Raw genomic sequence first — 56,176 nt, forward strand, 5'->3', positions numbered from 1 at the left:
GGCAGGACCAGATCAGGCACGCCGGCCGCACGCAGGGCAACCGGAAATGCCTTCAGCGCCAGGGCCAGGCGCAAGGCCTGATAGTTGGCCAGGGTGCCGCCCGAGGTCAGATGGCCAAATGCGCAATCGGCCTGCAGGGGATCGTGCTTGTAGCCAATCATGCGCGCGAGTTGCAGGCCAACCTGGACTTCCAGATCGACCGTGACCGGCGCCGAATCCTCGCTGACATTGTTCGGGTTGTATGGCAGGGTCAGGATCTGAGCGACCAGTCCGGGCAGCAACAGATCCGAAACCATGTGACCCATATAGCGCGGGCTGTGGAACGGTACTGATTTCTTCAGTGAAGCGGAGAGCTTGTGCAGCTCGCGGCGCATGCGTGATTCGAAATCCAGATAATCCGGATGGCGCGATGCCTCGGTCGAGATCGCGGGCGGATCCTCGGGATGAAAGTTGCGCCGCCAGTAAATGTGGTCACGCAAAAATTCAACGACCAGGCTCTCGAGCAGACCGTCGTTCTCGCCATACGGCCCGAGGAAGCACGCATCGATGCGATGACGGGTCAGCGGTGATTCTGCAGGCATGCGAAAAGTCACTGGTCACGTTGATAGGGAATGCGACCGGAGGCTTGCCGCTGGCATTCAATCCCCAGTCAAAAATCAAGCCACCCATTCGGCCGAAGAGTGTGGGCCGAAGCGCCAGTGGCAGCCTTGATCCAGATCAGAAACACAAAAAAAGGGGACGGAGGAATTATCTGTTTGAATCACGCCGGAAGACGAGACGGCAATTGGGACATTGCCTTCAGCTCCGCTTTTTGATCCAGGCAACGGTCAAGTGCATCCCTGTGGCAGGTCAATTCCCGGGCTCTTGCCTGGCGCGGGCGCAAACCAGCCGATAGATCGGCCAACTGACGGCCAGCATGGCGATAGCCACCAGGCTGTCTTCAGGGTCGCTCCAGATCGAGGCAACCAGAAACACCAGCGATCCAAGCAGGGCCAGGCCCGGCACAAAGGGATACAACGGCACGCGAAACGGTCGCGGTGCATCCGGCGCACGTCGCCGTTGCACGAACAGTGAGACGAACACGAGCACGTAGTTGGCAACGAAAAAGAACGCCAGCATCGCAATCAGACTGTTGAACGTGCCGGTCGCAATCAGAACGAGTGAGACGAGTACTTCGACGACCAGGCCCGGCACCGGCGTGCCGCCGGCATTGACCGTACCCATGATCGGCGGCATCAACCGATCGCGGCTCATCGCATACGGAATGCGCGAGCCGCCGAGGAGCAAGGCATTCACCGAGGCGATCAGGGAAATGATCATGAGCACACGCAGCGCGGTATCGCCGATCGGCCCAAACAAGCGACTCGCTGCGGTTGCCGCGACAAACGGATCGCCGGCCATCGCCTCGATTCCGACCACACGCAGGAAGGCGACGTTGAGGGCAAGGTAGATGAGCATGACCAGAAGCACGCCTCCGATCATCGCGCGCGGAATTTCCCGCCCCGGATTCTTGATTTCCTCACCGAAATAGACCGGTGCGGACCAGCCGTCATAGGTGCTGATCGCCGATTGCAGGGCAACCACGATCGCGGCAATCAGTAGCGCGCCACCGGGGACTTGCACGGCACGCGCCATCGTTTCGACAGGTGCTGCCGGCACAACCATGGCAAACGCCGCAACAGCGAGCGCGATCAGCGCGATTCCCTTCATCGAACTGGTGACCAGTTGCACGGCATTGCCGACTCGAATGCCGCGCCACTGGAACAAGGCGAACACGACAACGACGAACGATCCGGTCAAGGCCTCATGGCCGATCAATGCCGGCACCAGCGGCCCGACGTACTCGCCGAGGACAATCGCGACCGCCGCCATTGTGCCGACAAAACCCAGCCAGTCGGTCCAGCCCGAAACGAATCCGGCGAACGGACCCAGGGCATCGTGGACCATCGGATAGAGGCCGCCCGAACGTGGCCTCAGGGTTGCCAGCTCGGCCATGCTCAGGGCGCCAAGCAACGCGTAACCTGCGCCGAGAACCCAGACCATCAGGAATAGCGATTCAGTCGGCACCTTGGCCGCGACTTCACCGGGCGTGCGCAGGATGCCCATGCCGATGGTCAGACCGACCATGACCGCCAGGCCGAAAGCCAGACCGAGCACCCGCAATAACTTTCCGCCGGCCAGCGCCGACGCTTCCTTCGTTGCTTCCTGCATGCGAGATCTCCCCGAGGTTCGCAGAGTCGATCATGGTCTGCCGATCGGTCAATCCGATCAACTCGCTGGTTGGCACCAAACCAGCGCTCGCTTGACGCCGATCAATGACCCGTCACCGGCGCTTGCCGATGATGAAGTCGCGCAGTCGAGCCTCGGCTGCACGCCCTTTTCATTCAGACTCAAGGAAGCCATCCCATGCTTTTCACTACGGCCGACCCGATCACCCATTCCATGGCCACCGCCATCATGCAGGCCGTGCGCGAACACGACCCGGATGCCCTGATTCGCGCCGAAGCTTCGGGCTATGAAGTTCGGATAGACGGTGACGTCTCGCTCGATCAAGCCAGGGCCGCGTTGCTCCAGGCCGGATTGGACAACGCCGAGCTGCAGGATGACAACAACCTGGTGCACATCCAGGGCAGCCACAGTTGCTGCGGGCAATGCACCTGACCGGCTGTTGAAGTTCTACTCGGGCGGAACGATCCGGCGGCAAAGCGCGCGTCAAAATGCTCACTTACCCGATGTAGACCGCGCTTTTACGGCCCGCTTCGGCTTGCCGCGCACTCGCCTGAGCGATTTTCGACAGCCTGCCGAGCATCCTGGACCGCGAAGGTAGTCCCGGACCTGTTCTGGTCTGATCGAAACTTTCCAACTGGCCCTACACGAATCCACAAATACGTCGCAGGCTCAAGCGTGGTTTGAATGGCCGCGATGCGAACGGACCCGGCTCAAGCGGCAACGTGCTTACTCACCTTTCGCTTCGTGGAGGTTCGTCATGCTCATGCCCAGTCGCTGGATCCTGCTCGCACTCATTCTGCTCTCCGCACAGGTCTCGGCCGCAACCGTGTTCTCGGATGATTTCCAGGATGGAAATTTCAATGGCTGGACGATCGGCGGCTACGGCTCCAGCGCGATCGCCAACCTGTACGGATCGAATTATTCATTGCGCCTGCGCAATTCGCGCACCGCGACCCAGGCAGTTTCCACGGTCGGCTACACCGGCGTTTCCATTTCGACCAGCATCGCCGCCTCGCAACTGGAATGGAACGACACCTGCGTCGCCGAAGTCTCCAGCAATGGCGGCGGCAGTTGGACGGCCATCAACACCGTCGTCGACGGACAGGACAACGGGGTCACCCTGTACACGACCAACGCATCGCCGAGCGGCGTCGACAACAACGCCTCGATGCAACTGCGTCTGCGCTCCGCGGGCAACAGCAACTCGGACTACTGCTATTTCGATGACATCAAGGTGACCGGCACGGCGGGTACGCCACCGCCGCCGAGTTGCGACTACGATTGCCTGCCCGGCACAGGATCAGTGAGCCGCAGCGATCTGAGCTATTCGACGATGCAGACCGCGGCGACCGGCAGTCTCGTCAACCTGTCGGCGTTTGCCGTGCCAGGTAACGCGGCGAATCCCTCAAACACTTTTCAGGGCACGCTCAACTTCAGCGCCGTGCAGCGCGGCTGGGCCAGCATCCGTGACACCGCTGGCTACGCCTCGATCACCAACATCAAAAAGCTTCCGGACTTCAACTACTCGTTTGTCCAGCACGGCAGCCATCTGATTCCAGTCAATCGCGGCCTGCAGATCACCAGCCATACCGTCTGGGAATTGATCCTCGAACCGGGCCGGGTCTGGGACGAGATTTCCGACAACGGCTATTCGCGCGCGGCAATACCATTCGCCTTGCAGGAATACGGCGCCAACTGCACGCACAACGGCGTGTTGAGCTTCCTGTTCAAATCCGACGGCTCGATGTCTTCTGTGGCCTACGAGATCGCCTCGGAAACCTGCAACTACTACCAGTTCAATCTGTACGGTCGACTCAGCGCAAGCTATACGCCATCGACCATCGCCAACGCCGCGGCGATCAAATCGGCCTATGAAACCGAAGTGTCCAACCGCATGCCGACCAAGCCGATCAGTGCGCTGGCCACCGACTATCCGGGCAGCGGCATCACCATCGCGACGATCGGCAGCGAGCAGAGCGCGAGTGCGCGCACGGCCTTCGGCGTCGCCTACAACGGCGTCCACTACACCGGCGCTTGCGAGACTCGCTACGGCACTTATCCGTATTGCGATGTGCTCGATCTGCCCTCCTACTCGGTGGCCAAATCGACCTACGGCGCGTACGGCCTGATGGCTCTGGAGCAACTCTATCCGGGCGTGAAGAACCTGAGTGTCACCAGCCAGGTATCGACTTGCCCGTCATCGCGCTGGAACGATGTGAAGCTCGAAAACCTGCTCGACATGGCTACCGGCAATTACACCGATTCCGGATTCGAGGCCGATGAAGGTTCCACGGCCATGCTCAATGGCTTCTTCCTCGACTATTCCGACAGCGGCATGACCAGCTTCGCCTGCAGCTATCCGCGCAAGGCGACACCCGGTACCAGCTGGGTCTATCACACCTCGGATACTTATCTGCTCGGCCGCGCCATGGATCAATACCTCGGCCAGGACAGCTTCAACTGGATGGTCAACAACGTCTACACGCCGTTGAAACTGAGCCCGACCGCGAAGACCTCGATTCGCACGTTTGATGCGGCCAACCAGCAAGTGACCGGGTTCGGTCTGACCTATCATCGTGACGACATCGTCAAGCTCGCCGAACTCGTCAACAACGCCGGCGGTGCCATCGGCGGCACGCAGAAACTGAAATCCTCGATGGTCAACGAAGTGCTGCAAACCACCAGCTACCACGGCCTCAACGCCGGCAGCGCCTACGATACCTATGACAACGGCTTCTGGATCTGGAAAGCCGATGCCTCACTCGGCTGCAGCAGCAATCTGTATATCCCCTACATGTCCGGCTTCGGCGGCATTTCGGTGGTCCTGCTGCCAAACAACATGGTCTATTACTTCTTCAGCGACAACGCCGAATTCACCTTCAACAACACGGTTGCACAGCTCGACAAGATTGGGGATTTTTGCAACTGACGGGTGATTGACCAACGCTGGCGAGTCTGGGCATGTTGGACTCGTCAGCAGCATCTATTGGTTAGTACAACCTGACCCTCGTTTCGCTCGTTTCGATTACGCTAGCGAGTTCGGGTGCGCATGAACTCACCAGCGATTTCCGTTACATCGAGAGTGCAACCTGTTCCTAGTTTCGCTAGTTTTCGAATACTTTCATTTCGCCTTGGGGCACGGCTGAAGCCCCCCTTGATTTCCGCATATCTCAATGGTTGCCCCGGGACTCTGGCTATTTCCGTTATTGTCCATGCGGTAGTTTCCAGTGCCGGTTGTAACCCAGTTTGCCCAATTTCCAGTAGCAGCATTCACTATGTGAATAGTATTTCCTGGAAGCAGGCTACCCCAATATGTCGTATCAAGAATATCCCGCACATCTTGATCTGCACCATTCATTGGCTCATGTTCACCACTAACAAAGTCGACCCCACCGATGATGGGTCGCGTATTTTCATAGTCCGGGACACATTTTGGTGGGAAATTTATTTCTAAAATGCCTGAGGCCTCCGGGATCGTGCTTTGTATTGACAGACTCGCCGACAGGATCAGACCTTGAAAGCCTGCTGTACACGCCTGGATATAACGTAAGCAGGAATCTCGCGTTCGAATCACGTCGGTCGTCAAAGTAGCGACCAATTACCGCCGCCCGCTTTCCTGTCCACACCGAACCGGACGGCGTTTCCATGCACGCCCGCAAACCGGCGCTAAGATAGCCGCGTAAGGCACGAGCGGAGATGGGGATGTGGAAGCGGGTGATCGGTTATGGGGCGTTGCTGGCGGCGGGGACGCTGGCATTGCAGTGGCTCGACTATCAGCGTCTGGCGCGGATGCATTCGGGCGACATCTACCTGTTTCTGGTCGCAGCCGCTTTTCTGGCTCTGGGCGTTTTCCTCGGCGTGCGAGTCTTTGCCGCGCCGGCGCCGGTCGCATTCGACGGCAACCCGAAGGCGCAAGCTGCGCTCGGCCTTAGCGTGCGGGAACTGGAAGTGCTGCACGAGCTGGCCGCCGGAGGTTCCAACAAGCAGATCGCTGCGCACCTCAATGTTTCGCCGAACACGGTGAAGACCCATGTGGTGCGGCTTTTCGAAAAGCTGGGCGCAAGACGACGCACCGAGGCGATTCGCCGCGCGCGTGAGTTGGGAATCCTGCCCTGAGGTCGATTCATTCGGGTGAATATGCCGAAATCACCCTTTTGGGCGATTGCCGGACAGCGCCGGATCGCGGCCAATGGCGGTACCACCACCACTGGGGAGAAATGCGATGTTTCGGACCATCCTGAAATACGGCGTTATCGCAGGCCTGATCGTCGGCGCGTTCCAGATTGGAATCTTCACCGCATTCGACGGGATGCCGCCACTGACTTTCGGCATGCTGATCGGCTATACGACCATGCTGATCGCTATGAGCGCCGTGTTTGTTGGAATCAAGCAGCACCGCGACGTGGACCGCGGAGGCGTGATCGGATTCTTGCCCGCGTTTGCGGTCGGGCTGGGAGTCAGCTTCATCGCCGGGGTCTTCTATGTGATCGCCTGGGAAGTGGTACAGGCGACGACGCAGATGGATTTCGCCGCCGCCTATGCGCAAGCGATTATCGCCAGCGCAAAGGCCGACGGCGCGAGCGCCGAAGCCCTGGCGACGCTCACTGCCGACATGGAGACATTCAAGGTCCAATACGCCGACCCGCTGATTCGTCTGCCGATGACCTTCGTGGAGATATTCCCGGTTGGCGTGCTGGTATCGATGGTCTCGGCGGGACTTCTGCGCAATAGCCGGTTCCTGCCAGCGCGGCGGGGATGACGATCCAGAGACAAGGGGGACGGTAAGCCTGCGTTGATCCATACGAATTTTCCGTTTGAATCACGGTGATCGCCAATGCACTACCTTGAAGACTTATCCGCCCCTTTTTTCCACACGTCGCGATGCATGGATCAGTCGACTTCAGCGGATCTGATCCGAGTTCAGAACTGGGTTGGCGTGGCATGGTGGAAGGCTCGAATTGGAGGGTGTGCAATCGGCTCGCGCGAATCTGGCCGTGTCAGTAGTCGCAGGTATTGGCAGTAAAATGCCCACTGGCCACGGCGTCCTTTTGTGCCAGTTTCGCAATTTTCATTTTCGTGTTGAAATGAGCGCGTGGTTTTCCAGACGGGTGCGCGCCATGAAACGGGTATCGATCGCCTCTATTGTTGTGCTTGCGATTGCCAGCAATCCTGTTTCGGCGCAATCGAATGAGCGTTCATCCGCCGAGATATTCGCGCGCCCCGTCGCAATTGAACGCCAGGCACTCGTTACCCACCTGCCGATCACACTACGCAACGGGAAACTGCATATCGCGGCGATCGTGGACGGTCAAACGAGCGAGTTCCTGTTCGATACCGGCTCCCCTACAGTCCTTGCAAAACAGTTCGCAGACACCCTCGGTCTGAAGGTGATCGGGCAGAACGTAGGCGTCGACTCGCACGGTAATCAGGTGACCATGAAAATCGCCATCGTGGATCGACTGTCACTCGGCGATTTCACCTTCCGTCAAGTGCCGGTGCTGATCCACGACTTTTCAGGGACCGACATGGGGCAGTGCCTGATTGGCAACGGTTTGATCGGGTCGGAGATTTTCCCTGCCAGTGTCTGGCGAATCGATACTCAAGCGAAAAAGCTGTCGATCGCCGCAAACACTGGCGAGCTTCCCTCGCCAAGGGGAAAGTCGCTGCATACCAAGCTTTACGATGTGGGCTATCCACATGCACCGATCATCGACTATTCTGTTGGCGATCTTGCTGACAAGGCGATGTTCGATACCGGCAACAACGCCAATATCTCCTTTTTCCACAAGATCGTTGATACCCCAACCTTCAAGCGGGCCGTCGTGCCGGGAACAGTGGCCCACGGAGAGGGCTATGAAGGTGAATCCGCCGGTGGCCTGAGCAAAATTGGGCCTTTGACGCATTTTGAGGTCAGCGGGGTTTCTTTTTCATCCGACAAGCTGGATGCCACCGAGTCGATTGTCAGAGCCATGCCTCCGACGCTATTCGGCGCTGGATTATTGCAAACGTATATCGTGACGCTCGACTATCCCGGGGGTCGAATGCTGCTGGAAAAACGAAGCGAAGCCGACGCGATACAGCCCGATCCCGGCTACGGTATTTCGATAGTTGACGGTCGTGCGGTGATCTCAAGACTGTTTGCCAAATCAGCAGCTGAAAGCGCTGGACTCAAACTGGGCGACCACGTGATAGAGGCACAGGGCCATTCGCTTACCCAACTGGATGGGCTGGCGTACTGTGAGACCGTGAAATGGCTGGTTCAGGAATTCAAATCGCGCGAAGCCGCCGAACTGGTGATCCAGCGAAAGGATGGAACCCACCGATTCAGCATTCCGGCAATCGATTGAGGTTTTGCCCGCGGGCCACTGCAGCAGAACGGCCGGCGGCACAACTTCCTCAAAGCCGCTGAAAGCGGGCGGCGGGGTCCAACTTCGTTGCACAAACGATTGTGCTGACTGCGTGAGAAAGATGGGACGGAGGAATTTCGCATTCGAATCACGCCGCTTGACGACGCACAATCCTGAAAAAAACCTCCATTTCCGCTTTCACTTTCTCCGGCGGATCCAACTGTCGGCACGCCAACTCAGGCGGGCTTCACCGGTGACACAAAGCCGCTCGGTTTCACCGCAAGTACGGAACATTGCAATTGTTCGAGAACGGCTTCGGCGGTATTGCCGATGAGCAGACCTGCGATGCCTGTGCGGGCGACTGTACCCATGACCACCAGATCCGCCTGCAACTCCCTGGCGGTTTCGGGTATGGCTGTCGCGGCGGCGCCTCGACGCAGATGGAATTGGGGCGAGAGGTAGTTGCTGGCGTCTTCACCGACGCGCTCGACCAGTTGTTGGCGCAGGCCGTCATAGGCGCTTTCATGACTGGAACGCACGCCCTTTACGTACTCGGCGCTGGCCACCTGCGGGTTGTTGGCCCAAATGCGTACCATCGCTTCGCTCGGCGCATCCCAGACGTGCACCACATGCAGCGCGGCAAAATCCGAGAACGCGAGAGAGCCGGCCAATCCAAGGATCTGCCGGTTGAGGTCCTGCTCGACGGCATCTGGCATATCCGGATTGAAATCGACAGCGGCGAGAATGTTCTGGTACTTGGATTTTTCCCCCGCCCGCGCCAACCAGACCGGGCACGGACAATTGCGCAGCAACTGCATGTCGTCGCTACCGAACAGGCGTTCGATAAAACCCGGATTCTCGGCCGGCTTGATCAGCAAGTCGTGTTTGTTGCGTAGTACGAAGCGGATAACTTCGAGAAAGGTTCTGCCTACCAGTACCTCAACCTGGATGTTCAGTCGTTTTGCATGCGGCTCGATCAACGCCTCAAGTTTCTTGCGCCGTTCGTCAACCGTGGCCGACTGCAGATCGCGGGATGTCGGGCCGCCACTCGGCATGCCGATGCCCGCGGTGAGAGAGGGAACCACATCGATAACGGTCAAGTCCGCCTGGTTGTTTTCCGCCAGCGACACGGCGCGCATGATCGAGGCTTCCTCGGCAACGGTGCTTTCGGATACGTAGAGAATATTCTTGAATAGATTCATTCCGATTGACCTCTGTTGTTCATGGGCCGGTGCTGTACTCGCGGCTTGCGTGATCGATGAAGCATCTCATGATTTGCCTGATTCATTATCCAGCACAGGCTGGTAATCCCGGTCTCGCACATCCTGAACCATCACCTCGATCTCATCGCTGGCGACATTGAGTATTTTCAACGCGGTGGCGCCGAGACGCAGACTTGATTCTATGGTTTCGGGATAGGCGTGGACGGCACCGGCAGCCAGCAAGCGGGTACTGGTTTCAAGATCGCGGGCGCGCACGATCACCGGCACCTGCGGACAGGTTCTCTTGATATAGGACATCGCGGCCAGGGCGGTGTCCGGATTGTCCACGGCGATCACGACCAAGGCCGCCCTTTCCACATGAATCGCAGACAGCAATCCCGGATCAGCGATGTCGCCGAACCAGACCGCATGGTGATCCGCCGACCCCTGCGATACCCGCTTCGGATCAGTATCAAATGCGACAAAGGGAACGCCACTTGCGTGCAATAGCACGGCGATGGTGTGGCCCACGCGACCGTAGCCACCGATGACCACATGATGCTCCGCAGACTCTGGCAATTCCGCCGTATCGGTGGTCGTTGGTTCCGGTGCCTTGACCAGCCAGCCGGCGATCGTGCCATTGAAGCGAATCAGCAGCGCACCAGCAATCATCGACAGCAGCACCGAACTGATCGCAATCTGCCCCAGTTGCATGTCGATCACGCTGGAATCCAGCGCGATGGCGATCAGGGCGAGGCCGAATTCGCCACCCACACTCAACATCAGACCCGTTCGCCAGCGCATCCGTGCATCGACGCCAGCCTTGCCGACCAGACCGGCGACGATCAGCGTCTTGCTGGTGACGATAAGCAGCGCACCGAGTACGACCCAGTGCCAGATGGGCGGTATCGCCAATGGATTGAAACGCATGCCGATACCGATAAAAAACAGACCCAGCAAGACATCCCGAAACGGACTCATGCTGGATTCCACCTGGTGCCTGAACTCGGTGTCGCCGAGCATCATTCCGGCAAGAAAACCGCCGAATGCCAGCGACAGGCCGAGGCTGTTGGTGACCCAGGCGGCGAGCAAGGCGACCAGCAGCACGGCCAGGGTGAACATCTCCAGCGATCTGCGTTTGGTCACCAGATAGAACAACGGCCGCAGCAACCAACGTCCGGCAAAAAAGACCAGGGCAAAGGCGAATACGGCCTTGGCCAGCGCCAGACCCAGGCTACCGGCCAGCGCGCCTGCTGTGACTGACAGTCCCAACACCGGTATGACCACCAGAAACGGAACCGCGGTGACATCCTGAAAGACCGACATGGCGAGACCGAGGCGACCATGCTGGGTGTTTTCCTCGCCCTGCTCGCTGAGCAGGCTGGCGATAATCGTCGTGGACGATTGCGCGAAGGCGGCGCCGAACACGAAGGCGGCGGCAACCGGCAGGCCGGCGAGCCACATCACCAGGCCAACGACACAGGTGGTAAACGCCACCTGCCCGGTGCCCAGGCCGAGAACCTGGTCGCGCAGTGCATGCAGCCTGGGCAGTGAGAAGTTCAGACCGATGGTGAAGAGCAGAAACACGACACCGAATTCGGCGAGGCTTTCCAGCCCCGGCATCGATACAACCGGCCCGATCGTGTGTGGGCCAAGAATCATTCCGACCAGCAGATATCCGAGGCTGGTCGGAATGTGCAAGCGCTGGAAGACAACCACCACGGCAATCGCCACGGCCAGCAGCAAGATGATTTGAAGGAGATATTCCATCAGGGCCCTGATCCACTCCGAAGGCGGCGCGTTGGATGAAACCAGTCGATCTGCGCTGGCTTCAGGTGTATCAAACTGGCTGACAGAAGGACACCTCCACGAGAGAGATTGCTACGCGCATGCCAGCGACAATTGAATCGCGCTGATTCAATGAGTGATGCCTATTGATGCCGATTGGCCATGTCGCCCTTTGTCCATTCGCGCAGACAATCGAAGACGCTGGCCACGCGGCTGCGAGTCATTCTACGCCGCGATGCGCTCAATCCGATTGACGGCATTGCCGAGTACCCGGTGCGCCTCTTCGAGATCGTAGTCGGCCTGCAGTCCAAGCCAGAATCGCTCGCTGGTACCGAGTGCGGCTGCGAGGCGCACGGCGGTGTCAGCACTTACGCCGCGCTTGCCAAGTACGATTTCGTTGATGCGTCGCGGCGGCACCTCGGCTGCGCGAGCGAGCGCGTTCTGGCTGATCTCCAGGGGCTTGAGGAACTCTTCAAGCAGAATCTCACCTGGATGGATGTTGGGTAATTTCTTCATGGTCAACTCCTGGATTCAGTGGTAGTCGACGATTTCCACGTCATGGGCGTCATTGCCACTCCAGCGAAAGCAAATACGCCATTGGTCATTGATGCGAATACCGTATTGGCCTTTTCGGACGCCTTTCAACGCCTCCAACCGATTAGCCGAAGGAATTCGCAAGTCATTCAAATTTGCCGCGTTGTTGAGCATTCGCAACTTGCGACGAGCGACTGACTGGATGTTTGCGGGCAATCGGCGCGAGGGCGTTCCGCCCCAGATTTTTTCTGATTCGCGGTTGGAGAAATTTGCTATCACGCCCATATCATAACGCTATGCGTTATATAACGCAATACGTTATGAGCAAAATGGGGACGGAGGAATTATCTGTTTGAAACGCGCCGATTCGCGACGCACGGCCCGAAAATGCCTCCATCCCCTTTTCTCCCTTTTCTCCGATTGGTGATGAAGGTTTCTGGAGCTTGCCCCCGTCGCATTGCTTCGCTTTTTTTTAGGCATTGGTGATTCCCGCCTTGCCAGGCATCAGTTGAAAGCATCCCTCCAGTTCGCCCACCAGCGTTTTGGCGGGGTTGGAATGCGCTGCCACCAGGCATTGATCGCGTCGTGGTCTCCGGCCACCCATGCGGCGTGATGGGAAGCATCATCTGCGGATGCGCCGAGGGCGCGGGCGAGGCGCGGGTACAGGGCCGTTGCGGCCAGTTTCGGATAGCGCGTGAGCAGACTCAGGGCGGTGAACGCATCTGCGTCCTCAAGCTTCGCAGCGACATCGCTGGCTGCTTGCAAGGTCTCGGTGGAGTTTTCGCCGGATTCCGCCAGCGCGATTTCGAGAGTGCCGACAGCTCCCTGCAATGCGGGTCCAGCGCCGCGCCGAATTGGCGTCGACACCTGTTGTGGATCAAAGTGAACCTCGAAACCGGCCGGAACAAGGATCTGCCTGTCGGCGGCTTCGTAGGCAATCCAGCCGCTGTGCACGTAGACGCGGCCGTGGCCATCAGCCTGTTTCCAGAGATCAAAATCACAGCCCAGGTCGACAACTTCGGCAGCCCCGCTTGCAACACCGAAATAGCCTGGTGGTGCCCAGATTCGCGCGCGCAGATGGCCATGGGCGAGACTGACGCGGTGTCGGCCCGCACGTGTTTCGACCAGGCGCAATGTCGAGTCGGGTGACAAGCGAACGCTGCCGATGCGCGCGACGGTGATCGTCGCGGTCTGCCCAGCAGTCGTGGTCACGCTGTTTCCGGGCGCAATCGTCAGCGCTTCCGGATGTCCGCCGGTCTCGGCCGTCGTTGCCTGCCAGGCGCGGCCGTCTTGCCACGCCAGTCGGTATTGCAACCACGCAGGGATCGAAAGCGCCAACAGGATTCCGGCCGCCAGCGCCGGCAGCCAGCGGCGCAGCGATGCACGTCTGCTGACCCGCGGCTTTGCCGCCAAATTCAGCGTTGTCGGGCGAAGTCGGTAGCTGGCCAGCAAGTTTTCCATGCGACGCAACTCGGCATCGGCCGGCTGGCTCGGATCCCAGAGCGGATCATGATCGTGGTTCATTGCGCTCCTCCATTCTGGTTGCCGGATCGATGATGCCGAGCGTCTCGCGCAACTTGTGCATGCCACGATGCAGATTTACCCGGACGGAGGCGGGGGTGAGTCCGCTCAACTCGGCAATCTCCAATCCGCTCAAGCCCTCGACGAGTCGCCACATCAGGGTTTCGCGATAAGCCGTTGGCAACCCGCTGATCGCGCACAGAAGCGCCTCGGCCTCGGCCTTGTCATCGGGTCGACAGTCGGTGGCTTCGATCTCGGGAGCGGCATCAAGGAGGACTTCGCGAGACGATTCCGTGGGCCGAACGCGCCGTGCAATCGTCGCTATCCAGGGCCCGAACTTGTGCTCGTCGGCCAACTGGTCGATCCGCGCGAACGCGATCAGGAAACACTCCTGGGTCAGCTCGTCGGCTTGGGCCGGGCGAAATCGGCCAAGCAGGATGCCATGCACGAGCGGAGCAAACCTTCGATGCAGCCAGTTGAAAGCCTGTTGCGAATCCTTGCGCGCTTCGCCGACCCATCGACCGATATCCAGGGCATCTGGCGCGTCGTGCCGGTTGTTCGGCTGATCCGGTTTGTCTGGCGGGTTCACGGCTCTTCGCAGGTCTCAGGAAACGGTAGGCACCAAGTCGACGCAATACCTGCAAACTGATGCCTCAGGCAGCCCAGCTTCGAGACTCAGCGTTTTTCCTCCATCAGTCCAACCAGATTGCCATCCGGGTCGCGTACGAACCCGATCCACAATTCATGATCCGGCATCTTTGCCGCAAGCTGTGGAGTGCGCTCATCGCTGGCACCGCGCTTCACAAGCGCCGCATGCGTGGCAACAATGTCCACAACCGCGAAATAGAGAATCGAATTGTGGCCAACGCGTCCACCGCCTTGTGGCGTGCTCAGCATCAGGCGCACGCCATCGGCATCCAGGAAGGCCAGGTCGGGGCCTGCACTGAAGAGAAAAGTCAGGCCGAGAACGTCACGATAGAACGCGAGTGCGGTCTCGACATTGCTGACCGTGATCGCGATCTGACGGATTGCGGAAAGCCGGGGACTGTCGTTCATGCGCATGCTTCCTGATTGAATTGAAGGACCCCTTGCAGGAGGGGAGTTTGGCGGCAGTGGTTAACAATGCGGCTGGTGAACGCGTCTTGATGGTGAGCCTACACCGGAGACGACGATGATGATTCGCATTCTTTGCCTTGCCCTGCTCTGCCTGGTGATTTCGCCGCCATCGCCAGCCGCCCTGCCGCGCTGGGATGCCGTACCGGCCATTGATGTCATGCATCTTCAAGGCGCTTACGCGGGTCGCGTGATCTGCCCGATGTGTCAACACGGTTATGACGCCGGGATTCTTGTCTTTATGCCGTCCACCGTCTCACCCGCGCTGGCCAGCCTGACCGCCCGAACCCTGCGCCGCGCGGCAGCGAAAATTCGCGATGATCGATTTCGCACGTTTGTTGTCGTGACCGGCAGCCCACCCTCTGGTGCCTTGCTCGACGCGGTCAGAAGTACGGATCGCGAGTGGTATGTGGCACATCTGGATTCGGCGGCGTTGGCCGGGGCGTCACGGGATTTCGCAATCGATCTGCAGAAAAATGCCCATGCGCTGGTGTTCTCCCAACGCCGCCGGCTGTGGGCGTTCGATCCGCTCGACGAACCCCGCCGGTGGGAAATACCGCTGCAAGACCACGCGCGTTACGCCATGCAGTTTCTGCAGTCAAACTATCCGCAAGCCAGCGCGTCGGGTGATCCCGATTCGTCCAGGGGTCGACTTTGGCTGGCCCCGGGCCGACTGTCGTCCACGCTCTCGCTTGCACAGACCTCGAAGCGCCAGCCGCTTAAGGCCTGCTTCGCCGACGCGGCGGATGACGAAATGGCCCATGGACTGCTGCTCGCCGTGCATGCGCGGGATCGTTCGGCATCCCGGCGTGTGCATTGGGCGAGTAGCGATCGGAACGGGTGCATTTCGCTGAGCGGGATCGACCAGCTTGGGTCACTTCGTATTGAGGTATTCGAGCCACTGCATGCCGCATGGACGGCATCGATCGATCTCGCCGACGCGAAAGACACTGACCATGTCGATGTCCGTCCACAACAGATTGCTGCGGACGCGGTAACCGGCAATGAACCGGTCAGCGTGGCCTGCGAAGGTTGCGAAGCCGTGTTCATCGGTTTGCCGAGCGTGCTTTCAAGCTCGGCCCGGATCGCACCGGCGAACGAGCCCGGCGAGCCTTTGCTGGTCAGCGGCATTGTCAGAAACAAGGCCGGATTGCCGCAAACGGGGGTGGTTGTCTACGCCTACCAGACCGATGCAAGAGGCCACTATCCACGCGACCCCCGTCTCACTGGCGCTGCGGCAAACCACGGCCGCCTGCGCGCGTGGGCACGAACCGACAACGCCGGCCGCTACGCTTTCCAGACAATCCGGCCCGGCGCCTATCCCGGTCGAACCAGCCCGCAGCACATTCACATGCATGTCATCGAGCCCGGACGATGCACCTACTACGTTGGCGACCTGATGTTCACGGACGATCCGCGGCTGACTGACGAGATCAGGAAACGCAACATCGCCGCATTCGGTGGCAGCGGCATCGGACAGGCGCACGGGGACGCTCACAGCGGCTGGCGCGCCAGCCGCGATATCGTGCTGGGACTCAACCTGCCAGCCTATGAAACGTGCCAAAGTCAGGGGCGATAGTTTTCCGCACTACTGGTTGCATGGTTCGGCGTGGCCAGTCAAATCTGCTGGCCCGCGGAAGCCACGCGCAGCGGCAGGTTCATTTTCCAGACAGTGGGTGGCATGCCGCGCGGCAGCAAACCCTCGCCCCGGCGCCACCGGTCCATTGAAACCAATGTGTCTCCGGCTTGATCACCCTTGCCCGGGAAAAATCCCCGCGTGCGGAATTTTCCGCGGAAACCTGGCTGACGCAAGCCGGATCAGCTGTTGCAATAAGCGCCGAGTCTGGCCAGCTCGATCGCCGGTTTGGCGAAGTCGATCGAGGGCAGTTCGCCATCGTCGGCGGCGCTGTACCAGATGGCGCCGTTGGGCAGCATGACGACGAGGATGCCGCCAAAGCCTGACATGAACGGAATCCATGTGGGCTTGTCGCAGCCAAGTTCCTTTTCCAGATTGCGTGCCCAGAAGCTGTGCTGGTAGCGAAATTTCTTCAGATGTGCCGCTTGCAAGCCACGCTGTTGCGGATCGCGTTGCATGGCTTGATCGAGCAGGGTCGGATCGAGCAATTGCCGGCCGTTGATCGCGCCTTGGTCCGGACCGATGAACTGGCCGAGTTTGGCGATGTCATCGGCGTGCAGGAACAGGCCCCAGCCGAAGAACGGCTGCGCGGCGTCGTCATAGGTGCGCCGCGTGGTTCGCGCGGTTGGACTCAGTTTGAGCGGCGCGTAGATATCGGCATCAAGCACATCGCTGAAAATGTCCTGGCCCTTGCGGCCGGGTTGCTGCTTGAGCAGATTGTTGAGGGCGACGCCGAGCAGGTAGGTGTCGGTGGTGTGGTAGACCCAGGTCTTGCCGGCTGCGCTTACGCGCGGATAGGCCTCGCAACTGAAGGCAAGTTTGTGCGCGTAGTCCTCAGGATTGAAGAAGTGGACGATCTTCTCCGCATCCTCATCGGCCATGTAGGTGGCCGAGTCGTAGTGACCGGTATCCATGTCGAGCAGGTTGAGCAGATAGACTTGCTGCCACGCCTCGGTCCGGCAGCCGGTCGCGGGCACGTACGGGCTCATCGGTTGCTTCGCCGTGCCCGGATACAGCTTCTCCATGCGCATCAGGGCGACGCCTGCAACCGCTGACTTGGCCACCGAATACGAAGGCACATCGAGCACGTCGCAATACGGATAGTCGCCGTGCCGGGTCGGACATCGGGAAACGTAGTGGATGCCCTGGTAGACCACACCGTGGCGGGTGCGCGAACGGGTCGGCGCGGTGATCAAGTTTGCAACATCGAATCCATCGAACTCGCTGGCCAACGCCGACAACGGTTTCGTCGGCAGCCGCGCGGCGACTTCGCCCTCGTACGCCGCGACAAGGGCATCGGCGTTCGCCACCGGCTGCGGCGTGTAGCGTGCTTTCAGCCAACCCCACATGTCACGTTGCAGGTACAGGCAGGTCTCGCTGCTGATCTGCATGGCGGCGCGATCGATGATCCTGGTGTCATTGAACAGGATCATCAGCACGCCGTTGTGCGCGCAATTGGAATTCTTCTGGGTCAGCGCGAACGGAATCGCTGCGCGCGTATAGCCCTGATCGCCGGGCTCATCCCAGACCCGTCCGGGTTCGAGGATGACTTCCCACCAGGCATGGCTGCTGCGGATCGGGCCGCGCTTTTGCGGGATCAGCACATCACCGTGCTGGACGAAGGCGTAGTCGAAATCATCGATCCAGGACTTCGAAGCGGCGATTCCTGCACGGGTCAGATAGTCCTTGTCGGCAACCAGAGTGCGCAGCGACGGCTTGCCGCTGAGTTGCAGACGCCCCTCGAAACGATGCGTCGGCGGCCTCGCGTCAGCGCCGGGTGCGTAGGCGGAAAGATCCACGCTGCTGCGGTACTTGCCCGAAGCCATGGTCTTGTAGTCGAGCGCATCGCGCGCCAGTGCCGGCGTGGCGATGACGACGGCAACGATGATGGCTAGCAAGCGAACGATCATTTCAAACCTCGCCGATGCAGACGTACTTGAGCTCGGTGTAGTCGTCCAATCCGTATTTGGAACCTTCGCGACCGGTACCGGATTGCTTGATGCCGCCGAATGGCGCGACCTCGGTCGAGATGATGCCGGTGTTGACGCCGATGATGCCGCACTCCAGCGCTTCGGCGACGCGCCAGCTGCGCGCCAGATCGCGCGTGTAGAAATAGCCGGCGAGGCCGAACTCGGTGGCGTTGGCCAGGGCAATGACTTCTTCCTCGGATTCGAAACGGAACAGCGGCGCGACCGGCCCGAAAGTTTCCTCGCGCGCAATCAACATGTCGGTATTCACCTCGGCCAGCAGGGTTGGTTCGTAGAAATTTCCACCGAGGGCATGGCGCTTGCCGCCGCTGAGTACACGTGCGCCCTTGGCAAGCGCATCGGCGACATGTTCCTCGACCTTGGCCAGCGCCTTGTCGTCGATCAGCGGGCCTTGCTCGGTGACGCCCTTGAGGCCGTCGCCAATGCGCAGCTTCGAGACCGCCGTGGCGAGCTTCTCTGCAAAAGCGTCATAGATGCCCGCCTGTACGAACAGGCGGTTGGCGCAGACGCAGGTCTGCCCGGTATTGCGGTACTTGCTGGCGATCGCGCCTTCGACAGCAGCATCGAGATCGGCATCGTCGAAGACGATAAACGGTGCATTGCCGCCGAGTTCCAGCGACACGCGCTTCATGCCCTCGGCGCATTGCGCCATCAGCTTCTTGCCGACCGCGGTCGAGCCGGTGAAGCTGAGTTTGCGCACGTCGGGATGCGCGGTCATGGCCTTGCCGATATCGGTCGAGGACTTGCCGGTGACGATATTGACCACGCCCGCCGGAACCCCCGCACGCTCGGCAATGACGCCGAAGGCCAGTGCCGAAAACGGTGTCTGCAAGGCCGGCTTGCAAACCACGGTGCAGCCGGCGGCGAGCGCCGGGCCGATCTTGCGCGCGAGCATCGCCGAGGGGAAATTCCACGGCGTGATCATGCTCACCACGCCGATCGGCTGGCGCAGAACCATGATGCGCTTGTCGGTCGCATGACCCGGGATGACATCACCGTACATGCGCTTGGCTTCCTCACCAAACCATTCGAGGAAGCTCGCCGAGTAGGCGATCTCGCCCTTGGCTTCGGCCAGCGGTTTGCCTTGTTCGGCAGTGAGGATGCGGGCCAGGTCATCCTGGTGTTCGAGCATCAGCTCGTACATGCGACGCAGAATGTGAGCGCGCTCTTTCGCCGTCTTCTTTGCCCATGCGGGCAAGGCGGACTGCGCGGCATCGATCGCCGCGTTGGTTTCATTGGCGCCGAGATCAGGCACGGTGCCGAGGTTCTCGCCGCTGGCCGGATTGCTCACCGCACAGGACTTGCCGTCTGCCTGGTCGAGCCATCGCCCGTTGATCAGGCATTGCGTGCGCAGAAGGTCGGTGTCCTTGAGACCGGGAATCGAAGAATGACTCATGTTGCAGGCTCCAGTTGATCGACCTGGCGCGCGGCCGCGAACGCGGCAAGGGATGACAGCGCGAGCGCGGCCATGGCGACCCAGATCAGCAAATCGAAATTGTCCTCACCCAACAGCAGGCCGGCGACCAACGGCCCCGAGGCGAGACCACATTTTGAGACGAAACCGCCGAGCGCGGCCAGGCGGCCCGTCGGATCGAGACGTGAAATCATGCCGAACAAATACGGCACGACGAACGACCAGGTGATCGCCGTGCCGACGTTGGCAACCATGAAGATCGGCTGGCTTTCGCTCCAGAAAAATCCGGCGGTGCCGGCGAAGGTCAGCAGGAAGGCGGCGATCAACGGCCGCAATCGACCGAAGCGCGTGCCCATGAAGATGACCAGCCCGGCGCCGGCCGCGCCAATCCAGGTTGCCCAGCCGAGTGCCTGGCCGATGAAGTCACGGGTCAGATGCGCATGTTCGCCGAGGCGGATGATGAAAGCGGCCAGGGCCATGTTGCCGGCCTGGAACAGGAACAGCGCGAGCAGCGACAGGATTACCGTGAGCTTGCGATAGCTGGCTGGAATCGCTTCGAGTTCGGCCCGGCTGCGGTTCTTGCACAGGCGTTTCGGAATCGCCAGCATCGATACCAATGCAATCGCGGTCAGGGTCGCGAGCACGAAAAACAGGATCTGTGCGCCGTACAGCGGCACCAGCAGTGGCAGATACATCACGCCGAGTCCGCCAAGGCCGAACTGCAACACGAGCAGTACGCCGAAGGCACGGTCTGGCGAATTCAGCCGCGCCATCACCGAATAGGCGATGCCGACGCTCAAGCCACCAATGAGGCCATGCACCGCGCGCACGGCGATCAGCACGGTCGGATCGCGGATCACGGTCGAAGCCAGATCGATGGCCATGAGCAGGCTGAACAGGATCACCAGTGCCGGACGCCATTCGACCCGGCGCACGACAAACACCGCACACAATGCACCGACGCTGGCACCGTAGATGTTCGCCGAACCGACCATGCCGGCCTGTGCATTGCTGAAGTCGAGACCGGTGATCAGGCCATCGACGATCGCCGCCATGATGTTGATGTAGAAGAAACCAGCGGTGGCAAGCAGGGCGAACAGGAGGTAAAGCCAGAAGCCGTCAATGGCGAGGGCGGGGGTTGCTTCGATGACAGGTTGTGCAGGCGTTTCGCTCACGGCGTGGCTCCGTTGTCCGGATGTTCGATGGCCACGCCAGCCGCCTCGAAGGCAGCGCGAAGTGGAACGAGTTCATTTTCGTAGCGCCGCCACAAGGCGACTGAAGAGGTGTAGATCGGCTGGCGCACCTGGGCCGCACTCGCGGTCAGCGAAGGCTCGGGATTGCGTTCAAAGGCCAGGCATTCGTCCTGCCAGGGCACACCGACGAAATCGACCAGGCGGCGGCTGACACCTTCCTGATCAGCAACCAGATCCTCGTAGGAGAGTTCAAGAAACTGCGCTGCGGGCAGCACCTTTTTCCAATGCTTCATCAGGCGATCGTAGGCAATCCAGTAGCGGGCCAGATCGCCGAGATCGTAGGAAAACGGATAGGCCATGCGAAACAGCGTCTTGTACATCGCATAGCAGGCATCCATCGGATTGCGCCGCAGATGGATGATGCGCGCGTTGGGCAAGGCCGCGGCGATGATGCCGAGATAGAGAAAATTGACCGGCGTCTTGTCGATCAGGCGTTGCTCCGGGCCGTCGCCGAGATTGGCGCAATAGGCTTGTCCGAGGTCGGCGAAGTCGAGCGTCGTCGAGCGCTGCACCAGTTCGGCCTTGTTGGCGACCTTGCCGGCCTGCCTGACCAAGGCCATGACCAGATCACTGGTCTCGCCGCGACTGCGGATGGTCGAATGCGAACTCAGGATGCGATCAACCAGGGTCGTGCCACTGCGCGGCAGACCGACAATGAACAGCGGCCGCGCGTCGTCATGACCGCGATGCTCGCGGGCGAAAAACGCGCCATCGAAAGCGGCGGCGATCAGCTGCATCGTTTCGAGATCATCCTCGACCCGATAGCGCAGATGCCGACGTCGCGTATCGGCGGCCTCTTTCAACGCCGCAAACGAGCGTGGGTATTCACGCAGATCTTCGAGTTCCTTGGCCAGTGCATAGCCCAGTGCAACCCTGGGCGCCGTGCCGGCGGGGGTTTTTCCCAGCTGCGCTTCGATCGCCTGCACATGATGGTGTTCGGACGTCTGTTTGCGCAGCGTCGCGCGGTTGTACCAGGCATCGGCATCGTCAGGCTTCAGGGCGATCACGCGGTCGAGCGCCGCCTCGGCCGCAACCAGCCGACCGAGCGCGATCAACGAGGTCGCATGGTTGTAGATGAATTGCGCGTTGTCCGGCTGCTGTTTGAGCGCACGCGCATGGCAGCCCTCGGCCTCGACGTGCAAACCAAGCATCGTGTAGCGCTGGGCGACATCCTGCAGCAGGCGCGGAGGATGCGCGTCAGCGTCCGCCGCAAGTTGATCGAGGATTTCAAGACCTTCGTCGCGCAGACCCTGTTCAAGCAACAGGTCGATCAGCAACATGCGTGAAGCCGGATGCTTCACCGCCAGCGACTGCGCATGTCTGGCCACATCAAGCGCTTCGCCAGCACGACCCTGCAAACGCAGCGCGTGGCCGAGCAAAACCTGCGCATCGTGGTGTTCCGGACTGGCCAGAAGGAGAGCCCGAGCAGCGTTCTCCGCGGCTCGGGATTCCCCCTTGCCGAGCATCGCTTCGATTCTCTCAAGCGCGAGCCCGACATCCTGCAAAGGCATGTTCAAATCCTGTTGTCCATGCCTTCCCCCGGATTCCTCAGAAACGGTAGCTGGCGGTGACGCCAACGGTACGCGGCAATGTGACCAGCGCTTTCGAGCCGTTGCCGTAGTAATTCTGCTCGGGTGAGGTACCCATATACAAGTCAGTATAAATGCCGTTGACGGCATCGACGTTGCCGATATTCTTGATCCACAGTGTGGCATCCCAACTATCGCGGGCGTAGGTCATCGATGCGTTGAGGATGGTAAAACCACTGAGCGTGGTATCGAATCTCGGACTCAGGCTCAGCGCGTTGCGCATGCTCGACTGGTTGTAGATGTCGCCGCGGAACGTCAACCAGCCGTCGGCCAGTGGAAAACCATAGCTCGCGTTCGCATTGATCCGATGCTTCGGTGCGCCGGGCAATTGATCACCCTTGAAGCCGACCTGATAAGCACCATCGACGGCGAACGTATCAGCCTCCAACTGGGCATCGGTATAGGTGTAGCCGAGACCGTAGCTGAAGCCGTCACCGATTCCTCCCGCCAGCTCAAGCTCGATACCCCGGGTGCTTGCCTTTTCCGCATTCTGCACGGCAAAGAAGCCCCAGTTGGTGGTCGATGAGTTGATCTGCGGATCCTTCCAGTCGACATAGAACACGTTGGCGTTGTAGGTCATGCGTCCGACCGCACCCTTCAAACCCAGCTCGTAATTGCGCACGGTATCGGATTGGTAGGTGGTCCAGGCCGGGTCCTCGGCGAAGTTGCCTGTCGTTGGTGTGCCGTTGGTGCCACCACGGCGATAGCCTTCTGAAACGGTGGCGTAAAGCTGATTGCTCGGTGCGAAGCTCCACGACACATTGCCCTTGAACAAGGTACCGGAGTCGTCCTGGGTGCCCTTCGAGGTCGAGCTGTCAACAACGCCTGAGTAGAGCCCGGTGGTCTGGAACACATTGGTCGTCGAATCGTCATTGAAATAGCGCATGCCGCCGGTGAACTGGACCGTGTCCGTGGCATGCCAGGTCAATTCGCCGTAGAACGCGGTTTCCTTGAAACGCTCTTTCTGCCGATACAGGTAGTCCTGATCACTGATCACGGCATCGGCGAAAGCCGGATAAGCGGCATCCCACCACTGCTTGAAGCCGCGCAACAGGCTGTCTTGCGAGCTGTTGCGCTTCTGGTTCTGATAGTAGGCGCCGAGCACATAGTCGAAGCGCTCGCCGTTGTTCGAGGCGAGGCGGAATTCCTGGGTGAAGGCGCTGTCGCCGTAGGTGCGCACGGCCGAGGCCATGGGGCGCGGATAGTTGTAGTAGAACGCGGCCAGCCAACCGTTCTGCGCGTAGAATCCGGTGTTCTCGCTGGTGATGTCGCCAACGTGATTGTAGTCCGCGGTACTTGAAGTCAGCGTGGCGAAGCCGAGATCGATATTTGCCTCGAGGCTGGTCAGATTGACATGACGATCCGCTGGTTCAAGCTGGATCGAGCCGACTTCCAGATCCTGATAGGGCACACCGTAACCATCGGTGCCGAGCGAAGTGCCCCGGCGACCGCCAAAACGGTCGGCCTGGGCCATGTAGCTCAAGGTCATGTCAAACGTTTCACTCGGACGCCACAACAGCGAGGCGCGACCATAGGATTGCTTGACGAAATCGGCATCCTTCTTGCTGCGATAGCTCGCATCGGTATCGAGAATGCCGGACGGCGCAACGGGCGTGCCCTGATCGTCGAGCACATAGATTTGACGGTAGTCAGTGACACCCGGGAAATCATTGATCGTGGTATTCAAACGCAAGGCCATTGTCTCGGCCAGTGGAATGTTCAGTGTTGCCGACGCCGAGCTGCTGATACTGTCGGAATGCTTGACGCTCGACCCGCTCAAGCTGACCCGACCACTGAATCCACCCAGCTCCGGCTTGCGCAAGATGAAGCGCACTGCGCCGCCAAGCGCACCGGATCCGTACAAGGTGCCCTGCGGGCCACGCAGTACCTCGACGCGCTCGATGTCGGAGAGCAGAAAGTTGGCGAACAGCGGCGTGTCGTCGACATAGGTCGCTACGGTCGATGCAGCCGAGACGGCGTAGTCACCGAGTGCCGAGCTGTCGACATTGAGACCGCGGATACGAATGCCACTGACCACGCTTGAGTTGCGTGCGCCGCGATCGATCACGCCGACACCGGGAACGCTGCGCATCAACTCGGCGGTATCGAGGATATTGGATGACTCGATGGTGTCGCCGGAGACCGCGCTGATGTTGTATGGCACGCTGAGAATGTCTTCCTCACGACCCTGCGCGGTCACCGTGACCGGGGCGAGCTGGGTGGTGTTTCTGTCCTTCTCGGAATTTTCGTCTTGCGCGAAAACCAGGCCGGGCATCACCAGGGCAGTCGCGATGGCGACGGCGAGCAAGGTGTGACGGGTGCCGCGATCTTGCGCGGCGGTGTTGCGATTGCGATGGGCATTCATGCTGGCGGTTCCCCGTGTTTAAGGCGCGTGGTTGAAGAAGTAGGGTTCGGAGTCAGAGACGTCCGGGCAGCTCAAGCTTGCCGAGACTTTCGAGCGCTACGGAGGGCGCACGTGCTGCGGCGTAGGCGGGATAGACGACCGGATTGTCACGGAAGCTTTTCAATGGCTGACCAAGACCCTGCCAGCCGCGTTCGCGGCAACGACGCAGATAGTCGAGATCGACTTCGAACGGCATGATTTCGCGGCCAATACCGGCCTGATAGATGATCTCGCCGCCCGGTCCGCAGATCACCGATTGACCGACGCCGAGATTGCCGGCGACATTGATATCGACGAAATAGCACTGGTTGATCAGGGCACTGGCGCGGGCAATCGAGATTTCGGGTTCGCGGTCGATCGTATTGGTCATGGTCGGGTGCAGGATGACTTCGGCACCGAGGCTGATCAGTGATCGTGTCGTCTCCGGAAACCACATGTCGTAGCAGATCGAGATGCCGAAGCGACCGACATCGGGCACGTCGAAGACGACGAACTCATTGCCCGGCGCGATGCTGGCTTCATACGGCAGGAACGGAAAGATCTTGCGATAGCGGGCAATTACCTCGCCCTGCGGATTGATCACCGGCGTCGTGTTGAAGATCGCGCCATCACGATTCTCGTAGAGCGATCCCGGAATGATCCACAGCGAGTGCTCGACCGCCGCGCGACACAGGCGCGCTTCGGCATCGGGCATGCATTTGGCAAACTCGGTGTTTGCGCCATAGCCGCACAGCTCACCGGCGACCACCATGCTCACCCACGGGAAGCGCTTGGCGACTGCGGCGATCTCGGCGATCATCTGATCGATGTTGTCGCCGGGTGCATAGGCGAGCTGCAAGCCTGCAATACCGAATGGGTGGGTGCGGCGGCTCGCCGTGTGGGCGCTGGATGGATCGGCCAAGATAGACTCCGTCGTTGCAGGTGGATGCTTGACGGTAGCGCCAGATGACTCTGTTCATTAGAGCCAGTTGGACACCGGGGATGGTGCCAGTTGCGTCAAGTGGTTAGGCCAGTGCGGCGCGTAGCCTTGCTTTTGCGACGCCCCTGGCGGGTGATCACGGCGGTATCGGCAAGCAGCCCATCTTCGCCATACCAGCGCAGCCGGTCACCATCAACGACTACCCGATAGGCCGAAACCTCGGCATAGGCCCAGCGTCGCCATTGCCGATACCAGCGGCCGTCATCGATCCACCAGCGTCCACTGTCGCAATCTTCGCCGGCATGGCCGGCGGTGCCGTCCAGTTCGCCATTGGCGCGGACTTCAAGTGTGGCCGGTTCGCCATACACGGTGTTGTAGAGCAAGGTCGCGCCGGCCAGGGTCCGGCGCAGTGCCGCGCCACGCAACGGCACGATCGGTTCGTCATCGAGATGGCGCGGAGTCTCGGCCAGATCACCGCGGATCAGCCGCGAGAGATTCTTCACGCCATCCCGGATGCGCGCTTCATCGATACCGGTGACGCCCATGCACAAGGCCTCTCGGCCGCCTTCGAGTCGGGTCGGTTCGACCAGCACACCGATCTCGGCGGCGGCACGCGCAAACTCGCGCGTGTCGAGATTCTCGGGAAGCCTGACCCAGTAGGCGCTGGCACCGGGCAGGGTTTCGATGCTGACGCGCTGATGCAGATAGTGGTTGAGTCCGTCACGCAGCGCGGTGCGGCGGCCTTCGAGCACGCGACCGCTGCGCACCAGCCCGGCCGAGTAGTGGCCGAGTCCGATGAAATAGGCCCAGGCGCGTTGCAACAGGGCCGGCAACAGCGTGCCCTGGATACGCCGCAACTGGCGCAGGCGTTCGATGAAAGCCGTCTCGCTGACGATGATGCCAGGCGACTCGCCGCAGGAAACCGCCGGTGACAGCGTGCCGACATGGACCACACGGCCTTCCTCGTCCAACGCGCGCAATGCCGGCGGCACGTTGCTGCCATCACGCGCGCCGGGTGGCATGTCGTGCTCGACCAGCACCGCGTCGGCTTCGGCAACCCTGGCCAGCAAGGCGCGCGGTCGATCCGAGTCGGCTGCTGAACTGCGCCGGGCACTGGTAACCACGACCGCCCGCTGCGGCAGCGGCTTTCCATCGTGGTCGTCGAGCATCGACAGTTCGGCGTGGCGGTCACGCATGCGCCTCTCGAATTCGGCATCGACCGGCGCTTCGAGCACCACCGGCGTGCCGCGCTCGACCAGCAGGCTGCCGATCAACTGCAGGGCGTGACGCGCCGACAGTGTCAGCAACACTTCATCGGCGTCGGCATCGATGCCGCGCATCGGCAGGACCTTGCTGCGCACCTCGTCGATCAGCATCGCGTCATCGGTGTCATTGGCACTGCGATTGATCGCATCGATTTCGTGCCGCGACGAAGCCAGGCGCAGCGCTTCGCGCCATTCGGTATTCGGCATCAGCCGCGAATCCACACAACCGTCGATGAACGGAAACGGATACTGATGCCAGTTGCGCGGGCAGCGAAAGCCGCGATCGTCCGGTGCCGTCGGCAGGCGTGCGGCCAGCGGCCCGCCCTCGCCGCTGCCTCGACGCCCCGAGGCGATGCGCACTTTCGGTACGTCGCTGGCGACGAAGATGCCGCTGCGCGGGCGGCTGACGATATGACCATCGGCAAGCAAGGCGTCATAGGCGAGGCTGACCGTATTGCGCGACACGCCAATGCGCTCGGCAAGGCTGCGCGTGGACGGCAGCCGGCGACCGGGTTCGAGTACGCCGCGATGGATCGCATCGATCAATTTCTGCCGCAACTGATGCTGCAGGCTCAGGCCAGTGGCCGGATCGAGGACGATATTGAGGTCATCCATGCTGCGCGGATCGCGCCGGTGCGCGGGAATCATGAAGATCCTCCGCGCATGGCAGTGCGATCCGCGCTGGCTGGCCGGCGCGTCACTCAGTCAGGCGCCAGGGCCTGCTCGAGCAGGGCCATGCCCTCGGCCAGTACGGCGTCGCCAATGGTCAATGGAAACAGGATGCGGATCGCCTCGCCCTGGGCGCCGCAACTGAGCAGGATCAGGCCCAGCGCGTGGGCGCGCTTGATCACCGCCTGGGTAGCCACCGGATCAACCTCATCGCCACCACGCGTGGCGAGCAGGTCGAACGCGATCATCGAGCCGAGCGCACGGACATGTCCGAGCGGACGCAGATCCTGACGTGCGGCAAACGCCTGCAGCTGCCGGCTGACCGAGTCTCCGAGCAGCTGCGCTCGCGCACACAGGCCTTCGTCTTCGATCACATCGAGCACGGCCAGCGCCGCCACGCAGGCCAGCGGCGATCCGGCATAGGTGCCGCCGAGCCCGCCCGGATCAATCGCGTCCAGGATCGCCGCGCGACCGATCACGCCGGACAACGGAAAGCCGCCGGCCAGCGATTTCGCCACCGTGATCAGATCCGGCTCGACACCGGAATGCTCGATACCAAACAACTTGCCGGTGCGCGCAAAGCCGGTCTGCACTTCATCGGCGATGAGCACGATGCCGTGCTCGTCGCACAGCGTGCGCAGGGCCTGCAGCAAAGCCGGCGGTGCCGCATGGAAACCGCCCTCGCCCTGCACCGGCTCGATGATGATCGCGGCGACTTCATCGGCGGCGACATCGGCCTTGAAGATCTGCTGCAGTGCCTTGAGACTGTGCTCGACCTCGACACCCTGATGGCTGACCGGGAACGGCACGTGGAAAACTTCGCCCGGCAACGGCCCGAAGCCGCGCTTGTATGGAGCGGTCTTGCCGGTCAGGGCCATGGCCATGAAGCTGCGCCCGTGGAAACCACCGGAAAACGCAATTACCGCCGAGCGACCGGTCGCCTTGCGCGCGATCTTGATCGCGTTCTCGACGGCTTCGGCGCCGGTCGAAAACAGGATCGTCTTGGCCGCACCCTTGATCGGCGCGAGCGCATTGAGCCGCTCGGCCAGCGCGACGTAGGACTCGTAGGCGGCAACCTGGAATGCCGTATGCGTGAACGCCTCAAGCTGGTTGCGCGCCGCTTCGATCACGCGCGGATGGCAATGGCCAACATTGAGCACCGCGATACCGGCGGCAAAATCGATGAAGCGCCGGTCTTCGACATCCCACAGCTCGGCATTGCGCGCACGCGCGGCAAAAACCGGCAGCGCCGTACCGATACCGCGCGGGATCGCGTCACTTCGACGCTGCAGCAAACTCGCATTGTTGGTCATCATTGCACTCCAGAATCAACCACTAGCTTGAGAGTACAGGCGATAACCTCATAGGGCCAGATTCCAACGGACAATGGGGCCAGATTGGGGAGTGCGGTGCGTCATTGCGGTGGTTACGATGGCCATTCACTACCGCAATGGATCAAACATGGAAAACCCGCGCACGCCTCTGGCTGGCCTCAAGGTCATTGAACTGGCCCGGATCCTGGCCGGACCGTGGATTGGCCAGACCCTGGCCGATCTCGGCGCCGAGGTGATCAAGATCGAAGCGCCGCAAGGCGACGACACCCGACGCTGGGGGCCACCGTTCGTGCGCGATACCGATGGCAACGACGGTGATGCAGCGTATTTCCACAGTTGCAATCGTGGCAAGCGCTCGGTGATCGCCGACCTGCGCAGCGAGGCAGGCGTTGCCATGGTGCGTGATCTGGTTGCCGATGCCGATGTGCTGATCGAAAACTTCAAGGTCGGCGGCCTGGCCCGATACGGCCTCGATTACGCATCGCTCAATGCACTCAACCCGCGCCTGGTCTACTGCTCGCTGACCGGCTTCGGTCAGGATGGCCCGTATGCGAAGCGTGCCGGCTACGACGCAATGATCCAGGCCATGGGCGGCTTGATGAGCATCACCGGCGAGGCCGCTGGCCAGCCGCAGAAAGTCGGTGTCGCGATCGGCGACCTGTGCGCGGGGCTGTATGGCGTGATCGCGATCCAGGCCGCGCTGGCCATGCGCGAACGCACGGGACTCGGCCAGCAGGTCGATATCGCCCTGCTCGACACCATGGTGGCGATGCTGGCCAACCAGAATCTCAACTATCTGGTTTCCGGCAAGGTGCCGACGCGACTCGGCAATGCGCATCCGAATATCGTGCCGTACCAGGTGTTCGCCGTGCGCGATGGTCACATCATGCTGGCCGTCGGCAATGATGCGCAGTTTGCGCAATTGTGTGCAGAGATCGATCAACCCGGGCTGGCCAGCGATCCGCGATTTCTCAGCAATTCGGCCCGGGTCGGACATCGCGAGGAACTCGTCACGATTCTCGAACCGCTACTCGGCAAGCGTGATCGGGATGAGCTGCTTGAGCAACTCGAATTGCGCGGCGTGCCGGCTGGGCCGATCAACCGCATCGATCAGGTGTTTGCCGATCCCCAGGTACGCCATCGCGGCATGCAACGCGCTCTGGCGTCGGCCCGCCACGAAAACGGCCACGTCCCCGGTGTGCGCACACCGATCCGCTTCTCGGATGCCGAACTCGCCCTGGCGCGACCCTCTCCAAGCCTTGGCGAAGATACCGAATTCATCAACAGCAAGCTTGATCGCAAGCGCAGGAAGTCCTCGGCAGAGAGCTGACACCCCCTGTTTGCGGGGTTACCGAAGCGCGCGCACCGGATTACCGTGGGTAAAATCCTGCGGAACCGATCGCCATGCGCGCCCAAGCCAGCTTCAATCGATTTCTCCTGTTCGCGTTGCTCGCCGGTGTTTCGTCGCTGGCCAATGCCGGACCGTTACGCCTCGACGTGCAGATGCCAACGACTTATACCGGCACCGAGTTCAGCTACGTCATTCAGATTCGCAAGGAAAACATCGGCGACGGCATTGTCTATTCAGGCATGTTTACCGTGCACTCCACATTGCCGGAAGGAATGACGTTTCTGTACGGCAACGGCGGTGGATGGACCTGCACGGTTACCGGCGCGGATTCGCGCGAAATGATTTGCACCAAGACCACCACGCTTACCGATACCAACTACAACATGAGCGTTGTCTCGATCACGGCACACACCGATATCGACATGCCGTTGGCACCGGTCGAGATCAGTACGACCTTGAGCAGCGCTCAGGTGCCCTTGCCGCCAATCCTGATCTGCGAGCCGTCGCCGAGCACGAATGGTTGCGCAACGGTCAACCCGACCGTGCAGGAATCGAAAATCGAGATTCTTGGCTGGGGTGCGGGTCACTCCAACCCGGTCGACATCTGGTCGCTTGAAATCGAAGCCGGCTCGCTGCAGAACATCATCCCGGTCTACATGGTCAATACCGGCTTCGGACCAAGCAACACGCCGGCCATCCTCAAGGTCAAGTTTCCAGCGGGCGTCACTTACAGCGGATTCACCTCAGGCATACCGGCATGGAACTGCTCGGCCGCCATGGAGATTGATGGCCAGCTACTGACCTGCACGGTGCCGTACATGGCCAGTGGCCAGGTCGGCTTCGCCTCAATCCGTACCGACTTCGCGCCCGATATCGTGGTGCCGGGGCCGCTCTACTTCCACGCAGCCATCGGCAATGACCAGGTCGCACCACCGACGACTTGCGCGGCCGATCCCTACCAGCGCGGCTGCGGTCGGCTCGCGGTGAATACGCGTCCACCGAGTGCGGCCTACCTGCGCTTCAGCGATCCCGATGTGCAGCACTCGCCCGCGTACTTCACCATCGGTCAGGACAACGGACCGGTCGTCGTCAATTTCAGAAATATCGGCGACGGCGTGGCGGCCAATACCGCGGTGCAGATCAAGCTGCCGCGCGGCTTTGCCTATACGCAGACCTACTCGGCGATTCCGGCGCTGACCTGCACGACCAGCGGCAGTCTCGCCAATGGTCAGTTGCTGACCTGTCAGGGCGCATCGATGGCCGCAGGATCGACCGGCTACGTCAGTTTCGGCGTCTACCTTGATCCGACACTGACCGAATCACCGGGCCCGCTGCCGCTGGTCGGCGCGATCGATTCCTCGAACCCGGCCAACACCACCCTGCTCGCCGCATGCGCCAGCGATCCGAACCAGATCAATTGTTTCTGGCACGAGATTCCGACTTATGCACCGTGCGCCTTGCAATACGGCATGGATGGAATCTTCTGCGATGCGTTCGAAGAGCTGGGCCTGCCGAACCGGCCTCAAGCAATCCACTCAGACCGGGAATAGTCAGCCGTCGGTTCCGACCAATCCGCGCCGCGTTGCCACCAGCGTGGCTTCGGCGCGCGAGTTGACGCTGAGCTTGCGGTAAACATCCTTGAGATAGCCCGCCGCCGTATGGCGTGACAAACCAAGCAGGCCAGCGACCTCAACGACCGTGTGGCCCTTGGCGATCAGGCGCAGCACATCGGTTTCTCGACCGGTCAGGCTCGGCTCGCCGGGATCGGCGGCGATCGGCTGGAAATGGCGCAGCAGACGCCGCGCAATGGATGGCGACAGCGGCGGCTGACCGGCGGCGATTCCGGTCAGCATCCCGGCCAGCGTATCGGTCGCCTGATCCTTGAGCACGTAACCTTGCGCTCCCGCGTGCAAGGCGGGAAACAGATGCGCATCGTCATCGAACACGGTGGCGACAATGCACAACGTGCCGAGCGGCTGCAGCTTCTCGATCAGGCGGATACCCGAACCATCGGGCAGACCGAGATCGATCAGGGCCAGCGGCGGCGCGGACTCGACATGCGTCTGCGCTTCGGCTAGCGAAGCCGCACAGGCGATCTCGATTCCCGGGAACGCCTGCTCAAGCGCACGCGACAGCCAGTCACGGCTGCTTTCCAGATCATCGACAACGAGGGCGCGATCAAAGCTCATGTGGGCGAATCACCGAGCGGCATGGTCAGCAACACCTTGGTACCACCCTCGGTACCAGGCTTCCAGTCGATATCGCCTTCGAGCTCGGCCGCGCGATCGCGCATGTTGTCGAGGCCACGACCTTTCGATGTCGGCGCGGGATCCTTGCCACCACCGTCATCGGTCAGATCCAGACAGAGCTTGCCACCGATCACCTTCATGCGCACGCGCACATGGCTGGCCCGCGCATGCCGGATCACATTGCTGATCGCCTCGCGCACGATGCGATGCAGATGCAGGGCGCGTGCGGTATCGAGTTCGGGATCAGGCAGATCGTCGTTGATCTCCCAGCTCAGCGAGATGCCGGCGGCGGCGAGCCGTTGCGAGGTTTCGCCGCGGATTTCGCCAAGCGTATCGCTGAGCGAGCCGGGCGTACCGCGCGAGCGGCTGACCACATCACGCAGATCCTGCAGCACGGCGCGTGCGCGATCGGCCTGTTCCGGCGATTCGGCGGAGTGAATCATGCCGAGCAGACGTGCGCCGATATCATCATGCAGGTCGCTGTAGATGCGCTCGCGCTCGGCGAGGGTGGCCTGGGCGCGGACCAGCGATTCGCGTTCGGACAATCGCGCGGATGCCATCGTGCGCTCATTTGCCAGCTGTCGGCGCTGGCTGCGCAGCAACACCATCAGCACCAGTGCGAATACGCCGAGAACCAGGGTCAGACCCGCAAGCGTGAATAGTGAAAAAAATCCCATCATGCGTCGGGCGTCGGCATCAACGCATCGGCTTTCTGATTGTCGCCGAGCTTGCGATAGACCTCAGCCAGACGTTCCGCGGCAGCTTTGGTACGCGAATGATCGGCACCAAAAATACCGAGCAGGCGTTGGTGGGCATCCTCAAGTTCCACGCGTGCCTCGGCCGTTCGACCCATCCGACTCAGACACCAGCCTTCGTTGCTCATGAAGATCGCGGTCATCGCATGATCGTCGCCGACGGTGGCTCGCGAGTGTTTCATCAGCGCGGTGAATTCAGCGCGTGCGGCATCGTAGCGACCGGCCTTCATCAACAGCATGGCCAGATTGTTGCGCGGCGCCAGCGTGGTCGGATGCTCGACACCACCTCGGGTCTGGATCTCGATGATGCTCCGGTAAGCCGCTTCCGCCTCATCGATCTTGCCGCGCTCCTCAAGCAGATAGGCCAGCGTGTTCATCGAAGCGAGGGACTGTGCATAGTCATCGCCGAATTGCGCCTGCATGCCCTTGAGTGACTCGCGGGTCAGCGCCTCGGCTTCATCGAATTGCTTGAGCGCCATGAGGATATTGGCCAGGGTCTGCATCGAAGTCAGCGTGTTGACGTGATTGTTGCCAAGCACCTCGCGTTGCAGGCGCAGACCTTCCGCGGCTTCCTTTTCGGCCTGCACGTTGTCGCCACGCGCGGCGAGCACGAGGGCCAGCTTGTTGCGACTGGCGAGGGTCAGCGGTGCACGTTCGCCCAGTTCCTCGATGCGGCCCTCGAGCACCGCGCGCGTCAACTGTTCCGCCTCATCAAGCGCGCCGCGATCACGCAACACGCCGGACAGATTGCTGCGTGCGATTTCGATCGTCATGCGCAAGTCTGCATCGGCCTTGATCGTCGCCTTGTCGATCGCTGCCGCGCTCGCCAGCAAGGCACGATATTTTTCTTCCGCCGGCTCGGGTCGACCCGCCTCGTCATCAATGCGCGCGGCGGTCAGATCAAGACTCAAGCGAGTCGCCAGTGAAGGCTCCGGCCAACCGTTGCGTGCCTCCTCGAGCGTCGATATCGATTGCTCGAACTGACCGAGATCGGTGTAAAGGACCGCGCGCTGATGCAGCAGATCGGCTTGCTGCGCCGCCGATGCAGCCGTGACTTCGCCGAGATGGTATGCGCGCTGATTGAGGGCCAGGGCGGCATCGTATTCACCCAGTGCACGCCGGGTCCGTGCCAGCGTGATCGCCACTGCGCGCTGGACGCCGGGCTCGGCTTCGAGACGCTGCATGTCGCGCTCGGCTTGATCGACCACTTCGTCGACGGTCAACTTGCGCCCAGCCGACAATTCCGGATCAGCCGAGGCCAGCATGCGTTCGAGAAATGCGTTGACTGCGGCAGATTCCTGCGCTCGCTGATCGGCCTCGGCACGTGCCGTCTGTTCGGCCAGAGCAAAACGCAGCGAGACGATACTGGCCACGGCAAGAATCAGCACGATGCTGGCCATGGCCGCTGTGAGCAGGCGATGTCGACGCACGAAGCGCGATGCCCGATACATGCGGGTCAACGGCCGCGCCATGATCGGTCGATGATCGATGATGCGCTGCAGATCGTCGGCCCACGCAGCGGCGCTCGGATAACGCTGCTCGCGCTCGCTGGCCAGCGATTTCATGATCACCGTATCGAGATCGCCTCGCGCCGCCGCGCTGATCGTCGCCAGACGCGGCGGCGTGTCGTGGCGCAGGATGTCGAGCGCCTCGAAGATCGTCGATGTGTTCAGGCGTGGATGCGGCAACTGACCGCCAATCAATTCGTAAGCGAGCACGCCGAGTGAATAGACATCGCTGCGCGCATCGATTTGCGTGCCATCACCGGCCAGTTGTTCGGCACTCATGTAGGGCAAGGTGCCAAGTACCTGGCCGTCCTGGGTCAGCCCTTGTGCAGCGTCATCGCGCAGACGCGCGATACCGAAATCAAGCACCTTTGGATGACCGTCTTCATCGACGAGGATATTGCCGGGTTTCAGATCACGATGGATAACACCGCGCTCATGTGCGTAATGCACCGCGCGAGCCACCTCGATCAGCAGGCCCAAACGCGCGACCAGATCGAGGTTGTTGTTCTGTGCGTGACGAACCAGATCGACACCACGCACATATTCAAGCGCCAGCCACGGCACATTCACATCATCGACGCGCGACTCACCCGCCGCATAAAGCCGGGCGATACCAGGATGTTCAAGTTGCGCCAGCACCTCGATTTCGCGGCGCATGCGCTCGATGACCGAGACGGAAACTCCACGCACGACCTTGAGCGCAACCTGGCGCTGCGGATGGATTTGCTGGGCCAGATAGACCCGGCCCATGCCGCCTTCACCGAGCAAACTCAGAATCCGGTAGGGACCAATCGAGAAGTCCTCGTTGTTCCGCGGCTTCTGTGCATCCAGCTGAAGCGTATCTGTTCCACTCTGTGTCACATTCTTCTCCCGCACGGCATCTGAACGGCATGAATTCGCCAATGACGAGAATACTTGCAAACGCTGTGCCGCGGGATTTCTGACCAGGATCGACGCGCAAACGCCTCACTTCACCCAGCAGCCTTGTTCAGTTGCGATCAAATCACTTGCGACAAATGGGGCGGATACTGCGTGAGTCGCTACATGCGCTCGATCGAATCGACCAGAAACAATTCGCAGGCACCTGCGCCGGTGTCATCGCGGGTCAGCGAACTGCGCCATTGGAAGCCATCCTTGCGATGCGCTTCGACGAGTTGACCGCGAAACCTGACGATGGCGCCCTGGCGAATCTTGTCGAGTTCGCGGGCGACACTTTTGTCCGCCGGGATCATGTGCATGTTGGCGGCGGAGCGTTCGATTTCGCGCTGCGGAATCGGCGGCACGCTGCTCCAGCGGTAAGTGAAGAAGCGTACGGACTGACTGATGTCGAGTTGCTCGATTACTGAGGTATCGGACATGCGTTTCCAGCCGACGGCGAGATCGGTCGGCGACAGATCACTGCCCGCGTCGATCGAATAGTCTTCGCGCGATAGTACGCGCGCCTCGATGTCGTAGTCGGCGAGCGGAATCAGTTGATAGTCGCCGTGTGTGATTGGCTGGCGGCTGGCCGGTTCGCTCTGTCGCGGTTCCTGATCAACCAGCATGCCGGCAGCACGGGCGATCGGGCGATGCAACCACCAGTTTCCCGCACCGCCCAGAGCCAGCAAGACTACCAGCACCAGAACCATACGCTGGTTGATCATGGTGCGATGCGCTTGCGCAAGCGGCGCAGGAAGACCTGCATCTCCTTGGCCGCCTGGGTATCACCGCGTTCGTGAGCGACCGCGATGCCCCGCTCCCAGGCTGCGTCCGCCTCGCTGCTGTCGCCGTTCGCTTCAAGCGCCGAACCGAGCAGTTTCCAGGCAGCCGAATAGCGCGGATCAAATCCGGTCGCCGCACGAAACGCTTCGACAGCGCCTGCGGTATCGCCTTCTGCCATCAACGCATTGCCAATCGAAAATCGCAACAGGGCGCCATCGCGCGGGCCATCGATTTGCTTGCGCAGTCGCGCCGAGAGAGGTTTGTCCATGCACAGATGATCGCTTGTCGTTCTGATGCGGGCAACCGGGCTGTCGCCGAAAATCCGCATGGTCGCGCGTGAATCAGGCTTTGCCGGATTTCAGAACGCGGTGAATATCATGGGTGACGACGCCGATGTCACGTGACGGCAGGGCAAAGAACTCCGGCTTCTCAAGGGTGCGCTGCATGTCGGCGAGTCCGCCGCTCCAGTGTTCGTGCATTGATGTGGTACCGAAAGAATAGTCCTTGTACTGCTGCTCATGATGCTTGGCCTGGTAAATCAGATGCACGATGTTGAAGACGCGGTCACATAACCAGGGCTCAAGGTCGAGCTCCAGCGCCGGCGGAAGTTTCTTGCCAGGCAGGTTTTCAATGAGCATGCCGAGCGCGTTGCGCAGCTTCTGTTCGCGAGCGACCACGTCGGTTCCATAGCGGGTGCGGCTGGAATACTGGATGTCCTTTTGCCGCTCGAACACATCCATCAGGGTTTTCGGGCGCTCGCCATGCGCGCTCCACAGATCGACCTGGAGTACCAGACTGTCGAGCCGCGGCTTGCCTGACAACACATGGTTGAGTGGCGTATTCGAGACGATGCCGCCATCCCACCACAACTCGCCATCGATCTCGATGGCCGGAAATGCCGGAGGCAACGCGGCCGAGGCCATGATGTGTTCGGCACGGAGGGTTTCCCGCGCGGAATCGAAATAACGCACGTTGCCGCTGGTGACGTTGGCCGCACCAACCGACAGACGCACATCGCCATGATTGATGCGGTCGAAATCAACCAGCCGCTCGAGGGTGTGCTTGAGTGCTGAGGTGTCGTACAAACTCGTTGCCTGCGGACTGCCATCGGCAAACAGTGTCGGTGGCAGTGGACGCGGCTCGAAAAAGCCGCGCTGGCCGATGGTCAGGCTGCCGAGAGCGCTGCTTGCCGACAGGGCGGAGGTCAGCGCCTTGCTTGGCGGCATCCAGGCCGCTGCTGCGGCCAGCACATCGAGCGGCCAGGCCATGGATGCACCGTGACCGGTGATCTGATTCCAGAACTCGCGCAGACGACCAATGCGATCGGTCTCGGCGTTGCCGGCGATGATCGCCGCGTTGATCGCGCCGATCGAGGTGCCGGCAAACCAATCGGGGCGGATCCCGGCCCCGTGCAGCGACTCGTAGACGCCACACTGATACGCGCCAAGCGCGCCTCCGCCCTGCAGGACCAGGGCGATGCGCTGGTACCGGGCGATTGACTCGACGACGGGCGCCGGTCCCTTTCGCCGCGTTTGCGCGGCAGACTTTTGCCTCGGGCTCACTGCATGTGCCAGCCGTGGCTGACGGTGATGCTTTGTCCGGTCAGTGCATTGGTTTCAAAAGCGGCGAGAAACAATGCCAGGTTGGCGACATCATCAACCGTGGTGAATTTGGCATCGACGGTGTCTTTCAACATGACGTTCTTGATCACTTCATCCTCGCTAATGCCGAGCTCCTTGGCTTGCTCCGGAATCTGCTTTTCGACCAGCGGCGTGCGCACGAAGCCCGGGCAAATGACATTGGCGCGCACACCCTTGGGACCCCCTTCCTTGGCCAGCACGCGGGCGAGGCCGAGCAGACCATGTTTGGCCGCGCAATACGGCGCCTTGAGTTTCGAGGCTTCGTGCGAATGCACCGAGCCCATGTAGATGACCGCACCGCCATCACCACGCTTGTACATGTCCTTGATGCAGGCGCGCGTGGTCAGGAAAGCACCGTCGAGATGGATCGCGAGCAGCTTTTTCCATTCGGCCAGACTGAATTCCTCGATCGGCTTGACGATCTGGATGCCGGCATTGGAGATCAGGATATCGACCTTGCCAAGTCGCTTGACCGTCTCGGCGACGCCGGCGTCAACCTCGGCCTCATCCGTCACATTCATCTTGACGCCGATGGCCTTGCCGCCGGCATCCTCGATTTCCTTCGCGGTCGCCTGCGCGCCCTCGATGTTCAGATCGGCGATCGCTATCGCCGCGCCGTTCTTTGCAAAAACCTCGGCGATGCGCTTGCCGATGCCGCTGGCGGCGCCGGTGATCAGCGCGACCTTGCCTTCAAGTTGCATGGGATTCTCCTCGTGAGTGAAAAGGGGTGCAGCGGACCGGACGAATCAACGCGTCGGCTCGCGCAGGTGTCAACGCGAGTTGGATCGCAGACAGTCGCTGAAGGTTCCGGTTGATGGTGTTCGGAGTTCGCGCCAGTTCATCGAACCACGAGATGCCTTTCGCGTCGATTGTCCGAAAGTACGATCAGGCAACTGTCGCAATCGGAACGAAGCCTGATCAGCGTCGTCCTACTCCTCGCGCCCGGCCGATTTCGGATCGACGCCTAGATCCTTGAGCTTGCGATAGAGATGGGTTCGTTCCATGCCGACCATCTTGGCCAGCTTGCCGACGCTGCCACCCGCCTCATTGAGCTGGTGCATCAGATAGGCGCGCTCAAACTGTTCGCGTGCCTCGCGCAGTGGCTGGCTGAAATCGATACCCAGTGCGGCGCCTTTCGGCGGCGGCGGCGAACCGGCGGCGGTGCCAAGAGCAAGCTCCACCTCCTCGATGCTGACTTCAGGCGCATTGCCGAGAATGAGCAGGCGCTGGACCAGATTGCGCAACTCACGCAGGTTTCCTGGCCACGGATAGTTGCGCAGGCGGTTTTGCACGGCAACCGGAAACTGGCGGTAAGGCAACTTGTCGCGATTGGCAAAAAAATCGGCGTAGAAGCGCAGCAATTCCGGGATGTCCTCGATGCGTTCGCGCAGCGGCGGCACCTGCAAGGGCACGACGTTGAGCTGGTAGTAGAGCTCTTCGCGAAACTTGCCCGCCTGCACGGCAGCATCAAGATCCTGCGAAGTGGCGGCGATCACGCGCAAATCGATCGGCACCGCATCGGGCGCTCCGCAACGGATCAGGCTGCGCCGCGCAAAAGCGCTCGACAGGCGCAGTTGCAGTTCGGCGCCGAGATCGGCCACTTCATCGAGGTACAAGGTACCGCCGTTGGCCTGTTCAATCAGGCCATACTGGATCGTGCCATTGTCATCGCTGCCAAACAGTGCGCGGGCGGCATGGTCGCTGGCAATCGAGCCAGGTGCGACGGTAATGAATGGCCCCTCGCCACGCCCGCTCTTTTCGTGCAGCCAGCGCGCCAGTGCTTCCTTGTCGGTGCCGCGCTCCCCCTGGATCAGAATCCAGGCATCGTGCGCCGAGAGTTTCTCCGTTTGCGCCTTGAGCGCCTGCATTGCCCGACTGGTCGCAACCGGATCCAGCGGCAGGATCAACTGACTGCGCAAGCCTTCATTTTCCCGACGCAATCGGCTCGCTTCCAGCGCACGCTCGACGGTCAGCAGCAGCTTGGCCAGCGACAAGGGCTTTTCGACGAAATCGTAGGCTCCGAGCCGGGTTGCCTCAATCGCGGTTTCGATCGTGCCGTGGCCACTCATCATGATGATTGGGCACGGCAGGCCACCGCGCTCGTTCCATTCGCGCAGCAGGCTGATGCCATCAAGGTCGGGCATCCAGATATCGAGCAGAACCACGTCCGGGCGCTCGCCTCGGCGCGCCTCGCGCGCTGCCGCCGCCGACTCTGCCGTGGTCACGGCATAGCCTTCATCCTCAAGGATTTCCTTGACCGTACTGCGAATATCGGGCTCGTCGTCGACGATGAGAATGCGTGCCGAAGGCATGGGCGGCTCGTTGCAAAAAAGAGACAGAAGCATAGCGCATGAGCTCTGCCTTGGGTCATCGTCCGGCCTTTTGTCGGACGTGCCTACGGAGTTGCCGGTCGCGCTTCGGCTTGCGCGTAGGGCCAATAGTCCGACGGATAGCGGATGGCCGGCTGATCCGGCAACGCCGGTATCAGTCCGCGGCGGCGCTGGATCCAGGTGTCAGCGGGCTCGATCAGTAGCCAGGTCGAACGGAACGGCTGCACGAGTTCGGCGTAGCGCAGGTCGGCCGCCGTCAGGCTATCGACGTAGTGAATGACCCGACCTTGCGGGTGCGTCGCCGACCATTCGTCCAGGGTGCCGCCAATGACGATGTCGAGTGGTTTCTGCAAACGGCCGAGATACTGGAACTGATTTTCATAGACCTGGAAATGAGCGACTGGAATGCCGGCGTTCTGCAGGCTGGAAATGCGTTCGGCTGCGGGCCGCAGATCAAACTGCACCCAGAACGAGCGCGCAAACAACAGATAGGCCAGGCAGACCGCCGCGATGCTGATGGCACTGATCATGCGCAACGCGCCGACGTCATTGCGCGGGACCAGAAACATCAGCATGCCAAGGGCGGCGGCAGCGACAGCGAACCACGGACTGGTCATCGAGATATCAACCAATGCCGGATAGTCGACGCGTCCGTCGGCGACCCATTGCGGCAACATCAGCAAACCACCGGCAATGGCCAACAAACCGACGGCAAGCAGCCACGGGCGACTTGCCGCAGATGGTTTATGTCGGCGTTGCGACAAGGTCACGAAGCCGGCCGCCATGAACATCGCCACGCCAGCCAGTTCCGGCAAGAAGTAATAGGTTTGCTTGCCACTGACCAGCGAGAATCCGACCAATACCGGGATCATCCAGCAGGCGATCAGTCGTCGGCCCGGCTGTCGGCCGGCGCTCGACGTGGCAAATGCGGCCTGCCATGCGCGTGGCCACAGCAGCCATGGCAGCAACAAGGCCGGCAACATCGATCCATACCACCACCACGGCCGGGCATGATCGAAACTGTCGACCACGCGTCCGGCGGTTTGCATGTAGAACAATTCGTTTCGATAGACTTCACCACCGATCACGCTGGCAGGAATCGCCCAGGCAGCCAGAGCCGCGCAGCCCGCGAGCAAGGCCAGACCACCGCCGAGATACCAGACCGCACGCGAGCGCCGTGCCCAGGGATGCCAGAGCGGTCCGAGCAGAAACGGAAAGACAACGTGCAGCAGCATCACCGGACCCTTGCTGAGCAGACCGGCGGCGACGGCGATCGCGAACCACACGAACATCGGCCGCCGCTCGACATCGCGACCAACCAGGGCGTTGATTGCAGCGAGTACGCAAAAGGTCAGCAGCATCTCGTACATGATCTGCAGGCTGAACAGGAACGCATAGCTGAACGCGGCCAGCAGCCAGGGCGTCAATCGACTGACTTCCGGCGAATTCCGAAACAGCACGCGGGCCAGGCGCCGGGCCTGAAACAGTACGCCGAGGCCGATCAGCACTTCGAGCAGGCGAGGCCAGACATCGCCGACCCCACCCACAAACCAACCGGCATGGATCAGCCAGAACAGCAAAGGCACCTTGTGGCTGTAGGGCAATCCGTTCGCGTGCGGTACAAGAAATTGTCCGCTGTTCCACATTTCCCAGGCCACGCCCAGAGTACGCGTCGAATACAGCGGCATGAAGCCGGTCTGGAAGATCGCGAACAACGCGGCTGCCAACCACAATGGAATCCACGCTGCGCTCAGAAGCGGCGAAGAATTCCCGCCCGTGCCGGCGTATCGATGAAAACTCATGCGCGCATCGATTCGCTGAGCCAGCGCCGGTAATTGATCCGTCCCTGCAGCTTGCGCAACAGGTTCAAGGGCTTGGATTCAAGCTGACCCAGAGAACTTTTCTCAAAATCGGCAATTGCGGCGAGAACCCGTTCGCTGGACGCGCCATCGCGGTACGGGTGGGTTTGTTGCGCGCCGTGCTCGATCTCCCTGATCAGCTGCGGCGACGGATCCAGGGCATCGCGCAGGGCGGCGGCGAGTTGTTGTGGCTGCTGGATATCGATCATGTACGCTTTCGGTGCGCGATTGCGGAACGTTACCACCGGTTTGCGCTGGACCATGAATTCGGACACGACCGACGAGGTGTCAGATACCAGGACATCGGCTGCAGAAAGCATCGAGGTCAGATCAGGCGCTTCGAAGAATTGCGCATTCGGGCCGGCCAGCGCGCGATATTTCGCAACCAGATTGGGCTTGACCTTTGGATGGAGGGTCAGCAACCAGTAGTGCTCACCATACGCAACCTGCCTGGCGATCTCATCGTACAAGGCGTGTGCCGAGCTCAGATTGCGCGTGAACGTGGCCGCATACATGCACACCTTGCGACCATTGGCAGCGGCCAGCCGGGTGCGCTCGGTGCGCGCATTGAACAGCGGATCGAGTTTGGGCCAGCCCGTTTCAACGACAGCGAAGTGTCGATGTTGACGCGCCAGAAGCTGGAACGGCTGCGTCGTCGCCGGCCCCTGCGTGCAATACAAGTCAAAAAGACCACGAATACGGAAATGACCCCGCCCGGGCTCGCGCTTGTTCACATTGAAGCCATGGAATACCTGCACCTTGATGCCCGGAAAGAAGTGCGGCACCCAGTTGCTCGCCGAGAGAACGGCGTGCGGTGCAAATGCCTTGATCTGATCGAGATCGCGCAGCACCTGCTCGTCGGCATTCATGTAGTTGCGCAATGCCGGTGAAACGGACCACGCAGATTCATCGCCAGCAGCCGCAATCGCGCGCGCGATTGGACGCAGGATCGGCAGCGCATAGAGAGTTGTAGCAAACAGGAGATAGCGCTTCATGCAGCGACAGGTCCAACAGGTTTTTGGGGTGAATGGCGAATCGCGACAAGCGGTTCGTACGAAAGCAGGACAAGCCGTGGCGTGGGCCTTGTGCTATTCCTCCTCGATCTGCTCAGCCGTTTCGGCCTTCGTCTCGGGCACCCTGCCACCTCGGCAAGCGGTAGCCACGGCATTCGACTTGAACATCAGCCATTCGCGACGATTGGCGTGACCGACGACGACTGCCTTGTCGCGATCGATACACGGTGGCATGACCCGATCAAGAATAAACACCCAGCGCGAGTCGGGCTTCAGCTCTTGCCAGCGAATCGCCTCGGCAAGCTGCTGACTCTTGGGTTTCTTGAAGCCGAATTCGGTGACCTCGCGATCGGCGAACAGGAGGTTCTGCTCCTTCCAGCCGACCAGGGCGATCTCGGAAGTCGGCCCGGCGATCTCACCGGCCTTGCGCATGATCTTTGCCGCCGAGGTGGAGTCATTGAGCACGGGATAGGCCCAGAAACCCCACAGCAACCAGATTCCAGCCAGGCTCACGCCCAGACCGACGGCGCTGCGACGAACACGAAACAGCAATGCCGCCAGCGCCGCGATCGTGCCAACGGCGATGAGGAAGCCCCATAGCCCGGCACCACCGTTGCCGAGTCCGCGCTCGACAACCAGTTCGTTGGCTGCGGCAATCCAGCCGTTCCAGGCACCGATTCCGGCAGTGAGGAAAATGGCGGCCAGCAATACGGTCAATCCAAACAGCGCACGGCGCAACCAGCGCTTGTCCAGCAACTCGTCGATGAATGGCGCGGCGAGCAAGGCGACCCACGGCAGTGCCGGCATGATGTAGACATCGCGCTTGCCGCTCGGAAACGAGAAAAAAAGCAGGATCAGCGCGACCCAGGCCAGCGGCAGCAGGAAGCGCGCATCGCGCGCCATCAGGCGCTCGGTCCAGCGCGGCACAACGCCAATCAGGATGATGCTCAGCGGCAACCATCCATAGGCAATGACACCAGCGAAATACCACCAGGGTTGATGGTGATCCCAGGATTCGGTGTAGCGTGCGGCGGTCTGGCGAAACAGGATGTCCTGCAAATAGGCGTGGTACTCCGGCGCACTGCTGCCATGCACGGTCAGCACCATCGGCACGATCCACAGGGCGATGGCGACGAGAAACGCCAGCGCGCCAGCCAGCCAGCGCAGAGTGCCGCCTTTGATATCCGCCAGATTCTGCCAGTGTCGCCAGCGCGCAAAAGCGAACGGAAGCAGCATGAGCAAGGCAAGCACACCGACGCCCTTGGTTATGACGCCGAGGCCGGCGGCAAAGCAGCCCAGCCAATAGGCACGCCAGTTCGGCCCGAGCAGCATGTGTCTGAGCAATCCGTAGTTGGCCAGGGTGATGAAGAACATCACCAGTGGATCGATTTGCGCGCGCTTGGACTGGTAGGCGAACTGGAATGTCGACAGGACCAGGATTCCAGCCCACAAACCGACCCGGTGATCCCATTGTCGACGGCCGAAATCGTAGATCAGGAACAGCGTCCCCAGCGCCGCGAGCAACGAAGGCAGCAGAAACGCAATGCGCCAGCTTCGGGTCAATTCATACGACGCCGCCTGCATGGCCATGAACATCGGCGGCTTGTCCGAGTACAACTCGCTGCCACGGTGGGTGATCAACCACTCACCGCTATCGACCATGTGTTTCGCGGCCAGGGTAAAGCGCGGTTCGTCGGCCGGCCATGGATCACGCAGACCAATACCAGCCCCGAGCACGACCAGTGCGATCAACAGGAACAACCAGAATTCGCGTCGCTCGCGGGGCGTTCTTGAGGCAATGCCGGTGTTTTCGGGAATCACTCAATGACACTCGAAAGGTGGAAGAAGTGGCTCAGGATATCCCAGAGCCGGACCAGACTCGTGCCGAATCGGCTCGGCAACGTACATTACATTGCGGTCAGGAATGCGGAACATTTCCGAGCGGCAAGCGCAGCGTGAATGAGGCACCGCCGCCGTCACGCTGCTCGGCGCGCACGCTGCCGCCGTGTTCCTCGGCAATCTTCTTGACCACAGCAAGACCCAACCCGGTGCCGCGCGCCTTGCTTGAGGTATAGGGCTCGAACCAGCGCTCACCGAAGCCTTCCGGCAGACCGGGGCCGTTGTCGGCGACCTTGATTTCAACCCAGGCGTTGTCGTCCTCTCGAACGATATCCGTACTCACGACAATTTGCGGCTTGCGCTGATCGCCGATGGCCTCCAGCGCATTCTTGAGCAGGTTGTGCAGGGCCTGGCGCATGCGCACCGCATCAACCTTGATCATCGGTTCGCCTTCGACGAACTGGCGGCTCAGGTTCAGACGCTGGTCGCTGCCGTAGAGGTCAAGCACATCGGTAATCAGTGCATGCAGGGCCACCGGTCTCGTTGTCAGCTGCGGCGGACGTGCATAGTCGCCAAAAGCATTGACCATGGTTTTCAGCGCTTCGACCTGACTGACGATGGTGTGGGTGGCGCGATCGAGCAACTCGCTGTCGTCGGCTGGCAGGCGCCCGATGAAACGTCGGCGCAAGCGCTCGGCAGCAAGCTGGATTGGCGTCAACGGGTTCTTCACTTCATGCGCGAGACGTTGCGCGACTTCGCCCCAGGCGGCATCGCGCTGGGCGCTGTTGAGCACGGTCAGGTCATCGAATACGGCGACGAATCCGCCGTCGCCCGGCAATGCCGCGCCGCGCAGCATGAGTACTCGGCGGCCACTCGATGACTCGACCACAATCTCTTCACGCCACTCGCGCAGACCTTCGCGCATGTGCCGGGCCAATGGATCGGCGATGCTCGCCAGTTCGGGGTGGTCGCGCTTGATCTCGGCCAGCGTGCGCCCGGCATAGCTGCCGATCGAAACGCCAAGAATGATCTCGCCGGCGCGATTGGCAACACGCAGGACGCCGGCATGATCGAAGCCGAGAACCCCGGCCGAAAGTCGCTCAAGCACGGCACCAAGCCAGGCGCGTTGGGTATCGATCTCCTGCGCGCTGCGCTGGGCACGCATGCCAGCAAGCTCAAGTTCGCGCGACATCTGATTGAAGGAGTTGACCAGATGGCCGAGTTCATCGTTGCTGGCCACCGGCAGCGGCGCATCAAAGCGGCCTTCGCCAATTGCTCGGGTGGCGTGAATCAGTCGGCCGACCGGCGCGAGCAGACGGCGTGACACACCGAATGCCGCGAGCACCGCGAACAGTACCGACAAGGTCAGCACGAAGGTCAGAATCAGGCCAAAGGTCAGTTTCAGCGATCCGCGCAGATATTTGAGACGCTGAAAATCGAAACTCGCTTTCTCGATACTCGTGGTCAGCGGTTGCAGGCGCTCAGGCAGTGGATAGAGTCCCTGCAACAGTCGCGGCTTGCCTGCGCCGGATACCGAGCTGATCGGCATGACAACCCGAATCAGGAGGGTGTCGCCGAGCGGTTCGGCGGCGGCAAAGCGGTCCTTGCCACTGACCCGCATCAGGATCGAGGAATCCGGAAACAGCGGCTCCAGATAGCGTGGATCCGAACTGGCCATGGCGAGCACGCGTCGGTCTGCATCGAACACGCTGAGCTGGGTAGCGCCGAGCGGCTCGATCTCGCGATCCAGCGTGGCCTGCAGGTTGCGATCGAACTCGTTGCCGAGTTCGTCGGCAAGTTCGGTGGTTCCCGCCTCGGCCTTGCGCAGATGTTCGTCGACGACGATGCGGCCAACCTCAAGCGCATCATCCAGAGCACGTTCAAGGCTGACATCGAACCAGCTGTCGACAGTGGCGTTGATGAAGCGCAAGGCGAATCCATAAACCACAACCACCGGCGGTACGGCGAGCAGCACCAGGGTCAGCAACAGGCGTCGGCTCAGACGTGCGCCAGGGGCATCGCGACCCAGATCACGGCGCAACCACCACAGGCGTCGGCCGATCAGCACGAACAGCACGAACAAGGCCAGCATCGCCGCGCCAAGCACCCAGGGATAAGCATCGACAAACGCACCGCTGCCGCCCGCAGCCTGTTCAGCCAGCTTCAGCGAGGCCAGTAGCAGGGCGAGTACGGCCAGCGTGGGCAAGACGCGTCGGCCGATCAGGTTCAGCCAGCGGCGACGGTCCACGCATACTCCGGTGCTGAGAGACGCCAGGCCGGCTCAAGCATGGCCGGCAGACGCAGGGCACCCGGCAAGACCGAGTGATCGAGTTGCACATCCAGGGTCAGACGGGTTCCGGCAGGCAGATCGTTGAACTCCGACGACAACGGCAATCGCAATGAGGCCAGGGCATCAATCAGATAGGCGACCGCAGCAAAACTGCGAACTTCGTCGCTGCCGCTGTCACGCAACTGATAGCGCCGAGTCAGCGGAAAATAGCGCAATTCGATCTGACGTCGGTCCGCGATCGTGCCGCGAGTGCTCTGTGCGCGCAGGTGAATAACGAGAGTGATGGGGATTCCGTGCTCCAGGGCGTCATTGATTGGCCCGTTGAGGCGGCAATCGATATCGAGATCGAGGCGCATGCCTTCAGCGGCCGAGGCAAGAGCCGCTTCGCGAACCTGCAAACTGCCAGGCACCTGATCGCGCATTGCATTGCAGCCGACCAGCAAGCCGGTCAGGATCGCGCTAATTGCGAGCTTTTTCCACAAGCGCATAATAAAAACCGTCCATCCCCTTGTTGCCCGGCAAGTTCTGTCGACCGCTGCCGGCAACGCGCCCATGGCGTTCGTGAATGGGCAGCGCGCGCGCATCGACGTGGGCATCGAGCAAATCGGCAATCACGGCTTCGTTTTCGGCACGCAACAACGAACAGGTTGCGTACAGCAGCTTTCCGCCGGGAGCGAGCATAGGCCACAGGGCCGCCCCAAGTCTTCTCTGAATCGCTGCCAGCGGCGCGATGTCAGCGGCACGCCGATGCAACTTGATGTCGGGTTGGCGACGAATGATGCCGCTGGCCGAGCATGGCGCATCAAGCAGGATGCGATCGAACGGCTTGCCATCCCACCACGCCTCCGGGCGTGATGCGTCGCCATGCACGACGTTTGCCGCGAGGCCGAGCCGGGTCAGATTCTCGCGCAGACGCGGCAGGCGACCGGCATCCGAATCGAGCGCAGTCAGCTCGATGTCGGCGCGTTCGAGGATATGTGCACTCTTGCCACCCGGTGCTGCGCAGGCATCCAGCACACGCTGGCCGTCGACGACATCAAGAACATCGACAACCTGCTGGGCAGCGCCGTCCTGGACCGAAAACCAGCCTTCGACAAATCCCGGCAAACGACTGACATCGGTGCTATCGGTCAGAATCACGGCGTCGGCGAGATGTGCGGGTGCGACAGCTTCGATCGAGGCTGCGGCGAAGCGTTCAAGCAGATCCTCGCGCGTGCTTCGGCGTCGATTGACGCGCAGGGTCAGCGGCGCTTCGCAATTGTTCGCGGCAAGGATTGCTTGCAGATCGCGCGGCCAGTCGGTGCCGATGCGATCAATCATCCAGCGCGGATGCGCGGTTCGACTGACCTCATCGCGGTCGGCTTCGGCAAGCAAGACGCTGCGCTCGCGCAGATACCGGCGCAACACCGCATTGACCAGGCCGGCATGGCGCGGCTGACCAAGCAGGCGAGCCGCATCAACGCAGGCTGCGACCACGGCGTATTCCGGCATCGCCATGATTTCGATCTGGACGAAGCCGACGACCAGCAAGGAGTGGATTTCGCACGCCTTTTTCGGCAGCGAGCGCTCAAGTAATTGGGCCAGCACCGCATCGAAACGCAACCACCAGCGCGAGGCCGAAAACAGCGTCGCCGAGAGCAGCGAGCGATCACGCGGGTCGGCGTTGCGGGCGGCGCGCGCATCAAACCCGGAACGCAGCGAAACGCCATCGAATACGACCCGGGCAAGAATGCGTGCGGCATCGGCGCGAATCGCCGCCCCGGCATGGTCGGCCGGGTTGCTCACGCCTGCTCGCCGAGCAGCGAATCAGCCAGTGCCGGGCGTGCATTGAGCCAGTCGCGAACCGTCATGCGCCGTCCGCCATCACGCTGGATTTCGAGAATGCGCAAGATGCCGTCAGACGTGGCAATGTCGAGACCATCAACACCCGCCTTGACGACCGTGCCAGGCGCCAGTGACGTCGCCTCCTCCATGACCTGCGCCGACCAGATGCGCAGACGTTCGCCAGCAAGCCGGGTTTCGGCCACTGGCCAGGGATCGAATGCACGGACTTTACGCTGCAGTGAAATCGCCGGCGTGTTCCAGTCCAGTTTCGCCTCGGCCTTGTCGAGCTTGTGCGCGTATTCGACGCCGCGGTCTGATTGCGCGATCGGTTCAGCGAGTTCGCCGGCAATCAGCTGCCTCAGACCCTCGCCGAGTACTTCGGCACCGAGCACAGACAGGCGATCGTGAAGGCTGCCACCGGTCTCGTCGCTGCGGATTGGTGTGCGCCGCTCAAGAAACACCGGACCGGTATCCAGACCCGCCTCCATGCGCATCAGACCGACACCGGTTTGCCTGTCGCCGGCAAGTATTGCGCGCTGGATTGGCGCGGCACCTCGCCAGCGCGGCAGCAACGAGGCATGTACGTTCCAGCAGCCCAGACGCGGAATCGCGAGCACTGATCGCGACAGGATCAAGCCGTAGGCAACCACCACCAGCAAATCAGGCGCATACGCAGCCAGTTCATTGCGTGCGTCGACGCTACGCAACGATTCGGGTTGCCTGACTTCGATTCCCGCAGCGATCGCAGCCTGCTTGACCGGACTCGCGGTCAACTTGCGCCCACGTCCAGCCGGCCGATCCGGCTGGCTGTAGACGGCCACCACATCGCATCCGGATTGCACGCAGGCACGCAGGGCCGGCACGGCAAATTCCGGCGTTCCAGCGAACACCAGACGTGGGCGAGACGTCATGGATCAGGCGCTTGCGGTCGCGGAGGATTCCGCGTGGCGACGCTGCTTTTCGAGCTTCTTGCGCACCATGTCGCGCTTGAGTGGAGACAAATAGTCGACAAACAGCTTGCCAATCAGATGATCCATCTCATGCTGGATGCAGACCGCGAGCAAACCATCGGCTTCGAGTTCGATCGGATTTCCGGCGACATCCTGGGCGGCGAGGCGTATGCGATCGGATCGATCGACATCGGCAAAGATTCCCGGCACCGACAGACATCCCTCCTGACAGGTCTGGGTGCCTTCGCGCTCAAGAATGCGCGGATTGACGATGGTCATCGGCGCGTTCTTTTCTTCGGATACATCGAGCACCAGCAACTGGATGTGGCGATCAACCTGGGACGCAGCGAGGCCGATTCCCGGCGCCTCGTACATGGTCGTCAGCATATCGTCGCTGAGCTTTTTCAGCGCCGCATCGAACGTGGTCACCGGCTGCGCCTTGGTGCGCAGACGCGGATCGGGAAATTCGAGAATGGTGAGAATGCTCATGGCAGGAAATCCGGGTTCGCGATGGTCGAGTGACGTGCTTGGGTCTGAATATGGGGGCAGACAACGCTACGGGCAAGCTGCCCGCCGGACTTGTCCCGGCTGGACGGCCATTCCACCTGCGCGGCCCCTGTTGGCGCCGCCTTTTTGACTCCTGACGCCCCAGTGAGCCCGCATATCGTCAAAAATCCGACCTCGCCCGGCCGAATTCTCGCCTCAGCCGGCGAAGTTCGACAAGCTGCAGCCCTTTTCAATCCGAAAATTCTACGCGTTTCGGCGGCCACAGGCGATCCGCAGGCTGCCTGAAAGCGGCTTTTCCCCTGTCCTGCGACAGTTTTCCGGAGGCAGTAAAGGCGAGACCCGGCCTGGGCTCACTTTGCGACAAGGTTCCGGTTTCCAGCGAGGAGTCGTTTTATCCGCCAGAAGTTTCCTATACACTCGGCAAAGCCATAGGGGAATCAGGTAATTGGCAGTCATGCTTAAAAAACTACTTTCGATTTCAGCAGGGCTTCTGCTCACGGTTTCCGTGTTTGCCGCGCAGCAGTGGACCGACAACGCACCTCACACCTACATCGTCAAGAAGGGCGATACGTTGTGGAGCATTTCCGCGAAGTTCCTGATCAAGCCCTGGCACTGGCCAGAGATCTGGCAACTGAACAATAAAGTGCGCAACCCACACCTTATCTATCCTGGTGACGAACTGGTTCTGTCTGACGGCAGTGTCAGTCACGGCGAAGGCTCGATCGGCCCGCATATACGCGAGACTTCACTTGATCTTGCGGTCAAGCCGATTCCATTGTCGGCGATCAAGCAGTTGCTCAAGAACACCAAGGTGGTCGACGAGGATGCGATCCGCAATGCGCCGCATGTCGTCGCCATCGAGGAAAACCGCTTGCGCGGCACGTCAGGGCAACTCGTTTACGTTCGCGGCCTTGATGCCAACGTTGGCGATCAATTCGCATTGGTCCGCCCGATGGGCCGCTACTACGACATGCCGCCGAAGAAAGCCGGTGAAGTCCGCGAAACCTATCGCCAGTCACGCGATGGTCGTGATGGGCGTCAGAGCCTGCTTTGGCGGCACGGACCGCATGAGTGGACCTTCAAGGGGCGCGTGCGTTTCCTCGGCTACGAGGTCCTTGAATTCGGCACGGTTCAGGTCACCCGTACCGGCGACCCGAGCTCGGCCTTGGTGACGTATTCGGATTTCGAGGTTCGTGAGGGTGATTTCATCCTGCCTCTGGATGCCAAACCCTACGACGATCAGTTCGTCCCGCATCCGCCCGCATCCGCACCGGACAACATGCGCGTCGTCGCATTTACCGATGCGCTTGCCGTAGTCGGTCCGTCGCAGGTCATCGCGATGACACGCGGCTCGGAAGATGGTGTCGACAACGGCACGACCTATGCAATCTACACCGAAGGCGAAGTCGTCCAGGATCGTACCGACTACCCGGAGGGCAAGAGCCGCGCGTTCTTCAACCCGCATGACTCGAAAGTGAAACTGCCACCCGAATTCGTCGGTCATGTGATGGTCTTCCGCACCTTCAAACGGGTCAGCTACGGGCTCATCATGGACAGTGTCCGTCCGGTCCAGATCGGCGACTTCATGCACGATCCGGACAGCACTCCGTAAGAATCGCCTGACATTCAGCAACGAACGGCGCGGTCGAAGACACCGCGCCGTTTTTGTTTGCGTGTATTGTTAGACTCGGCAAATGTCTCGATCAAGGAAGCCTCACGGATGGCCATGGAAGCCTGGCTGATTCTCTTGCGCACTCCGGGCCTCGGGCCTGCCACGCTGCGCAAGCAGGTTGCCCGGCATGGCAGCGCCGAGGACGTGCTGAAGCATTTCCGTAGCGGCAGGGACGTAACCGAACTGGACGATCAGGCGCGACGCTGGCTGGATGCACCCGATGCGCAGCTCATCGAGTCGGATCTGGCTTGGCTGGCAGCGTCGAACCATCATCTGCTCGGCTGGGATGACAACGACTATCCATCGCTGCTGCGTGAAATCCCGGGTGCTCCTGCGGCGCTATTCATCGATGGCGACGCCAGCCTGCTGTGGATGCCGCAAATCGCCATCGTTGGCAGCCGCAGCGCCAGCGAGGCGGGTATGGCGATCACCCGGCGTTTCTCTCGTGCCCTGGCCGGCGCCGGTTTCGCGATCACCAGCGGCATGGCTGACGGTATCGACGCGGCCGCACATCGCGCAGCGCTGGACGCGCGCGGCCAGACCCTCGCCGTGCTCGGAACCGGGCCGGATCTCGTTTATCCGCGCAAGCATCGCGCGCTGGCCGCCGACATTGCGGCCAGCGGCGCCCTGGTCAGCGAGTTCCCGCCCGGAACGCCAGGCAAAGCCGAGCACTTCCCGAGGCGCAACCGGATCATCTCGGGACTGGCCCTCGGCACACTGGTGGTCGAGGCAAGCATGAAATCGGGCTCATTGATCACGGCCCGCTACGCAACCGAACAGGGCCGCGAAGTGTTTGCCATTCCGGGTTCGATCAACAGTCCGCTGGCCCGTGGATGCCATCAATTGATTCGTGACGGCGCTCGTCTTACCGAAACAGTCGATGAAATCATCGGCGAGCTTTCCGGACTCGCCGCCGCGCTCGGTGATCGGCTGCGGTTGCGACTGCAGGTTCCGGATGACGCCGGCTCCCCACTCGGGAGCCCCGCGTCGAAGGGCCGGCTCAAGCCGCAACGTGATGCAGACTACCAGCGTCTGCTCGAAGCGCTTGGACATGAGGAAGTCGACCTCGATACGCTGGCGGATCGAACCCGATTGGATGCTGGCGCCCTGTCCTCGATGCTGTTGCTGCTTGAACTCGAGGGTGAAGTCAGCAGCGCACGCGGTGGAAAGTACCAGCGCACACCGCTTGACTGAGTCTGTTCACAGCCTGCCAGCGGGACGGCATCGGCACCACCGGCCAATTTGATTGGGTATAGTGCGCCGCGTCGGGCTTGACAGCCCGCGAACGCCTGTGTCCTTCTGATATAGGCGTCACGCGACATCAACCGATTTTTCAGGCTGCGCCGTCAGCGCAGCACCGATCACCGGCGGCAAGGACCGCAACATGGCCAAGAATCTGCTCATCGTCGAATCGCCTGCCAAGGCCAAGACGATCAACAAGTATCTGGGCAAGGACTTTCAGGTCCTCGCTTCGTACGGACACGTGCGCGACCTCGTGCCGAAAGAAGGTGCGGTCGATCCCGATCACGAATTCGCGATGAATTACGATCTGATCGAGAAGAACGAAAAGCACGTCGACGCGATCGTCAAGGCGATGAAACAAGCCGACTCCCTGTATCTCGCGACCGATCTGGATCGCGAAGGTGAGGCGATCTCCTGGCATATCGCCGAGATCCTGCGCGAGAAGAACCTGCTCAAGGACAAGGCCGTGCATCGCGTCGTGTTTTCCGAGATCACGCCGCGCGCGATCAAGGAAGCGGTCGCCAACCCGCGTCAGCTTTCGATGGAACTGGTCAACGCCCAGCAGGCACGTCGTGCACTCGATTACCTGGTCGGATTCAATCTGTCACCAGTGCTTTGGCGCAAGGTGCAACGTGGCCTCTCGGCCGGGCGCGTGCAGTCGCCTGCGTTGCGCATGATTGTCGAGCGCGAAGAGGAGATCGAGGCTTTCATCCCGCGCGAATACTGGTCGGTCGAAGCCGACCTCGCGCATCCGGATCAAGCCTTCAAGGCGCGCTTGCTCAAGCTCAACGACAAGAAGTTCGAGCAGTTCGACCTGACCAACGAAACCGACGCGCGTGCCGCACAGAAAGCCTTGACCAAGGCTGCGCAAGGTCGACTGGTCGTCGGCGAGGTGCAGTCGAAAGAGCGCAAGCGTCGGCCTTCGGCACCATTCACCACCTCGACCCTGCAGCAGGAAGCCGCGCGCAAGCTCGGTTATGCAACCAGTCGAACCATGCGTCTGGCCCAGCAACTCTACGAGGGAATCGCGATCGGCGATGAGGGCGTGGTTGGCCTGATCACCTACATGCGTACCGACTCGGTATCGATATCGCAGGAAGCGACCGGCGAGTTGCGCGAGGTGATCGAGCGCGAATTCGGCCGTCAGGCGCTGCCGGCGGAGATCAACGTCTACAAGTCGAAATCGAAGAATGCCCAGGAAGCCCATGAGGCAATCCGGCCCACGTCAGCGGCATTGACGCCGAAGCGCGTCGCGGCCTATCTCTCGCCCGATCATGCCAAATTGTACGAATTGATCTGGAAGCGTACTGTCGCCAGCCAGATGCAGTACGCCACCCTGAATACCGTTTCGGTGGACTTTCCCTGCGGCCCCGATGCGGCATTTCGCGCCACCGGAACCACGGTTGTCGATCCAGGCTTCCTCGCCGTTTATGAGGAGGGCCGTGACCAGAAGACCGCCGAGGACGATGATCAGGCGCGCAAGTTGCCGAAAATGAAAGTTGGCGAGGCCGTACCCCTGCGCGACATCCTCACCGATCAGCACTTCACCGAGCCACCGCCGCGGTTCTCCGAAGCGAGCCTGGTCAAGACCCTTGAAGAGCATGGCATCGGCCGGCCGTCAACCTATGCCAGCATCATCCAGGTCCTGCTCAATCGCGAATATGTGATCCTCGACAGCCGCCGCTTCAAACCGACCGATGTTGGCCGGGCAGTCGGGCGCTTTCTTGCCAGCCACTTTGCCCGCTACGTCGACTATGACTTCACCGCCAAACTCGAAGATGAACTCGATGCGGTCAGTCGCGGCGAAGAAGACTGGGTTCCGTTGTTGAGCCGATTCTGGAAGCCATTCAAGGCCCAGATCGACGAAAAGATCGAGACGGTCGACAAATCCGAGGCCAGCGGCAGCCGTGTTCTCGGCACCGATCCGAAATCCGGCAAGCCATTGTCGGTGCGCCTCGGTCGCTACGGACCCTTCGCTCAAATCGGCACCAAGGAAGACGAAGAGAAACCAAAATTCGCAAGCCTGCGGCCGGGCCAGAGCATGCACACGATCAGCGCCGAGGAAGCACTCGAATTGTTCAAGCTGCCGCGTACCGTCGGCACGTCCGAGGAAGGCGAAGATATCGTGATCGGCGTCGGCCGATTCGGCCCCTTCGTCAAGATCGGAAAAACCTATGCCTCGCTGGGCAAGGAGGATGATCCGTACACGATCGAACTGCCGCGCGCGCTCGAACTCGTGCG

Annotated in this window: 43 protein-coding genes and 1 pseudogene; 11 read left to right on the forward strand and 33 right to left on the reverse strand. The window is 61.2% G+C overall.

The features are described 5' to 3' along the window. Together VFN25_RS08100 and VFN25_RS08105 are read right to left on the reverse strand one after the other, a co-directional pair. Positions 1-581 (reverse strand): annotated as a pseudogene (locus tag VFN25_RS08100) (pyridoxal-dependent decarboxylase); the annotation flags it as partial. A 268-nt stretch (positions 582-849) separates the two neighbouring features. Further along, positions 850-2,211 (reverse strand): APC family permease, encoded by a 1,362-nt coding sequence (locus tag VFN25_RS08105; RefSeq protein ID WP_325140654.1) that lies wholly within the window; start codon positions 2,209-2,211, stop codon positions 850-852. 195 nt (positions 2,212-2,406) lie between these two features. Here VFN25_RS08105 and VFN25_RS08110 point away from each other — a divergent pair, with 195 nt between their 5' ends. The 5 genes from VFN25_RS08110 (at position 2,407) to VFN25_RS08130 (ending at position 8,576) form a co-directional block, all read left to right on the forward strand. Next, positions 2,407-2,661: a hypothetical protein gene (locus tag VFN25_RS08110; protein ID WP_325140656.1), complete on the forward strand. Its 255-nt coding sequence runs from the start codon at positions 2,407-2,409 to the stop codon at positions 2,659-2,661. Positions 2,662-2,986: 325 nt separating this feature from the next. Beyond that, complete coding sequence (locus tag VFN25_RS08115; protein ID WP_325140658.1) at positions 2,987-5,158, forward strand: hypothetical protein; 2,172 nt, start codon at positions 2,987-2,989, stop codon at positions 5,156-5,158. Positions 5,159-5,931: 773 nt separating this feature from the next. Beyond that, complete coding sequence (locus tag VFN25_RS08120; RefSeq protein ID WP_325140659.1) at positions 5,932-6,345, forward strand: response regulator transcription factor; 414 nt, start codon at positions 5,932-5,934, stop codon at positions 6,343-6,345. A 46-nt stretch (positions 6,346-6,391) separates the two neighbouring features. Then, on the forward strand, positions 6,392-6,988 hold the full coding sequence (locus tag VFN25_RS08125; protein WP_325140661.1) for a DUF4199 domain-containing protein: 597 nt from the start codon (positions 6,392-6,394) through the stop codon (positions 6,986-6,988). Between the two features lie 235 nt (positions 6,989-7,223). Further along, entirely contained in the window at positions 7,224-8,576 is a 1,353-nt protein-coding gene (locus tag VFN25_RS08130) for an aspartyl protease family protein (RefSeq protein ID WP_325140663.1), read from the forward strand. Between the two features lie 236 nt (positions 8,577-8,812). Here the strand turns inward: VFN25_RS08130 and VFN25_RS08135 are convergent, their stop codons facing one another. From VFN25_RS08135 to VFN25_RS08165, 7 genes are all read right to left on the reverse strand, one after another. Continuing rightward, the gene (locus VFN25_RS08135; protein WP_325140665.1) at positions 8,813-9,778 is read right to left on the reverse strand and encodes a universal stress protein; all 966 of its coding nucleotides are present in this window, start codon (positions 9,776-9,778) and stop codon (positions 8,813-8,815) included. A gap of 66 nt (positions 9,779-9,844) precedes the next feature. Continuing rightward, the gene (locus VFN25_RS08140; RefSeq protein WP_325140667.1) at positions 9,845-11,548 is read right to left on the reverse strand and encodes a cation:proton antiporter; all 1,704 of its coding nucleotides are present in this window, start codon (positions 11,546-11,548) and stop codon (positions 9,845-9,847) included. Between the two features lie 243 nt (positions 11,549-11,791). Beyond that, complete coding sequence (locus VFN25_RS08145; RefSeq protein ID WP_325140669.1) at positions 11,792-12,082, reverse strand: HigA family addiction module antitoxin; 291 nt, start codon at positions 12,080-12,082, stop codon at positions 11,792-11,794. Between the two features lie 15 nt (positions 12,083-12,097). Next, positions 12,098-12,385, reverse strand: a complete 288-nt coding sequence (locus VFN25_RS08150; protein WP_414648903.1) for a type II toxin-antitoxin system RelE/ParE family toxin — start codon at positions 12,383-12,385, stop codon at positions 12,098-12,100. Positions 12,386-12,604: 219 nt separating this feature from the next. After that, positions 12,605-13,624, reverse strand: coding sequence for a FecR domain-containing protein (locus VFN25_RS08155; RefSeq protein ID WP_325140671.1), 1,020 nt, complete (start codon positions 13,622-13,624; stop codon positions 12,605-12,607). Beyond that, entirely contained in the window at positions 13,608-14,210 is a 603-nt protein-coding gene (locus VFN25_RS08160; protein WP_325140673.1) for a sigma-70 family RNA polymerase sigma factor, read from the reverse strand. The genes VFN25_RS08155 and VFN25_RS08160 overlap by 17 nt, the downstream gene beginning before the upstream one ends. An 86-nt stretch (positions 14,211-14,296) precedes the next feature. Continuing rightward, positions 14,297-14,677, reverse strand: coding sequence for a VOC family protein (locus VFN25_RS08165; protein ID WP_325140675.1), 381 nt, complete (start codon positions 14,675-14,677; stop codon positions 14,297-14,299). Between the two features lie 115 nt (positions 14,678-14,792). Between VFN25_RS08165 and VFN25_RS08170 the strand changes: the two genes are divergently transcribed. After that, the gene (locus tag VFN25_RS08170; RefSeq protein ID WP_325140677.1) at positions 14,793-16,313 is read left to right on the forward strand and encodes a hypothetical protein; all 1,521 of its coding nucleotides are present in this window, start codon (positions 14,793-14,795) and stop codon (positions 16,311-16,313) included. A 239-nt stretch (positions 16,314-16,552) separates the two neighbouring features. Here the strand turns inward: VFN25_RS08170 and VFN25_RS08175 are convergent, their stop codons facing one another. The 8 genes from VFN25_RS08175 to gabT all read right to left on the reverse strand — a co-directional run bounded on the left by VFN25_RS08175 (position 16,553) and on the right by gabT (position 29,187). Further along, positions 16,553-18,280: a serine hydrolase gene (locus VFN25_RS08175; RefSeq protein WP_325140679.1), complete on the reverse strand. Its 1,728-nt coding sequence runs from the start codon at positions 18,278-18,280 to the stop codon at positions 16,553-16,555. 1 nt (position 18,281) lies between these two features. Next, positions 18,282-19,754: an NAD-dependent succinate-semialdehyde dehydrogenase gene (locus VFN25_RS08180; protein ID WP_325140681.1), complete on the reverse strand. Its 1,473-nt coding sequence runs from the start codon at positions 19,752-19,754 to the stop codon at positions 18,282-18,284. Continuing rightward, on the reverse strand, positions 19,751-20,947 hold the full coding sequence (locus VFN25_RS08185) for an MFS transporter (RefSeq protein WP_325140683.1): 1,197 nt from the start codon (positions 20,945-20,947) through the stop codon (positions 19,751-19,753). The genes VFN25_RS08180 and VFN25_RS08185 overlap by 4 nt, the downstream gene beginning before the upstream one ends. After that, positions 20,944-22,536, reverse strand: a complete 1,593-nt coding sequence (locus VFN25_RS08190; protein WP_325140686.1) for a tetratricopeptide repeat-containing sulfotransferase family protein — start codon at positions 22,534-22,536, stop codon at positions 20,944-20,946. The genes VFN25_RS08185 and VFN25_RS08190 overlap by 4 nt, the downstream gene beginning before the upstream one ends. 37 nt (positions 22,537-22,573) lie before the next feature. Continuing rightward, complete coding sequence (locus VFN25_RS08195) at positions 22,574-24,979, reverse strand: TonB-dependent receptor (protein ID WP_325140688.1); 2,406 nt, start codon at positions 24,977-24,979, stop codon at positions 22,574-22,576. Between the two features lie 52 nt (positions 24,980-25,031). Continuing rightward, entirely contained in the window at positions 25,032-25,919 is an 888-nt protein-coding gene (locus VFN25_RS08200) for a carbon-nitrogen hydrolase family protein (RefSeq protein ID WP_325140690.1), read from the reverse strand. Positions 25,920-26,014: 95 nt separating this feature from the next. Continuing rightward, positions 26,015-27,850, reverse strand: coding sequence for a PLP-dependent aminotransferase family protein (locus VFN25_RS08205; RefSeq protein WP_325140692.1), 1,836 nt, complete (start codon positions 27,848-27,850; stop codon positions 26,015-26,017). A gap of 53 nt (positions 27,851-27,903) precedes the next feature. Further along, on the reverse strand, positions 27,904-29,187 hold the full coding sequence (gene gabT / locus VFN25_RS08210; protein WP_325140694.1) for a 4-aminobutyrate--2-oxoglutarate transaminase: 1,284 nt from the start codon (positions 29,185-29,187) through the stop codon (positions 27,904-27,906). A 115-nt stretch (positions 29,188-29,302) separates the two neighbouring features. Between gabT and VFN25_RS08215 the strand changes: the two genes are divergently transcribed. Together VFN25_RS08215 and VFN25_RS08220 are read left to right on the forward strand one after the other, a co-directional pair. After that, positions 29,303-30,535, forward strand: a complete 1,233-nt coding sequence (locus VFN25_RS08215; protein WP_325140696.1) for a CaiB/BaiF CoA-transferase family protein — start codon at positions 29,303-29,305, stop codon at positions 30,533-30,535. A 74-nt stretch (positions 30,536-30,609) separates the two neighbouring features. Then, entirely contained in the window at positions 30,610-32,106 is a 1,497-nt protein-coding gene (locus tag VFN25_RS08220; RefSeq protein ID WP_325140699.1) for a hypothetical protein, read from the forward strand. On the opposite strand, the gene VFN25_RS08225 is transcribed toward VFN25_RS08220, so the two are convergent. From VFN25_RS08225 to def, 16 genes are all read right to left on the reverse strand, one after another. Continuing rightward, the gene (locus VFN25_RS08225; protein WP_325140700.1) at positions 32,107-32,745 is read right to left on the reverse strand and encodes a response regulator transcription factor; all 639 of its coding nucleotides are present in this window, start codon (positions 32,743-32,745) and stop codon (positions 32,107-32,109) included. Further along, positions 32,742-33,485: a sensor histidine kinase gene (locus tag VFN25_RS08230; protein ID WP_325140702.1), complete on the reverse strand. Its 744-nt coding sequence runs from the start codon at positions 33,483-33,485 to the stop codon at positions 32,742-32,744. The genes VFN25_RS08225 and VFN25_RS08230 overlap by 4 nt, the downstream gene beginning before the upstream one ends. Then, positions 33,482-35,929: a serine/threonine-protein kinase gene (locus tag VFN25_RS08235; RefSeq protein ID WP_325140704.1), complete on the reverse strand. Its 2,448-nt coding sequence runs from the start codon at positions 35,927-35,929 to the stop codon at positions 33,482-33,484. The genes VFN25_RS08230 and VFN25_RS08235 overlap by 4 nt, the downstream gene beginning before the upstream one ends. Positions 35,930-36,108: 179 nt before the next feature. After that, positions 36,109-36,711 carry a hypothetical protein gene (locus tag VFN25_RS08240; RefSeq protein ID WP_325140706.1) on the reverse strand — a complete coding sequence of 201 codons (603 nt, stop codon included), beginning with the start codon at positions 36,709-36,711 and terminating at the stop codon, positions 36,109-36,111. Continuing rightward, entirely contained in the window at positions 36,708-37,037 is a 330-nt protein-coding gene (locus VFN25_RS08245; RefSeq protein ID WP_325140708.1) for a tetratricopeptide repeat protein, read from the reverse strand. The genes VFN25_RS08240 and VFN25_RS08245 overlap by 4 nt, the downstream gene beginning before the upstream one ends. Before the next feature lie 73 nt (positions 37,038-37,110). Beyond that, complete coding sequence (locus tag VFN25_RS08250) at positions 37,111-38,331, reverse strand: patatin-like phospholipase family protein (RefSeq protein ID WP_325140709.1); 1,221 nt, start codon at positions 38,329-38,331, stop codon at positions 37,111-37,113. Then, the gene (locus VFN25_RS08255; protein WP_325140711.1) at positions 38,328-39,110 is read right to left on the reverse strand and encodes a 3-hydroxybutyrate dehydrogenase; all 783 of its coding nucleotides are present in this window, start codon (positions 39,108-39,110) and stop codon (positions 38,328-38,330) included. Before VFN25_RS08255 ends, VFN25_RS08250 begins: the two co-directional genes overlap by 4 nt. Positions 39,111-39,338: 228 nt before the next feature. Continuing rightward, entirely contained in the window at positions 39,339-40,721 is a 1,383-nt protein-coding gene (locus VFN25_RS08260) for a sigma-54 dependent transcriptional regulator (protein WP_325140712.1), read from the reverse strand. 83 nt (positions 40,722-40,804) lie between these two features. Beyond that, a complete protein-coding gene (locus VFN25_RS08265) occupies positions 40,805-42,541 on the reverse strand; it encodes a glycosyl transferase (RefSeq protein ID WP_325140714.1) in 1,737 nt (578 codons plus the stop codon). Further along, on the reverse strand, positions 42,538-43,593 hold the full coding sequence (locus VFN25_RS08270; protein WP_325140716.1) for a CDP-glycerol glycerophosphotransferase family protein: 1,056 nt from the start codon (positions 43,591-43,593) through the stop codon (positions 42,538-42,540). Before VFN25_RS08270 ends, VFN25_RS08265 begins: the two co-directional genes overlap by 4 nt. A 93-nt stretch (positions 43,594-43,686) precedes the next feature. Further along, positions 43,687-45,432 (reverse strand): glycosyltransferase family 39 protein, encoded by a 1,746-nt coding sequence (locus tag VFN25_RS08275; protein ID WP_325140719.1) that lies wholly within the window; start codon positions 45,430-45,432, stop codon positions 43,687-43,689. Positions 45,433-45,529: 97 nt separating this feature from the next. Beyond that, positions 45,530-47,698 (reverse strand): sensor histidine kinase, encoded by a 2,169-nt coding sequence (locus tag VFN25_RS08280; protein WP_325140721.1) that lies wholly within the window; start codon positions 47,696-47,698, stop codon positions 45,530-45,532. Beyond that, a complete protein-coding gene (locus VFN25_RS08285) occupies positions 47,677-48,228 on the reverse strand; it encodes a DUF4390 domain-containing protein (RefSeq protein WP_325140723.1) in 552 nt (183 codons plus the stop codon). Before VFN25_RS08285 ends, VFN25_RS08280 begins: the two co-directional genes overlap by 22 nt. Further along, complete coding sequence (rsmB, locus tag VFN25_RS08290; RefSeq protein ID WP_325140725.1) at positions 48,200-49,525, reverse strand: 16S rRNA (cytosine(967)-C(5))-methyltransferase RsmB; 1,326 nt, start codon at positions 49,523-49,525, stop codon at positions 48,200-48,202. Before rsmB ends, VFN25_RS08285 begins: the two co-directional genes overlap by 29 nt. After that, a complete protein-coding gene (gene fmt, locus VFN25_RS08295; RefSeq protein WP_325140727.1) occupies positions 49,522-50,475 on the reverse strand; it encodes a methionyl-tRNA formyltransferase in 954 nt (317 codons plus the stop codon). The genes rsmB and fmt overlap by 4 nt, the downstream gene beginning before the upstream one ends. Positions 50,476-50,478: 3 nt before the next feature. Then, on the reverse strand, positions 50,479-51,003 hold the full coding sequence (gene def / locus VFN25_RS08300) for a peptide deformylase (RefSeq protein ID WP_325140728.1): 525 nt from the start codon (positions 51,001-51,003) through the stop codon (positions 50,479-50,481). Positions 51,004-51,475: 472 nt separating this feature from the next. Here def and VFN25_RS08305 point away from each other — a divergent pair, with 472 nt between their 5' ends. The 3 genes from VFN25_RS08305 to VFN25_RS08315 all read left to right on the forward strand — a co-directional run. Continuing rightward, entirely contained in the window at positions 51,476-52,633 is a 1,158-nt protein-coding gene (locus VFN25_RS08305; RefSeq protein WP_325140730.1) for a LysM domain-containing protein, read from the forward strand. A gap of 114 nt (positions 52,634-52,747) precedes the next feature. Next, positions 52,748-53,887, forward strand: a complete 1,140-nt coding sequence (gene dprA / locus VFN25_RS08310) for a DNA-processing protein DprA (RefSeq protein WP_414648905.1) — start codon at positions 52,748-52,750, stop codon at positions 53,885-53,887. A gap of 190 nt (positions 53,888-54,077) precedes the next feature. After that, positions 54,078-56,176: DNA topoisomerase I (locus tag VFN25_RS08315; RefSeq protein ID WP_325140736.1), on the forward strand; the 2,099-nt coding region annotated here is incomplete at its 3' end.

The organism is Dokdonella sp. (assembly GCF_035703485.1).
Classification (GTDB): domain Bacteria; phylum Pseudomonadota; class Gammaproteobacteria; order Xanthomonadales; family Rhodanobacteraceae; genus Dokdonella.

What these genes read in the sequence shown, in the direction of transcription:
- VFN25_RS08205 (WP_325140692.1), bottom strand. Translation starts at nt 27,850, where the DNA reads ATGATTCCCGCGCACCGGCGCGATCCGCGCAGCATGGATGACCTCAAT.
- VFN25_RS08175 (WP_325140679.1), bottom strand. Translation starts at nt 18,280, where the DNA reads ATGATCGTTCGCTTGCTAGCCATCATCGTTGCCGTCGTCATCGCCACG.
- VFN25_RS08215 (WP_325140696.1), top strand. Translation starts at nt 29,303, where the DNA reads ATGGCCATTCACTACCGCAATGGATCAAACATGGAAAACCCGCGCACG.
- gabT (WP_325140694.1), bottom strand. Translation starts at nt 29,187, where the DNA reads ATGATGACCAACAATGCGAGTTTGCTGCAGCGTCGAAGTGACGCGATC.
- VFN25_RS08140 (WP_325140667.1), bottom strand. Translation starts at nt 11,548, where the DNA reads ATGGAATATCTCCTTCAAATCATCTTGCTGCTGGCCGTGGCGATTGCC.
- VFN25_RS08190 (WP_325140686.1), bottom strand. Translation starts at nt 22,536, where the DNA reads ATGCCTTTGCAGGATGTCGGGCTCGCGCTTGAGAGAATCGAAGCGATG.
- VFN25_RS08230 (WP_325140702.1), bottom strand. Translation starts at nt 33,485, where the DNA reads ATGATGGGATTTTTTTCACTATTCACGCTTGCGGGTCTGACCCTGGTT.
- VFN25_RS08180 (WP_325140681.1), bottom strand. Translation starts at nt 19,754, where the DNA reads ATGAGTCATTCTTCGATTCCCGGTCTCAAGGACACCGACCTTCTGCGC.
- VFN25_RS08195 (WP_325140688.1), bottom strand. Translation starts at nt 24,979, where the DNA reads ATGAATGCCCATCGCAATCGCAACACCGCCGCGCAAGATCGCGGCACC.
- VFN25_RS08220 (WP_325140699.1), top strand. Translation starts at nt 30,610, where the DNA reads ATGCGCGCCCAAGCCAGCTTCAATCGATTTCTCCTGTTCGCGTTGCTC.
- VFN25_RS08305 (WP_325140730.1), top strand. Translation starts at nt 51,476, where the DNA reads ATGCTTAAAAAACTACTTTCGATTTCAGCAGGGCTTCTGCTCACGGTT.
- VFN25_RS08105 (WP_325140654.1), bottom strand. Translation starts at nt 2,211, where the DNA reads ATGCAGGAAGCAACGAAGGAAGCGTCGGCGCTGGCCGGCGGAAAGTTA.
- VFN25_RS08225 (WP_325140700.1), bottom strand. Translation starts at nt 32,745, where the DNA reads ATGAGCTTTGATCGCGCCCTCGTTGTCGATGATCTGGAAAGCAGCCGT.
- VFN25_RS08245 (WP_325140708.1), bottom strand. Translation starts at nt 37,037, where the DNA reads ATGGACAAACCTCTCTCGGCGCGACTGCGCAAGCAAATCGATGGCCCG.
- VFN25_RS08155 (WP_325140671.1), bottom strand. Translation starts at nt 13,624, where the DNA reads ATGAACCACGATCATGATCCGCTCTGGGATCCGAGCCAGCCGGCCGAT.
- VFN25_RS08145 (WP_325140669.1), bottom strand. Translation starts at nt 12,082, where the DNA reads ATGAAGAAATTACCCAACATCCATCCAGGTGAGATTCTGCTTGAAGAG.
- VFN25_RS08285 (WP_325140723.1), bottom strand. Translation starts at nt 48,228, where the DNA reads ATGCGCTTGTGGAAAAAGCTCGCAATTAGCGCGATCCTGACCGGCTTG.
- VFN25_RS08255 (WP_325140711.1), bottom strand. Translation starts at nt 39,110, where the DNA reads ATGCAACTTGAAGGCAAGGTCGCGCTGATCACCGGCGCCGCCAGCGGC.
- def (WP_325140728.1), bottom strand. Translation starts at nt 51,003, where the DNA reads ATGAGCATTCTCACCATTCTCGAATTTCCCGATCCGCGTCTGCGCACC.
- VFN25_RS08150 (WP_414648903.1), bottom strand. Translation starts at nt 12,385, where the DNA reads ATGGGCGTGATAGCAAATTTCTCCAACCGCGAATCAGAAAAAATCTGG.
- VFN25_RS08115 (WP_325140658.1), top strand. Translation starts at nt 2,987, where the DNA reads ATGCTCATGCCCAGTCGCTGGATCCTGCTCGCACTCATTCTGCTCTCC.
- VFN25_RS08110 (WP_325140656.1), top strand. Translation starts at nt 2,407, where the DNA reads ATGCTTTTCACTACGGCCGACCCGATCACCCATTCCATGGCCACCGCC.
- VFN25_RS08270 (WP_325140716.1), bottom strand. Translation starts at nt 43,593, where the DNA reads ATGAAGCGCTATCTCCTGTTTGCTACAACTCTCTATGCGCTGCCGATC.
- dprA (WP_414648905.1), top strand. Translation starts at nt 52,748, where the DNA reads ATGGAAGCCTGGCTGATTCTCTTGCGCACTCCGGGCCTCGGGCCTGCC.
- VFN25_RS08135 (WP_325140665.1), bottom strand. Translation starts at nt 9,778, where the DNA reads ATGAATCTATTCAAGAATATTCTCTACGTATCCGAAAGCACCGTTGCC.
- VFN25_RS08240 (WP_325140706.1), bottom strand. Translation starts at nt 36,711, where the DNA reads ATGATCAACCAGCGTATGGTTCTGGTGCTGGTAGTCTTGCTGGCTCTG.
- VFN25_RS08260 (WP_325140712.1), bottom strand. Translation starts at nt 40,721, where the DNA reads ATGCCTTCGGCACGCATTCTCATCGTCGACGACGAGCCCGATATTCGC.
- fmt (WP_325140727.1), bottom strand. Translation starts at nt 50,475, where the DNA reads ATGACGTCTCGCCCACGTCTGGTGTTCGCTGGAACGCCGGAATTTGCC.
- VFN25_RS08120 (WP_325140659.1), top strand. Translation starts at nt 5,932, where the DNA reads ATGTGGAAGCGGGTGATCGGTTATGGGGCGTTGCTGGCGGCGGGGACG.
- VFN25_RS08165 (WP_325140675.1), bottom strand. Translation starts at nt 14,677, where the DNA reads ATGAACGACAGTCCCCGGCTTTCCGCAATCCGTCAGATCGCGATCACG.
- VFN25_RS08265 (WP_325140714.1), bottom strand. Translation starts at nt 42,541, where the DNA reads ATGAGTTTTCATCGATACGCCGGCACGGGCGGGAATTCTTCGCCGCTT.
- VFN25_RS08170 (WP_325140677.1), top strand. Translation starts at nt 14,793, where the DNA reads ATGATGATTCGCATTCTTTGCCTTGCCCTGCTCTGCCTGGTGATTTCG.